This is a genomic window from Streptomyces viridifaciens (assembly GCF_001888885.2).
GTDB classification, from domain to species: Bacteria; Actinomycetota; Actinomycetes; order Streptomycetales; family Streptomycetaceae; genus Kitasatospora; species Kitasatospora aureofaciens.
On record NZ_CP090841.1, the window covers coordinates 7,744,708 to 7,798,652 of the forward strand.

The following is a 53,945-nucleotide window of genomic DNA, read 5'->3' on the forward strand; positions in this document are numbered from 1 at the left end:
GCCCCGGCCGACAACAAACCCGCGGGCACCGTCGTCCGCGCCACCTGCTACACCGCCGACCACACCGGCACCCCCGCCCCCTGCGGCGAGATCGCCGCGCTCGCCCACTTCACCCACGGCGACCACCCCCGCGCCAGCGCCACGACCCGTACCGTCCTCGACCACCTCGCCGCCGCCGGCCGGCTGCTGCGCCGGTAGGCCCCGCCCCAGCCATCGGCCCGGATCGAGGGCACGGCGGGTCCGGGCGCCAGGAGGGCCGTACTCGGCGCAGTGCTCACAATCGCACCTGGTCAGGGAGTTGGCCTGACAGTGGGCGGTCTCCCAGTACGGTGAAGTACAGGGCCCGGGGTCGACGAGGGAGCCGTCCTCGGGCAGGCTGCGCCGGCACCAGTCGCAACGGACGGCGGCCGGCACCCCCGCGCGGCGCAGGACCTGCGCTGCGTGGGAGGCGACCTCGAACGGGACGTCCGACACGAGGGTGGCCGATCCGGTGTCCAACACCCGGCGGCTGTGCCACAGGCTCAGCCCGGTCACCGCGCGGACGGCCTTGAGCGCCGCCGCACCGCGGGGCGAGGCACCGGTCAACTCCACCATGAACTGCGGGTCCTCCACAGCTCCCCCTCAGCCGGTCGTGGCGATCCTGTCGAGCAGGGCGGCGAGCTCGGTGGGGCGCGAGAGGAACGGCGAGTGGCTGCCGGGCAGGTGGTGGACGGTGTCGGTCCGGGCCGCCAGGCGTTCCTGGTGGGCGGGTGCGAGCGCGAGGTCGTCGTCGCACACGATGTAGCTGGACCGGGTCGAGCGCCAACCCGCGGTGGTCACCCGTTCCCGGAAGGACCGCGCGCTCTGTGGCGTCAGCCGCGCCAGGGCCCGCTCGGCGGCCCCCTCCGCGGCGTCGCCGAAGAACAGCTCACGCGCGTCCTCCGGTGGCGGAACGCTGCCCACCGCCTCCCCGGACTCCGGCAGGCCGAGGAGGGAGGCCAGCGATTCGCCCGCTTCGAGCGGGTAGGCCGCCAGGAAGACGGCGTGCACCGCGTTCGGGGCCTCGGCCAGCGCCTCGGTGACGGGCACGCCGCCGTAGGAGTGGGCCACCACGGCGGTCGGCCCGTCGATCCGCCCGAGGGCCTCGCGTACCGCCCGTACGTCGTCGACGAGGCCGGCCGTGGCGGACGAGGCGGTCGGCAGGTCGACCGTGTGCGTCCGCCTGCCGGCGGCGTCGAGCAGGGGCCGGAGGCCGTCGAAGCACCAGGCGCCGTGCCAGGCGCCGTGCACCAGGAGGATCGACGGGCGGTCGGCGGACGTGGACATCAGGATGCCTCCTCGGGGCGGGCCGTCAGCAGCAAGGCGACTCGGAGTCGCGACAGGCTTGATCGTGTCACCGGCTTCGATCCCGTCGCAACGTCAACTGCCGTGGCGTCATGACCGCTTACGGCAGCCGGAGCGGGGGCCGCAGGCGGGCCGAGTGAACGGAACTGGCAAGCTGGGCCGGTCGGGGCGCCGTTCGGGCGCCCCTTGGCAAGGGGGTGCTGTGATGGATGAGGTGCTGGCTCGACGGGTGCCTCCGTTGGATCCGCAGGTGGGCGTCGCGGTGGCGGCCGCCGGTGAGCGGGCGCGGCAGGTGCTCACCCCGGAGGGGCTGGCGGCCTGGCAGGAGCGCGACGCCGCCGCCCGGCCCCGTCCGACTCCCGACCAGCTGCGCGACGGCGGCCGCTTCGAGGTGGGGGAGCTCCGCGTGCCACGGGCCGACGGCGGGGGAGAGGTCACACTCGTCAGCGGGCGGCCCGCCGGAGTCGGCGGGGCACTGCCGGTGCTGTACTACCTGCACGGCGGTGGAATGGTGACGGGCAACGCGTGGTCCGTCCTGCCACGGCTGCTGCGCTCGTGGGCGCTGCCGCTGGGGCTGGCCGTGGTGTCCGTCGAGTACCGGCTCGCGCCGCGCACCCGCTTCCCGGGGGCCGTCGAGGACGGCTACGCCGGGCTCTGCTGGGTAGCCGAACACGCCGCCGCGCTGGGCGTGGACGCGCGGCGCCTGGTGATCGGCGGCAAGAGCGCCGGCGGCGGGCTCGCCGCGGCCCTCGCCCTGCTGGCCCGCGACCGCGGCGGCCCGGCGCCGATCGGTCAACTGCTGCTCAGCCCGATGCTCGACGACCGCGGCGACACCTTCTCCAGCCACCAGATGGCCGGCCACGACACCTGGCACCGTGCCTCCAACGCGACCGCCTGGCAGGCCGTCCTGGGCGAGCGCTACGGCGCCGCCGACCTCTCGCCCTACGCCGCCCCGGCCCGCGCCACCGACCTGTCCCGGCTGCCCGCCGCGTACCTCGAAGTGGGCTCCGCCGAGACCTTCCGCGACGAGACCGTCGCCTACGCGGACGCCATCTGGCGGGCGGGCGGCGACGCCGAACTCCACGTGTGGCCCGGCGCCTGCCACGGCTTCGACACCCTCGCCCCGCACGCAGCCGTCTCCCAGGATGCCCACGCCGCCCGCACCCGCTGGCTGCGCCGCATCCTCCCGCCGGCGTGAGCCTGCGACCGGTCGCTCCCGGTCAGCCGGTTGACCGGGCCCCGGGCGGGGTGCGGCCGAAGCGGGACGCGCTCCCGTCGTCGAGCTGTTCCAGGAAGCCGTTCAAGGTGTCGGCGACCTCGTGGAGGCAGCGGGCGCTGAACAGGACCGGCTGGTAGCCGGAGATGTCGTACGGAGTGGTGAGCATCGCCTCGATGTCCAGGGCGCGTACGTCGGAGAGTCCCAGGCGCCGGATCTCGCCGAAGGAGGACAGCAGGGCCGCGCCGTAGGCCTTCGGCATGCCGTCCTCCTCGAGGACGCCGTACTCCAGGGTGAACCAGTAGACGTCGCTGATCATCTGCAGGACGTCCGCGTCGTCGATGCGCCTGGCGGCACGTCCGATCGAGCGGTAGATGTCGGCGAACGCCGGGCAGGACAGGTGGATCCCGTGGCCGAAGACGTCGTGGACGACATCGGGCTCGGGGGTGAACAGCGGCACGGCGGGGTGCCGGACGAACTGCACGGCGTGGAAGTAGCCGTCCGCCATCGAGCCGAGGAACCGCTTGTTGGCGACGACGCCTCCCGCGAGGGTGAACTGGAAGCCCGTCGAGCGGCGCAGGGCCGGTCCGACCTCGGCGTGCTGCGGGATGCGGTGGGCGGGGATGGGCGCCTGCTCCCTGGCGTCGAGGACGGCGCGGCAGGCGTGCTCCTCCTGGGCCGACCACAGCGCCCGGTGGATGGTCCGCCAGGTCCGATCCTCGCTCGCGCTGTACTCGACCAGCGGCGCGGGATCCCCGACCCGGTGCCCGCGGGCCATGGCGGCCAGGGACCGGCGCCGTCGCAGATAGTGCGGATCGCTGAGCCCGGGGTGCTCGGCGGGCACGCCCAGCCGGCCGTCAGCCGCAACGGGTGTACGCGCCCTCGTTTCGCCCACACACTGCATTTTCCCGGCGGATACGGACTCATGCATCCGCTCCCAGTCGCTACCCGTGCCCGAAGAAGCGCCCGGGCGCGGCACGCCAGGAAGGCGCCGGGGACCCGAGGTGCCGCACCACCGAGGCCAGCAGCGCGGTGCGCCGAGGCTCCGGGGTGCGCTCCAACGGACTGGTCACCCGCTCCGACCCGGCCGACCTTCACCCCCAACGACTCTTCGCGACCCCGGACGAACAGGACCACGCCGTCGCGGCGGTGCTGCGGAGCGGTCAGGCGCCCCACGCCCTGGAAGCGCAGGACGGTACTACGCGAGGCTGTACCGATCCCGCCCCGCCACCGCGTGGGCCGACCGGCCGGCGTGACGTCCGCGCGAGAGGGCCGCTCAACCCCGGCCGGGGCTACGACGGACGCCCGCCGAAGGTCCACCCGTGCACCTCGACGTCGGCGTACCGCTCCACCGTCAGTACGCCACGGGCGGTCTTCAGGTCCGGCGCCCGGAGCAGGACGGCCGTACCCAGCCAGGTGACGCCGTCGTCGGACAGGAGCGGGCCGTAGGCGATCAGTTCGTCCCGGTCGGCGGGTACGGTGAGGTCGGCGGGCTGCCCCGTGCCGAGGCCGAGCACCAGATAGTGGTTGCCGCCGGTCTCGCCGCCGGGGAAGTCCCACATGGTGCGCCCCAGCAGGTTGCGCCAGCGCCGCAGCAGCACGTCGCGGTAGACGCCGGCCCGGTAGACGGGCTCGTCGAAGGCGAACGCGGGAGCGACGGCCGGATCGGGCAGGTCGACGATGTGGACGCTTCCGGTGGGTACGCCGTCGTCGTCGAGGGTCGGGCCCCGGGCGATCAGCTCTTCCGCGAACCGGTCCATGTAGGACCAGTGTTCTTCCAGCAGCTCGCGGCGCAGCGCCAGGGAGTCGGGCCGGTCTCGGTGGTAGCAGAGGAACTCCATGCCCGCAGGCTCTCCTCAAACGGGCGGCGTGGTAGAGCAGTTGGTGGGACCGGTGGAAGTGTCGGGCGAACGTCGGGCCAACGTCGTGGCCGCGGGCGTACCGGGGCCGTGAGGATGGGGCACGTCAGCCGGTCGGCTGACACGGCGAGCGCCACGGGGCACGGGAACCCTCCGTCCGCTCACTCATGCTGCGAGGAGAGTTCATGCGCAAGCAGATCTGCACCGGCCTCGGAATCCTGGCCCTGGTGACGGCCGCCCTCGGCGCGGGCGTCGGGTCGGCGGCGGCCGCGGAGGGTCGCGCGAACGTCGGTACGGTCCGCGCGGCCGCAGGCCTGAACTACGTGGGCCAGTACCGGATTCACAGCAGCTACAACGGCAAGTGCCTGGACGCGGACCTGAACACGATCGGCGCCAACGGCACCAAGGTCCAGCTGTGGGACTGCAACGGCTGGACCAACCAGAACTGGACCCTGTGGACCGACGGCACCGTCGACTACATCCAGAACAACTACAGCGGCCGCTACCTCGACGCGGACCTCAACACGATCGGCGCCAACGGCACCAAGGTCCAGCTCTGGGACTACAACGGCTGGACCAACCAGCGCTGGAACTTCGCCAGCTACGGGGTGGTGAACGGCTACAACGGCCGCGTGCTGGATGCGGACCTGAACACGATCGGCGCCAACGGCACCAAGGTCCAGCTCTGGGACAGCAACGGCTGGACCAACCAGAACTGGACGCTCGAGTCGATCTGATCCTCTCAGGTCCTCCCGGCAGCCTGCCCCACCAGAGCTGCCGGAGGACGGTGGCGCCGGCTCGTCACGAGCCGGCGCCACTCGTCGGCGGAGCCTCGGCCGCGATCCGCGAGCGGGGCCTCGCCCGGAGGGTCAGCAATCCGTGCAACACCCAGCCCCCGACTCTCGCCCGATCGAGCTCCCGGGCGAAGGCGGCGAGGCGCGCCTGGCGCAGCTCACCTGACCATCCGTCGGTCGACGAGACCGGTGGCGCGCAGGGTGAGGTTGAGGCCGGACGTTCGACGCCCCTGCGGGGGTTGCCCTCCTCGGGGAGGGCAACCCCCGCGCCGGATCAGCCGACGTTGACGGCCGTGTCGTCGAGGACGAAGGAGGTCTGCTTGGTGTAGTCCTCCGCGCCGCTGAACTTCAGGGTCACGGTCTGCCCCGCGTAGCCGGACAGGTTGAAGCTGTGCTGCTGGTAGCCGGCGGCCGCGTTCGTGTTGGAGTAGGTCGCCAGGGTGGTGCCGTTCGCGGTCACCGTCAGCTTGTCGTACGCGCTGGTGGTGGGCTCGGCGGTGTCGACGTGCAGCCAGAAGCTGAAGGTGTAGGTGCTGCAGCCGGTCGGCAGGGTCACCGTCTGGGCGAGCGTGTCGGTGTTGGCGCTGCCGTAGCCGTCCAGCCAGACGTCGTACGTGCCGGAGTGCGGCGGCTCGCTGGAGCTGCTGTTGATGGTGCTGCTGCCGCCGGTGTTGGTCTCCGTCCAGCCGGCCGTCGTACCGGCCTCGAAGCCGGGGTTGGTGAGCAGCTGGGCCGGGGTGCAGCCGCCGCCGCTGCCGCCGGACTGGACGGTCCAGGTGAAGGTGACGGAGGAGGACGGGCCGGTGGAGTCGGTCGCGGTGGCCGTCACGGAGTAGGTCCCGGCGGTGGTCGGGGTGCCGCTGATCAGGCCGGTCGTGGCGTTGACGCTCAGGCCGGTGGGCAGCCCGGAGGCGGCGTAGCTCAGGGTTCCGCCGGCCGTGTCGGTGGCGGAGAGCTGGAGGCTGGTGGCGGTGCCGGCGGTGGCGGTGCGGGCGCCCGGGTTGGTGAGGGCGACGCCGCCGGTGGTGCCGCTGCCGCTGCCCGAGGCGAGCCAGGCGGTGGCGTTGAGGCCGAGTGCGGCGTCGGTGCCGGCCGGGTCGTTCCAGCCGTTGTAGAGGGTCTTGCCGGATTCGCCGGTGCCGTCGTCGATGGTCGAGCTGTCGCCCCAGATGGCGACCCGGCCCTTGCCGAAGCTGCTGGTGGCGAAGAAGGCGCCGGTGGTGCCGGAGTAGCCGGTGCGGTAGACGATGCCCTTGACGCTGGGGTTGTCGGCGGGCTTGAGGGTGAAGGTGGTGCCGTTGCGGATGATGCTGCCGGTGACGGTGCCGAACGGGCCGTGCAGGACGGGGTCGTTGGCGTCGTTGACGGCGGTCGGGTTGTCGGTCTGGATGTTGAGGAGGTCGACCGAGAGCCCGAACGGGTCGTTGCTGTTGACCGAGTTGGTGGTCATCAGGTCGTTGATGATGGCGGGGGAGTCCCAGCCGTCGTTGTTGCGGTCGCTCTGGGTGTGGTCCGAGATCAGGAACAGCCCGCCGCCGTTCTGGACGAACTTCATGACGGCGGTCTTCTCGGCGTCGCTGAGCCGGATGTTGGGCTCGGGCAGGACGAACTCGTCGAAGTTGGCGAGGTCCAGCGCTCCGCCGGTGCCGTAGGTGATGGTGGAGCCGCTCGGCAGGGTCTTGAGGCTGTACTGGCCGGTCTTCTGGAGGGCGACGCCCCAGCTGGAGATGGCGCCGGTCCAGTCGGTCTCGGACTGCGGGCTGGCGTTCTGGGCAAGCGGGTCCGGCTGGCTGGTGGAGATGATCCAGTCGGCGTTGCCGGCGGTCTCCGCCTTGGTGTCGTCGAACAGCACCCGGTGCTGGGTGGTCGTGGCGGCGGTGGGGGCCGCGCCCGTCGTGGTCGCGGCCGCGGCCCGGTGGGGGACGGCGCCGGCGGCGGTGAGCACGGCCAGGGCGACGGCGCCCAGGGCGAGCGGACGGGTGGCGGCTATGCGTCTGAGCACTGGTCAGACTCCTTGTGTCGTGGGGGTGCAGGGAAGTACCAGGGGGTGCTACGCGCGTAGGCGCAGTGGCACCGTCCCATGATGGGGTAAGCGGCGCTTGAACGGAACGCGACGAAACGGGTCATCGCCGCGCCACTCACCCTCATCGGGGAAAGCCTGCACAGCTGCCACACCGTCAGCTCACCGGATCTCCTTCCCGTTCACCGTGTGTCCCCCAGGGCAGGACCCGCCTGACAGGCCCTACCCCCGGGCCAGCCGCCCCAGGGCCAGGGCCGCCAGGAGCGCGGCGCCGTCGGCGAGGACGTTGTCCTCGAACTCGGCGTCGGGGGAGTGGTTGTAGGCCGCGGTGAAGGGGTCGCGGCCGTCGGTCGGGGCGGCGCCGAGCATCAGGAACGCCGACGGGACGACGGCGGCCAGCACGCCGAAGTCCTCGGAGCCGGCGATCGGCTGGGCCATCGGGACGTACCGCTCCGGTCCGAACAGCCGGGCCGCCAGGCCGGTCGCGAAGTCCGTCTCCACGGGGTCGTTGACGGTCACCGGGTATCCGGGCTCCACCTCGGCCACCGCCTCCAGCCCGTGGGCCGCCGCGATCCCGTGCACCACGCGCAGTGCCTCGCTGCCCACCAACTCCCGCGAGCGCGGGGAGAAGGAGCGGACGGTCGCCTCGAACCGGGCCTCGTCGGGGATCACATTGGCCGCCGTGCCGGCACTGAGCGTGCCGACGGTGAGGACCACCGGGTCGAAGGCGTCGATCCGCCGGGTCACCATCGACTGGAGGGCCAGTACCGCCTCGCACACGGCCGGCACCGGGTCCAGCGCCGAATGCGGGCTGGACCCGTGCCCGCCGCGCCCGCGCAGGGTGACCCGCAGGGTGTCGGAGGCGGCCAGCATCGGCCCGGGGCGGGCGGTGACCAGCCCGTTGGGCAGCAGGGCGGCCGCCACGTGCAGGGCGTACGCGGCCACCACCCGTTCACCGGCCGCGTCCAGCACGCCCTCGTCCACCATCCGCTGGGCGCCGCCCGCCCCCTCCTCGCCGGGCTGGAACATCAGGACCACGTCGCCCGCCAGCTCCGCGCGCCGCTCGACCAGCAGCCGGGTGGCGCCGACCAGCGCGGCCATGTGCAGGTCGTGCCCGCAGGCGTGCATCGCGCCGGGGATCCTCGAGGCGTACGGCACCTGGACGTGCTCCTGCACCGGCAGGGCGTCCATGTCTGCGCGCAGCAGCACCTTCGGCCCGGGGCGGCCGCCGCGCAGCACCGCCGTGATCGAGCTCAGGCCCTTGCCCAGGGTGAGTTCCAGCGGCAGTCCGTCCAGTGCGGAGAGCAGCCGGGCCTGGGTCCTGGGCAGGTCGAGCCCGATCTCCGGCTCCTGGTGCAACTCACGCCTCAGGGTGGCGAGTCCGGGTTGCAGCAGGGCGGCGGATTGGGTCAGTTCGGGCAGTGCCAGTCGGTCGAACAGGGTGGTGGACGCGGAAGGGTCGGACACGGGGCCTCCAGACGGGGGTCGGGTCGGGCTGGCTCCATGATCTGCGCTCACCCGGCCCGTCCGCCCGGATTCACGGCTGACCGCCTTCGTGGGGTGAGCGAGCGTGTGATGCGAGAACCCACCGTGACGGTCCTGACCGCCCTCGCGGACGCCCCGGCACGGCTGCGCCATCGCCCAGGAGATCAGGGCGCTCACCGACGGCCGGGTCCAGCTGCGCACGGGCGCCCTCCACGGCGCACCCCGCCGTCGCGCCGGACATCCCCGGCGCGACGGCGCGGCGCCATGTGAGCGCGCTCGCGACCTCGGATCAGACCCGCCCGGCGAGCGCGGGGATCAGCCGCACCTCCTCGGGCGCCCTGGCGTTGTGCCGCTCGGTCCAGGTGGTCAGCGCGGTCTGGCAGGCGTGGTCGAGGTGCCGCAGACCACTGAGGTCCAGCTCCACGACCCGGTCGGCCGGCAGCGCCTCCAGGGTGTCCAGGAGCCTGGGCAGCCGCAGGAAGGTGGCGTTGCCCGTCAGCCGGACCCGGACGTGCCCCTCGGGCTGCTCCTCGGTCTCCACGTGCAGCCGGGAGGTCTCCCAGGCCGTCTTGACGACCGAGAGGCCCAGGCCGATCAGCACGCCCTCGAACATGTTGACCGTGACGATGGCCACGGCGGTGGCCAGCAGGACGAGCGCCTCCGGGCGGTGCTCGCGCCACAGCGGGCCGAACTGCTTGAACGGCAGGAGCTTGAACCCGGCGTGCACCAGGACGCCGGCGAGCGCCGCGACGGGGATGACGCCGAGCGCGGCGGGCAACAGTGCGGCGAAGAGCAGCAGCCACACGCCGTGCAGCACGCGGGAGGCCTTGGTCCGGGCGCCGGCCTGGACGTTGGTGGCGCTGCGGACGATGACGGCGGTCATCGGCAGGGCGCCGAGGGCGCCGCAGAGGGCGTTGCCCGCACCCTGGGCCATGAGCTCCTTGTCGTAGTCGGTGCGGGGTCCGTCGTGGAGGCGGTCGACGGCGGCGGCGCTGAACAGGCTCTCGGCGGAGGCGACGAGGGTGAAGGCGACGACGGTGACGATCAGGGCGGGGGTGAACTGCTCGAACGCCCCGGTGCCGGGCGGCTGGACGGCGTCCAGCAGGCCCTTGACCTCGACCTTCTTCATCGGACGGTCCAGCAGCCAGGTCGCGGCCGTGGCGAGCACGACGGCGACCAGCGCGCCCGGGACGACCCGCGCCCTGGCGGGCAGCCGCTGCCACAGCACGATCACGGCTATGGTGCCGGCTCCGATCAGGAAGGTGCCGCCGGCGGCGGGGGAGGAGACGAGCCGGGCGAGGAGGGCGGGCAGGCCGAGGAGTTTGTCGGTCCCGCTCGCGGGCGCCGGCCGGTCGGCCATCGCGTAGAGCTGCCCGGCGATGATGACCAGCCCGATGCCGGCGAGCATGCCCTCGACCACGGCGACGGAGATCGCGCGGAACCAGCGGCCCCAGCGCAGCGCGCCGAGCAGCAGTTGGAGCAGGCCGGCGGCGGCGACCACGAGGCCGAGCGCCGGCAGGCCGAACCGCTGCACGGTCTCGGCGACCAGGACGGTCAACCCGGCCGCAGGGCCGCTGACTTGGAGGCTGCTGCCGGGGAGCAGGCCGGTCACCAGGCCGCCGACGATGCCGGTGATCAGGCCGAGTTCGGCGGGCACGCCCGAGGCGACGGCGACGCCGACGCACAGCGGGAGGGCGACCAGGAAGACGACGAGCGAGGCGGTCAGGTCGTACTTGAGCGTGGGAAACCTGGAGGCGGGAAACCTGGAGGTGAGAAAGCGCATGGGAGCCTTCGTCGGTGGGAGTCCGGAGGTGGTGGTGGGCCGCGGCGTCACAGCGGCAGGAAGGCGCCGGCGCCGGGGCGGTGGGTGAGGACCGCGCCGGTGTGCACCTCGTAGAACCAGCCGTGCAGGCCGAGCAGGCCCTCGGCGGCCCGGCGGGCGACGCTCGGGTGGGTGCGCAGCCTCTCCAGCTGGTCGAGGACGTGGCGTTGTACGGGGGCGGCCAGGTCGTGGCCCGGTTCGCCGCCGGGCGTCAGCGCGGTGCCGTCGGCGAGCCAGTCGCGGACGGCGGGCACGCCGGTGAGGTCGTCGCCCCGGACGACGGCGCCCACGGCGCCGCAGTGGGAGTGGCCGCACACCACGATGTCGGCGACGCCCAGGACCTCGACCGCGTACTCGATGGTCGCGGCCTCGGCCGAGGGAACGGACGGCTGGTACGGCGGGACGATGTTTCCGGCGGTCCGCAGCTCGAAGAGGTCCCCCGGCCGGGCGCCGGTGACGGCGGCGGGGATGATGCGGGAGTCCGAGCAGGTGATGAACAGCGCCTGCGGGCGTTGGCCCTCGGCCAGCCGCCCGAAGGCGTCGGCGTCCTGTGCGGCGCGGCGGCGGAAGGTACGGGCGTGGTCGATGAATCCTTGCATGTCGGTGCCTCTGGCCCTTCGGAAGTCGTGCGGGTACAGGGACTTCGGGACCGTGCCCGCTCGGTACGGAGGCAGCGCGGAGCGCGACGGCGGCGGTCGTGCCGTGGGCCGTCGTGAACTGCCGGTAGGTAGAGCGGTGGGAGACCCTCGTACGGGTCCGCCACGGGTGAGCGTGCGGGCGCGGTCTGCGCCGATCAGCAGCGGAACACCTGGAGGTCCGCGGTTCTGTCCTGTCTGGCCGCCCGGTGGGGCGGTTCGGGGACCGCGTCCTGCGAGGGGTGGTCGGCGGCCGGAGCCTCGTGGTCGAGGGCCGGTCGCAGCTCGGGTCGGTGCTGAGGGGCCCGGACGTTCCGGGGCCGTGTCCAGCCGGGGCCGGGCACGCACTTGGGTGTCACGGCCTCCTCGGCGAGCTTCGTCGCCATGGCCGGCCGTGGGCGGTTGGGCTCCCGGGTGTACGCGGATGCGGACGGGGACAGCAACAGCAGGCCCACCGCTGCCAGGAGGGCCACGGCTACGGCGCGGACCACTCTCCTGGCGATGAACATTGACCTTTCCTTTCCCCGGATTTGGCTCGGCCTTGAACCCTCACGCACTCTGACGACCTGGCGCCGGGGCGAGTTCCGCAGCCCGGTGAACGGTGCGTGAATCAGTTCTGGTGAAAAGTGATGACGTGCTCCCCACAGCTCCGCATGTGGACGGCCGGTGAGTCGTGTCCGGCCGCCGGTCGCCCCGGCCGCCCGCAAGCGGACGGCCCGACCGGCAGCCGGACGGCCCGACCGGCGATCGAGCAGAATGGGCGCTCATGGAGGAGAGGGAGTCGGTCGTGGGCATCGAGAGCCGTCCGGTGACGCTGAGGGTGATCGCCGATCAGCTGGGGCTGGACGTCTCCACCGTGTCCCGGGTCCTGAACGGCCGGGACGGCGAAGGGCGGCGGGCCGCCTCGGGGCCGACCGCCCGTCGGGTCCGCGATCTGGCCGAGGAGCTGGGCTACCGCCGCAACCCGGCGGCCGTCAGTCTGCGCACCCGGCGCAGCAACCTGATCGGGGTGGTGTTCGCGCGGCTGTCCGAGGTCGTCGTGGCGACCATCTACGAGGGCATCGAGGAGGAGGCCGCCCGGCACGGACTCGCCGCCTTCGTGACCAACACCCAGGACGATCCGGCCCGCCAGCGCGAGCGGATCGCGATGGTCCTCGGACGGCGGGTGGACGGCCTGATCATCGGCGACGCCCACCTGGACGGCGCCGCCCTGGCGGACCCGGCCCTGCGGGGGACGCCCCACGTCCTGGTCAACCGCCGTACGGAGGGAGACCTCCCGGCGGTCACCTGCGACGACTACCAGGGCGGCCGCCTGGTCGCCGAGCACTTCCTGAGGCTGGGGCACACCCGGGTCGGCTGCGTCGCGGGCGAGCCCTTCGCCAGCACCGGCACCGACCGCACCGCCGGTTTCGTCGACCGCTACGCCGAGGCGGGCCTGCCGGTGCCGGCCGCACTGGTGCGGCACTGCGCCTTCGACACCACGGGCGGGCGCGCCGCGGCGACCGCCCTGCTCGGCGCCGCCACCGGCCGCCCCACCGCGCTGTTCGCCGTCAACGACCTGGCGGCCATCGGGGTCCTCGGCGCGGCCCGGGACCTCGGCCTGCGCCCGGGGCAGGACCTCGCGCTGGCCGGGTTCAACGACACCCCGGTCGCCGCCGAGCTGCCGGTAGCGCTCACCACGGTGCGGTCACCGATGGCGGAGCAGGGCCGGGCCGCGGTGCGGGAGCTGCTGCGCAGGATGGGCGGCCGGCAGGCCCGGTCCCGGCGCCTCGCGCCCGAGCTGGTGGCGCGGGCCTCCAGCGGGCGACCCGTCGGACCGTCACTTCTCTGATCCCACCCGGCTTCTCTGCCTCTGGCGCCCAGTCCGGTGCGTGCCTATCATCCAAGCCAAACGATTGGGCCAAACGTTTGGGTTGGGGGAGTCCATGGCAGCGGCAGGACCGGGCGGCGGCGGGGTCGTGAGTGTGCACCGCCTCCACCGCTACGTCCCGATGGTGGTCTGGAAGTGGACCGGCTACACCCTGGTGCTGCTCTTCTGGCTGCTGATGTACAACGGCATCTGGTGGCAGGGGCTGGTGGTGGACGCCGTGGTGCTCGGCGGCCTCCTGGTCGCCGGACAGATCCCGCCGGGCCTGGGCCTACGGGCCGTCGAGGTGCGTCCGGAGGGCCTGCGGCTGTGTTCCGCGAACGAAGCGGAGTCGGTGCTGCTCGGCTGGGCCGACATCCTGGACGTCAGCTACGTCCCCGGCCGCGTCGACTCGCACCGCAGCGGCGGCCGGGAACACGTGACGCGTCACCACGCGGCGGTGGCCCTGCTGATCCGCGACCAGCCGGAGCCGCTGCTCCTCGTCCACGTGCGTCGGCCACAGCAGCTGGCGGTGGCGATCGCGACCCACGTCGCCACGGCCCGCGCCAGGGCGGCCGGGCTGGAACGTCGCGATCCTGAGGATGCCTGACCCGCGTGCGGGCGCCGGCTGGAGAACCCGGATCCGAGCGCCACGAACACGGCGGCCGGGCCCCGCAGTGCGGAGCCCGGCCCGTACGAGGTGTTACTGGTCGGAGTAGCTGAGGTCGCCCACCGTCCAACTGCTGACGTCGGAGATGGCGATGCGGTACATGCCCCCGGTGTGGGGCAGACCGAAACTGCCTTGCAGGATGCGGGCGACGTGCAGGTGCAGGTGGGTGGGCCGGGAGGCGGGCGGAGCCGTGTCGGCGGCGGACGTCTCGAAGAGTGTGGCGAAGGGCTTCAAGTGGTCCGAAGCGGCGAGGACTTCGGCCACCCGTTCGTGCCACAGGCGTTCCGGCGCCAAACGGCCGGTGATGACTGCCCCCGGAACCACCACGGTCAGGGGCATCTGGTTGCTGCGCTCGGACTCCACCATTGCGGCGATGTCGACGAGCAGCGCATCAGGGTTCGACATGGACCCGAGAATAGTGCCCCCGAGGGCCGGGCGGACCAGGACCCTGCTGAGACGGCCGTCCTGGCGCTCAAAGTTCGGACAGCCGGGAATTCATTCATTCCGGACGACACGCGCCGGGAGCGCGGGCGCGCGACATTCCGGCGGTTCCCAGCGCGACGGGCGGCGGCCTGCTACAGTCGAGTCAGTTGCAGTAGTGGTTCCCATGAACTTTGTGTGCGCCTGCTGACGTATCGCAGGCGCATTTTTTGTTCCCCGGCTCTTTCCCGGTGGGCACTCCATGCGGTGACTCGAAGCTCGCACGGTGCGTGCTTCGGATGGGCCCTTGAAGGAGATACAAATGGCTAATGGCACTGTGAAGTGGTTCAACTCGGAGAAGGGCTTCGGCTTCATCGAGCAGGAGGGTGGCGGCCCCGACGTCTTCGCCCACTACTCGAACATCAACGCCAACGGCTTCCGTGAGCTGCTCGAGGGCCAGAAGGTCGAGTTCGACGTCACCCAGGGCCAGAAGGGCCCGCAGGCCGAGAACATCCGCCCGCTGTAGTTCTTCTGCCACGGCACTCGCCCAGCAGTGAGGGGCCCGCACCGCGCAAACGCGGTGCGGGCCCTTTCAGCGCTGTGGACCCGGCGGGGGCGGGAGGGTGTCGGCGCCGGGTGCGGGTTCCGGCCAGACCAGCAGCACGGGGCAGGGGGCGTGGTCGACGACGAAGCGGGTGGCGGGGCCGAGGCTGTGCGGCCCGAGCCGGGTGCGGTCGCCGTCGCGGGCCAGGACCAGCAGTTCGGCCCCCTCGGCCACCGCGACGACCTCCCGCTCGGTACGGCCGGTGCGTTCCAGACGGGTGCAGGGCCGCCCGAACCTTTCCACCGCAGCGTCGAGGAGCTGCCGGGCGGAGGCGTCGGCCAGGTGCCCCACCCGGTCACCGGGGTCACGCTCGCGGTGGCCGCGCCCGAGCAGCCCGGCGAAGGCGCCGTGTGCGAGGCCCGGGACGTCCCGGTCGCTCACGTGGAGCAACACGACCTGCGCATCCTGCGGCGCATGGGTGCGGGCGGCATCGACGCAGGCGGGCCAGGTGCCCTCGGTGATCCAGACGACGACCGTCACGGGCCCGTCCTCCTCACGTTCCGACGATCTGCAGGGACCCCCACAGTGCCACCACGGCCAGCGTCAGCGCAGCGGGCACGACCAGCAGCCCGAGCCGAGTGAACTCGCCCAGCCCGACCTCGGCGTCGTGTTCGCGCACGATGCGCCGCCACAGCAGGGTGGCCAGCGACCCGGCGTAGGTCAGGTTGGGGCCGATGTTCACCCCGAGCAGCACCGCCAGGACGGCCCCCGCCCCGGAGGGGACGGCCAGCGGGAGCAGGACGAGAGTGGCCGGCAGGTTGTTGATGACGTTCGCCAGGACGGCGGCCAGCACCGCGACCCCGAGCAGGGCGGGCAGCGAGGTGCCGTGCGGGACGAGGTGCCCGAGCGCGGAGGCCAGCCCGTTGTCGACCACCGCCCGCACCACGACGCCGAGCGCCAGGACGAAGGCCAGGAACGGCACGGCGGCAGAGCGCACGACCGCGGCCGGGGTGGTGCGGCGCCGGGCGAGCGCCCGCACGGCGAGCACCAGGGCGCCCGCCAGCGCCGCCCAGGCCGGATCGATCCCGACCGTCGAGGTCAGCACGAACCCGGCGAGCGTGCCCGCCACCGTGACCAGCGCGAACAGCGGCATCTCCGGCGCCCCCGCCCCGCCCGGGGACGGGGCGCCCGCCTCCAGGTCGGCGGCGAAGAACCGGCGCAGCACCACGTACTCCACGCCGATGGCCACCAGCCACGGCAGCACCATCAGCGCCGCGAACCGGGTGAAGCTCAGCCCGCTGGCGGCGAAGGCCAGCAGGTTCGTCAGGTTGGAGACCGGCAGCAGCAGCGAGGCGGTGTTCGACAGATGCGTGCAGGCGTACAGGTGCGGCTTCGGGCGGGCCCCCAGCCGGGCCGCCGTCGCGAACACCACCGGCGTCAGCAGCACCACCGTGGCGTCCAGACTCAGCACGGCCGTGATCACCGACGCCGCCGCGAACACCTGAACCAGCAGCCGCCGCGGACTCCCGGCCGACGTCCGGGCCATCCACGCCCCGCAGGCCTGGAACAGCCCCTCGTCGTCGCACAGCTGCGCCAGCACCAGCACCGCCGCCAGGAACCCGATCACCGGCCCCAGCCGCTGCGCCTCGGCCAGTGCGTGCGCCGGAGAGATAGCGCCGGTGGCCACCACCAGCCCCGCAGCCGGTACGGCGACCACCGCCTCCGGCCACCCCCACGGCCGCACCACCGCACCCACCAGTACCAGCACCAGCAACCCGACGGACAGCGCCTCGGCGATCGACGTACTCAGGGCCTTGCTCCTCGCGGCTGGGGGTGACGGTAGCCCCTATCGAACCAGATCCGAACCGAACCGGAGAGCCACGGCGGGCGCCCGGCCGCATCCCCGGGCTCACGCGTGCGTTCGTACGGCTTCCCGGGTGGCGCCCCAGGAGGCGAGCAGGCGCAGGCCTCCCCCGACCGTACGGCGTTCCGGGCCCGGAAGGGATGTACTGCCGGTACACCCCTCGCTGGTGACTCGCTGCGCGCCCCGGGAGCGGGTTCCCTGGAAGGCAGAGGGCGAGCAGTGCGCCGCCCGGCCCCGTGATGCGAAGGAATCCCCACTCATGCGCGGAACAGTGATCCACGGCCCCGGCGACATCCGCCTGGAGACCCTGGACGACCCGAAGATCCTCCACCCCACCGACGCGGTCATCCGCACCGCCCTGACCTGCGTGTGCGGCTCCGACCTGTGGCCGTACCGCGGCGTGGACACCGTCGCCGGACCGAGTCCGATGGGGCACGAGTACGTCGGCTTCGTCGAGGAGGTCGGCAGCGAGGTCACCGGGCTGCGGCCCGGCCAGTTCGTCGTCGGCTCCTTCGCCACCTCGGACAACACCTGCCCGAACTGCCGCAACGGCTTCACGTCGAACTGCCTGCACCGCGAGTTCATGAGCACCTGCCAGGCCGACTACGTGCGCATCCCCAACGCCCAGGGCACCCTGGTCGCCACCGAAGAGGTGCCCGGCGAGGAGTACTGGCCGGGTCTGCTGGCCGTCTCCGACGTGATGGGTACCGGCTGGTGGGCCGCCGACGCCGCCGAGGTCAAGCCCGGCTCGACCGCCGTGGTGGTCGGCGACGGCGCGGTGGGCCTGTGCGGGGTGATCGCCGCCAAGGCGATGGGCGCGGAGCGGATCATCGCGATGAGCCGCCACGAATCCCGGCAGCGGCTGGCCCGGGAGTTCGGCGCCACCGACCTCGTCACCGAGCGCGGCGAGGAGGGAGTGGCCCGGATCAGGCAGCTGACCGACGGCATCGGCGCCGACAGCGTGCTGGAGTGCGTGGGCACCGCCGAAGCCATGCAGCAGGCCCTGCGCTCCGCCCGGCCCGGCGGCAACGTCGGCTTCGTCGGCGTGCCGCACGGCGTCGCCGTCGACGGGCAGGAGCTGTTCTTCTCCCACGTCGGCCTGCGCGGCGGCCCGGCGCCCGTCCGCCGCTACCTGCCCGACCTGATCGACCACGTCCTCACCCGCCGGATCGACCCGGGCAAGGTCTTCGACCTCACCCTGCCCCTGGAGCAGGTCGCCGAGGGGTACCGGGCGATGGACGAGCGCCGCGCCGTCAAGGCCCTCCTCAAGCCCTGAACCCGGTCACCCGGAAAGGCAGCCCCATGGAACTCATCGAACCCCAGCCCACCAGCAAGGCCCCCGCCGACTGGTTCACCGGCGACGGCCATGCCACGGCGTAGGGACCGACAACATCCCTGCCGGCCTCTTCTGACCTTCGCCACCCCGGGTTCTTGACCTTCGCCACCCCTGACCCGTACAGAACTGTGTCGTACCCGCAGCAGATGTGAGGTCACACCAGGCGCATCGTCGTACCTATTCACCGGTGGTCGGGTGCCTATTACAGTGACCTGGCGTGCAAGCCCGGACGCCCTGTGGACGTCCGGGCTGCTGCGCGCCCTGGCCTGTGGGAGAGGAGGTGACCACGATGCAGATCACCAAGACCGTGATGAGCAGCGGGACTTCGAACTCGGCTCCGCGGATCGACGCCCCGCCGGCGTACCGGATCGACGCGCCACCGGCGTACCGGATCGACGCTCCGCCGTCCCGGGTTGACTCGTCCGCCGAACGGGACAGCTGAGCCCACGCCGAGACAGACCTATCGACGGTCGGGGCCCCACCACACCAGGGCCCCGGCCCGACGCGGGGGAGCGGAACTTGAGGCTGAGCCTGGTGTCGATGCCCTGGCAACTGCTGGAGCTGCCCTCGCTGGCGATCGGCATCCTGCGCCGCTGCGTGGCACGGACCCGGCCGGAAGCCGAGGTCACCGAGGTGCACGCGGCGATGGACTGGGCCGCGTTCCTGCTCGCCGAGAGCGGTGGGGCCCGGTGCTGGCGGGATTGCGGGAGCGCGGGCTCGTTTACTGCGACGGGGAGCAGGTCGTGGCACTGGCGGTGCGCGACCTCCCGGTCACGTCCTGGGCGGGAGCCGAGTGAACGCGGTGGTCGGCGATCGGGCGGCAGACCTGTTCCGCAGGCACGATCCGGGGTACGGCGCCACGGTGGAGGGCGGCTTCATCGTCGTGCACGAGGAGGTCGAGTGGGGCGGGGACGACCCGCTGGCCACGTTGTCGTTCTTGAGGTTCCTGCAGGTTGCGCTGGAGGAAGGCGTGGCGGTCCGTTGGGCGGCGTCGGGGGGTGGTGAACTCGACACCGCACCGCTGCACCACCTCTGGCCGCCGAGCAGGATCGCCGGGCTTCCGGCCGAGCCGTGGGAGGAGGCGTTCCGGTACGGGCTGTGCTACTTCAGGCGGGGTCCGGGCTTCATCACGATCAAGGACGCCAGGGCGGAGAACGACATCCACCTGACGCTCGACCACCCCGACCTGATCGCGACCTTCATGGCCGGACGCACTCCACTACCGGCAGAACAACTCACCGCGACGCAGCGCGAGGCGGTCCGCCTGCTCATCGCGGAGAACCTGATGTACCGCGTTGGCGATTTGCTACTGACCCTGCCCACCCACATGCGCCGCTGGCCCGTACCGTTCAGCGCGGTGTAGGCCTCTACGCCAACGGCCCACCATCAGGAAGGTGGTGGGCCGTTGGGGGAGTTCGGATCAGACCTCGGTGGTGGCGGCGAACGTTACTCAGGGGCGACAAGCTCCCCGTCCTCCCCACCAAGCTAGGACCTCAAGTGTGGTTGAGGTCAAGGTCCCGACGCTGCCGCCACGAGATGACAGGAGGGCCCGGCCGACGCGATCCGCTGACTCGACTACCGCGCGTCGGGTTCGAGTACGAAGACCGGGATCTCGCGGTGGGCCTTCTCCTGGTACTCGGCGTACGGCGGGTACGCGGCGACCGCGCGCTGCCACCACTGGTCCTTCTCCTCGCCGGTGAGCTCACGGGCCGTCATGGCTCGGCGCTCGGCGCCGTCCTGGAGATCCACGTGCGGGTCGGCCTTGAGGTTGAAGTACCAGACGGGGTGGTGCGGGAAGCCGCCCTTCGAGGCCACCGCCGCGTACCGCCCCTCGTGCTCCACGCGCATCAGGGGAACCTTGCGGATCTTGCCGCTCTTCGCGCCGCGCATCGTGACGATGACGACCGGCAGGCCCGTGTCCCGGAGCGTGGCGCCCTGGGTGCCACCCGAACTCTCGTACAGCTCGACCTGTTCGCGGACCCACTGCGCCGGACTCGGCTCGTACTCGCCCTCAAGCGGCACCGCATTCACCCCATCGCTCGTGTACCGAATGCCTGGAGACGGGTCGACAGTACCCGGGCGCCCCCGGCAGACGCCTCAGGTCGTGGCCTCGGTGCCGGTGAGCGCGTCGCCCATGCGCTCGTCGTAGCCGGTGGCGGGGTCGACGACGCGGCCGGCGGCCCACCAGTTCTCCCGGGCCGTTTCGTTGATCGTCATCAGGATGTCCTCCTCCGGGACGTCCGCGAACAACCGCAGGCTGTCGACGATCGCCCGGAAGAGTTCGGCCTTCTGTTCGGCGGTGCGGTGGTTGATGGAGATCTGGACGAACATGGCGCGCTCGCTGCGGCGCAGGCCGAACACGACCGGCTGCATCTGAAAGTTCTCGGGCTGGACCTCGTGGATGACGTGGAACTGGTCGTCCTGGGGAACCTTCAGCACGTCGACCATGGCCTTGTGGATGCCCAGGGAAACGTTCCGGCGGTGCTCGGCGGTGGTGCCCTGGCGCAGGTAGATGTTGATCAGAGGCATGTTCTGTTGCCTTCCTTCCGTTTTCCTGCCCTCACGCTAGGAAGGCGACGGGCCATTCCGCCAACGAATGTCCGGCATGGTGGATATGCTGTCTGGTCATGGAGATGACGCTGGTCGGGCTGCGGGTACTGCGCGAGGTGGCGGAGCGGGGCACCTTCACCGCCGCGGCGGAAGCGCTCGGGTACACCCAGTCGGCGGTCTCCCGGCAGGTGGCCGCGCTGGAGCAGGCGACCGGTGCCCGGCTCTTCGACCGCTACCCGGGCGGTGTCCGGCTGACCGGCGCAGGCCGCGCCCTGCTGCGCAACGCCGTCGTCGCCCTGGACGCGCTCGAGGCCGCCGAACGGGAGCTGCGCGGAGCGGAGGAGACCGAGCGGGGCAGCGTCCGGCTCGGCTTCTTCCCCGCGGCCGGAGCGGTGATCGTGCCCCGTGCCCTGGCGATGCTGCGCCAGGAGCACCCGCACATCCAGGTGACGACGCGTGAGGGGACCACTCCCTCCCTCGTGCGCGCGCTGCGGGCCGGCACCCTGGATCTCGCCGTGCTCTCCTCACGGCCACCGCACCGCTCGCCCGACACGGACGATCCGCCCCTGAGCGTCGAGCCCCTGCTGGAAGTGCACCTGGCCGTGGCGGTGCCTGCGGACGGGCGGTTCGCCGAACGGGGCAGCGTCAGTGTCGAGGAGATCGCGGGCGCCCCGTGGATCGCCAGTCCCGGCACGGCGGACGAGCCACTGCTCGGCGTCTGGCCCGGCCTGCCCGGGCGGCCGAAGGTCCGCCACACCGCCCGGGACTGGCTGACCAAGCTCCACCTGGTCGCGGGCGGCGCCGGAATCACCACCGCCACGCCGTCGCTGCTGCCCGTCGTCCCGCCCGGTGTCCGCTTCGTGCCCGTCGAAGGCGTCGCGGAGGAGGTACGACACCTGAACCTGGTGCGCCTGCCGGGTCCTCCCACGGCACCCACGCAGGCACTGGCCCGCGCCCTGCGCCGACAGGCCGCCGACCTCGCGGACCTCCCGGACATCGCGGACCACGCCGACTGACCGCCCAGAGGCTCGGGCGCCCGCCCGGTCGCCCCCCGCCCGACCGACGACGACCTCCCCGACCACGACCGGGCGACGACGAGCCGGCTGTTCGCCCGTGCGATGCCCGATTTCCGGGCCACGAAGCCGGATGATGTGGCCACGGCGTACCGGCCGGTAATCCGCCCGCCCCACCCGGGCCCCACCGAGCCGCCGGTACGCCGTTCATGTGCGCCGTTCACGGGCCCGCCACCCGGCGGAGCGGTCGCGACCGGGGCGCCGCGCTGCAGTCCGGCTACGGGATGACGGGACGACGGGACGCACAGGGCCCGTCCGGGCGAGTATGGAGGGAGGCTCCAGCTGTGCCTGTCCGCCCGAACGAGGTTCCGTGATGACCATGCCGTGGAAGCCGCCGTCGAGGCCCGGCCGAGAGGCGGCCGGGGCGATGGCCGGGCACGGCATCGAGCCGCTGGCACGGATCATGCGGTCGGTGCCGGACCGGCTCGACGCGCACATGGGCGGCCTCTACCTCCTGTCGGAGGACGGCCAGGTGCTCGAACTGGCCGTGACGCTGGGGGCCGCCCGGCAGTTCACCAGGCCCTGGCGGCACATCGGACTGGCCGCGCCGATCCCGGTGGCCGAAGCCGCGCGCACCGGTCAGATCGTGTGGGTGGGCAGCGGCGACGACATGGCGCGCCGGTACCCGAGGGTCGCGGTCTCCATGCCGTACGCGTTCTGCCTCGGGGCCGTTCCGCTGGTCGCGCGCGGGGTGACGTACGGCGTGCTCTTCATCCTCTGGCCCGCCTCGCATTCCCCCGAGCTGTCGGGCCCCGAACGTGACGGGCTCGGTGCGCTGGCGGCCCGCCTGGCCGAGGTGGCGGCGGAGGCCGCCGCCGCGGGCCGTCCGATCCGGGCCGGCCCACGGTCCGCGCTCGCGGAGGCACGGGTCGTCGATCCCCTCGCGTCGGCGATAGCGCGGCTGCCGGAGGGCCTCTGCGACATCGATCTGGACGGCCGGCTGGCCGCCGTCACACCCGCCGCCGCGGCACTGCTCGGCGAGCCGGCGGAGCGGCTGATCGGCGCGCGCCCGTGGACGGTGCTGCCGTGGCTGCGGGACCCGGTGTACGAGTACCACTACCGGGGTGCGGTGATCAGCGGGCAGTCCACCTCCTTCGTCGCGCTGCGGCCGCCGAACCGGTGGCTGCTCTTCCAGCTCTTCCCCGACGCCTCCGGACTCACCGCGCGGGTCTCCGTCGCCGACCCCGGCACCGTCGTCGAAGGCGCCGCGGACCCCACCCGGCGCTCGCATTCCGGGTTCTCCACCGAGCGGGCCGTGCACACCACGCCCGGAGCGCTCTACCACATCCTCCACCTGGCGAGCGCGCTGACCGAGGCCATCGGCGTGCAGGACGTGGTGCGCATGGTGTCCGAGCAGATCGTGCCGGCCTTCGGCGGCCAGGCCTTCGCGGTCCTGATGGCCGAGGGGGGCCGACTGCGCATCGTCGGGCACCGCGGCTACCCGCCCGGCCAGATCGACCAGTTCGACGGCACCCCGCTGACGGAGTCGACACCCGGCGTCCAGGCGTCGACCAACGCCGTGCCGGCGTTCTTCGAGAACCGGGCGGAGCTGGAACTGCTCTACCCGAACCGCCCCGAGACCCAGGACGGCATGGCCGCCTGGGCCTACCTGCCGCTGGTGACCTCGCGGAGGCTGATCGGCACCTGCGTGCTGGCCTTCGCCGAACCGCACCACTTCGACCTGGAGGAGCGTGCCGTCCTCACCTCGCTGGGCGGGCTGATCGCCCAGGCCCTGGACCGTGCCCGGCTGTACGACACCAAACTCGGCCTCGCCCAGGGCCTTCAGGAGAACCTGCTGCCCCACGTGCTGCCCGTCGTCCCCGGCCTGGAGGTCAGCGCCCGCTACCTGCCGTGCACCGAGGGCATGGACGTCGGAGGCGACTTCTACGACGTCATGCGGGTGGGGCCCGACAGCGTGGCCGTCGTCATCGGCGACGTCCAGGGCCACAACGTCAACGCCGCCGCGCTGATGGGCCAGGTGCGCACCGCCGTCCGCGCCTTCGCCGCCGCCGACGCCGACCCGAGCACCGTGCTGGCCCGCACCAACCGCCTGCTGACCGACCTGGACACCACGCTCCTGGCCAGCTGCACCTACCTCCGCGTCGACCTCGCCGCCCGCGAGGCCAGCCTGGCCACCGCGGGCCACCCCGTACCCCTGCTCTACCGCCCGGACGGCCGGGCGGAGGTCGTGGAGCCGCCCATCGGGCTGGTCCTGAACGTCGACCCCGCCGCAGAGTACCCGCAACTGCGCCTCGCCCTGCCGGTCGGCACCACCCTGGTCCTGTACACCGACGGCCTCATCGAGACGCCCGGCGCCGACCTCGACCGGGCACTGTCCGACCTCATCGCCACCCTCGGCCGCCACGGCGCCCAGCCCCTCGCCCGCCTGGCCGACGCCCTCATCGGCCAGGCCGGCCACACGGATCACCGCACGGACGACATCGCGCTCCTGCTGATCCGCTCCGTCGCGCGCTGAACCGCGACGGCGGGGAACCGTTCCGGGTGACGTGCTCCCGCCGCGTCGCCCGAGCACTCCGGGCACGGCCGCCACCACTGCCCGGGTGTCCACCTGGTGAGCTGAGCCGCTCCGATCCGGGGGCCCTTGCCGCCGGTGACGCCCTGACGGCGGTTCGTTGTCAGGGCGTCACCGGCGGCTTCAGCGCCGCGAAGCCCGTACAGAGCAGGCGGACGCTGCGCGTGAACTTCTCGTCCTGGCCGATGCGGGGGATCAACTCGCCCATGACCAGCGGGAAGCGCTCGCGCAGGTCGGCGTAGAGCTCGGCGGTGACGGCGGGTGGGGAGGACGGCTGGTTCTGCTCCTGGAGGACGAAGCCGGTGACGTGGCTGAGCAGGGTGTCGGCGGCGATGCCGCAGTGCTCGGCGGGCAGGCCGCCGTCGAGGAGGGCGCCCAGCAGGCGTTCCATCAGGGAGAGCGCGCCGGTGCTGAGCTTGCCGGGGCTCTCGGCGAGGAGTTGGGCGCCGCCGGGGTGCTCCTTGATGCTCAGCCGGAGGGCGGTGGCCTGGGCCTCGACGCGGTCCGGCCAGGCCGCGCTGGACGGTAGGGCGGCCAGGGCCGCGGTGCCCGCGTCGTAGGCCCGGCGGCAGACCCGGTCGGCCATCAGAGCGAGCAGCTCCTCCTTGCCGCGCACGTGGTAGTAGAGGCTGCCGGCATGGGCGTCGAGCCGGTCGGCAACCTGGCGCATGGACAGGTTCTGGTAGCCGACCTCGGCGAAGACGGCCATGCCCGCGTCGACGATGCGCTCCTTGGTGAGCTTCATGCGAGCCACCGTAACAGCGCTTTCCAACACCGTTCGAAAAACGTGCTAGTTTTGCACCGTCAGGTTTTCGAACGGCGTTGGAAAGCGCCGCAACCCGGGGGGAGGGGCCAGGCAGATGGGGGCGATCGTCTTCAACGTGACCACGGCCGCGCTGATGGTCATGATGGTCAACTGCGGGCTCGGCGTGGTCGGCCGCGACACCCTGCGCGGGCGGCCCCTCCCATGGGCGGCGATCGCCCTGACCGTGGTCGCAGTCGGGGGAGTGGTGCTCCAGCTGGTGTGGTCCGGCGCCATGGACGCGCTGGACGGGGACCCGGCCAAGTCCGGCTGGTGGCGCGAGTTCACCTCGGTGTTCATGCAGAACGGTGGCCTCTTCGGCGACCTGTGGAACCTGGTCACCCTCGCCGCCGTCGCCGCGCTCGCCCAGTGGTACTGGGGCGGTGCGCTCACCCTGGTCCTCTTCCTGCTCGGCATCGTGCTGCCCGGACGGATCGACGGCCTGCTCGGCCTCGGCGACGGCCCGAGCACCGACCCGCGCAACTTCGCCGGCAGCTCCGGCGCCACCTACTTCCTCGGCGCGACCCTCGCCCTCGCCCTCCTCACCCGCACCCGTGTGCCCAAGGAGATCGCCCTGGCGGCCGGGGTCCCGGTGCTCGGCCTCGCGATGTGGCTAGCCCAGGACAACGGCCACGGACTGGTGTCCGTCTACGGTTTCGCCCTCGCGGCGGCGGTCCGGGTGGTCCGCAGCCGACTGGTCCGCTCCACCGGTCAGACGGCCTGACCGCTGATCCGGGCGCGGCAGCGCCGAGTGGCCGGGATGGCCGATGATCCAGCCGGTGGCCTCGCGGGGTGAGGGCGGGTTCATGGTTCCCGGAGGCGCGGCGTCAGCCGAGCAGGGCGCCGCCCAGGAGGAGGGCGACGACGAGGGCGGCCAGCAGGGCGTGGCGCCGGTCGCCGGTGCGGAGCCAGCGGGCGACGGTGACCAGGATGCCGAGGGCCGGGGCGGCGGAGAGGGCGAGGAGGCCGAGGCCGAGCAACAGGGGCCCGGTGCCGTGCTGGGAGGTGAGGTCGGCGAGGGCGAGCGGGCGGGCGGTGCGTTCTCCGGCGGCCAGTGCGGTGATGAGGCCGGCCAGGATGAGCAGCAGCGCGAGGGCGCTGGTGGCGAGCAGCGCGGTGGCGGTGAGCCGGTTGGTGCGGGCCTCCTCGGCGAGGGCGTCCGGGGTCGGCCCGGTCGCGGCCTCGGGCTCCGGGGTGGTGGCGAGGACGGTTTCCTCGGCGGGCGGTTCGGCCGGAAGTTCGGTGGGCGGTTCGGTGGGCAGGTCAGACATTGATCACTCCGAGGGCGCCGAGCAGGAAGGAGAGGCCGGAGGCGAGCACCACGGTGGTGTAGACGGCTTCGATGGTGCCCACCGAGAGCCGGCCGGAGAGCCGGGAGCCGAGCAGTGAGCCGGTGGTGATGCCGAGCACGATCGGAGCGTCCGTCGCTTCGCCCGGGAACGCGTCGCCCCGCTGGCCGGACTGATCGACCGCAGTGACGAGATCGGCACCGAACTGTTCGCCGAGATCGCCCGGCAGGGCCTGTTCGCCAACTCCCTCGGCTACCGGGCCGACCAGCCGCACGGCGGCCCCGAGCGGGTGCGCTTCCTCCTCGCGGTGCTGGAGGAGCTGGCCCGGGTCTCGCCGTCCGTCGCCAAGGCGGTGATGGACCAGAACCTGGGCCAGATCGGGATGTTGCGCGAGTACGCGGGCTCCGACCTGCGCGAGCACTACCTCGGTGCGATCCGCACCGGCGAGAAGCAGGCCGCCTTCGCGATGAGCGAGCCGCAGACCGGGTCGAACGTCGCCCGGTTCACCACGGTGGCGACCCCGGTCGAGGGCGGCTACCGGATCAGCGGCGAGAAGGACTGGATCACCGGCGCGGCCCGCCGGACGGTGCACTTCGTGGTCGCCAAGCCGGCCCCCGGATCGCGCGAGGTCGGCCTCTTCCTGGTCGACCGGAGCAGGCTCGGCGCCGGGGACGGAACGGTCGAGATCGACGACCGGAAGGAGAAGCTGGGCCTGCGCGGGCTGGGCGAATTCCACGTCCGCTACCACGATGTGTTCGTACCCGTCGAGCAGGTGGTGATCGGTTTCGACCGGACTTCGCTGCGCAGAATCATGCGCCACTACAACGGAAAGCGCCTGGGTCAGTCGGCGATTTGCCTGGGGCTTTCGAAGAGCGCGTTGCGCACGGCCTTCGACTACGCCAGCGCCCGCCTTCCGGCCGGTTCGCCGGGCCACCTCGCGATGCAGTCCACGCTGGCCCCGCTGGTCGGTGAGCTGCGGGCGGCGCAGTCGCTCGTCGACTGGGCTGCAGGCGAGTGGGCCGGCGGGGACGAGACCGGAGCGCCCAGCGCGATGGCCAAGTACGTGACGGGCGAGCTGGCGCAGCGGGTCACCAACGCCGCCGCCCAGGTGTGCGGCGCCAACGGGCTGTCGGACAAGATGCCGCTGGTCCGGCTGATGCGGGACGCCCGGATGCTCACCATGGCCGGCGGTGCCTCGGAGGTGCTGCGCGGCACGGTCGCCCAGCACCTGGACCGGCTGCTCGACTGAGCCGGAGCGTACGGACCCCACGGTCGCACCACCGCCGGGCCGTACGCCGGCCGGCGGGGGTGCGACCGGCCCCGCCCAGTTCGAGTGAGGAGTGAACGATGCGCGTTGCGACCGTCCGGACCGGTGGAGCGGAGAGACTCGCGCTGGTCGACCCGGAGGGCGGTGCCCTGGCACTGCCCGCGGCCGACCGGCGCAGACCGGTCGGCCTGGCCGAGCTGCTCCCGGCCGGTCCCGAGGCCTGGGCGGAGTTCGCCGAGCGGGCCCGCTCGGGACCGCGGCTGCCGTTCGACGAGGCCGACCTGCTGGCGCCGCTGCCGCGTCCGGCGAACAACCTGTTCGCCCTGGGCCTGAACTACACCGATCACGGGGAGGAGGCCTACCGCGCGGCCGGCCGGGAGTACCGCAGACCCCGGCACCCGGTGGTGTTCACCAAGGACCGGGGCTGCGTGGCCGCGCCCGTCGGACCGGTGGGCATCGACTTCTCGCTCTCCCGGGAGATCGACTGGGAGGTCGAACTCGCCGTGGTGATCGGCCGCCGGGCGTGGCGGGTCGACGAGGCCGGCGCACTGGACCACGTCTTCGGCTACTGCGTGGCCAACGACATCACCGCGCGCGACCTCCAGACCCGGCACAAGCAGTACTACCTGTCGAAGAGCCTGCCCGGCAGCTGCCCCCTCGGCCCCTGGATCACCACGGCCGACGAGGTCCCGGACCCGCACGACCTGGCGATCACGCTCAGCGTCAACGGCGTGCCCCGCCAGGTCTCCAGGACCGACCAGATGGTGTTCTCGATCCCGGAGACCATCGCCGCGATCTCCCGGATCGTCCCGTTGGAGCCCGGCGACCTCATCCTCACCGGCACCCCGGCCGGTACGGGTTTCGCCGCCGACCCGCCGAGCTACCTGGCGCCGGGCGACGTCGTGGAGTGCTCGGTCGAGGGGCTCGGAACGCTCAGCAACCGGATCACCGCCCTGGACTGAGGCCGGTCCGCGGCCGCGCGGATCACGCCGCCGCGACGAGTTGTTCCGGGCCGCCGACCGCGCCGCTGACCCCTTCGACGGCCGGACCGGCGGGCGACCCGGCGGTGGAGCGGCGGCTCACCAGAGAGCCCCCGCCCACCGCGCCGCTGACCAGCAGCCCCCCGGCCAGCAGGGCGCCCCGCGCACCGAGCAGCTGGATCGAGGCGCCCAGTAGCGGCGGGCCGGCCAGGCCCCAGAGCGTGCTCACGCTGCGCCAGGCCCCCAGGACCCGTCCGCGCAGGTGGGCGGGCGGGTCGGTCTGGAGGATCGTGGTCACGGCCGTGTCGCTGAGCGACTCGAGGACGGCCATGGGCACGACCAGCAGGGCGAGGATGAGAAGGGTGGGCGAGAGCGCCGCGAGGCACTGGAGGAGCCCGCCGGCCGCCGTCAGCACCGCCACCAGCCGCACCGAGGGGTTGCGCAGCCGGCCCGCGATCACCGCGCCGACCGTTCCGCCGACGGCCAGCACTGTGGCGATCAGCCCGTACTCCCGCGCCCCGCCGTGCAGTGCCCCGCTGACCAGGGCGGCGAGGGTGAGGCCGTAGTTGCGGCCGAGCACCGAGCCGAGGCCGGTGAGGCAGGCCACCGCGACCAGGCGGCGCCGGCCGCAGAAGAACGTGACGCCGGCCCGGACGCCCTGGCGGTCGGCTTCCGGCTCGGGTCCGGCGGCCGGTGCCGCGCCCGCCGCCGGCCGCAGGAACGGAATGACCAGCGCCACCAGGACGAAGGACAGGCCGTTGGCCAGGTAGGCGCTCGCCATCCCGAACAGGCCGACCGCGACCCCGGCCAGGGCGGTGCCCGCCAGCCGTCCGACGCTGTGCACCACCGAGCCCACCGCGATCGCCGAGGGCACGTCCTCACGGGGGACGAGGTCGTTGCCGAGCAGTGCGCAGGCCGGGGACTCGATGGTGGCGATCAGCCCGGTGAGCACCGCCAGCACCATGAGGACGGGAACGCTGAGCGCGCCCAGCGCCACCAGCGCCGCCGTGCCGAGCGCGATCACCGCCAGTGCCGCCTGGCTGACGGCGGCGGTGGTCTTGCGGGGCCACCGGTCGACCGCCGCTCCGCCCGCCAGTCCCAGCAGCAGACCGGGTGCGACCTGGAGCGCGAGCGACAGTCCGGTGATCGCGGCCGATCCGGTCAACTGGAGGACCAGGAGGTTCTGGACGGTCAGCTGCATCCAGGCGCCGGCGTTGGAGACGAGGTTGGCCAGCGACCACCAGCGCATGCTCCGGTGGCGCAGCGAACGCCAGGGCGCACGGGAGCCTTCCGGTGCGGTCTCCGCCGAACGCGCCGCAGGCAGGACGGAGCCCTTGCGTGGCGAGGGGACGAGGACGCGCCGGGCGCGCGAGGGTGCGGTGATTCTGGGCAGCACTTTCACAACCGGATCGGGTGGGACGCGGGAAGGGCCGGGCTCGATCCGGGGCAGGCGTCGCCCGTACGTGAGCCGGTGCCGCCGGAGCGACCGTGCGCCGGGCGGTAGGTCCATGCTCGACGGGCGGAGCGCGATCGCAAACGTCGGCTGGCTCACATCGCCCGCCACGGCCCGGGCGTAAGCACGCTGACCTGCGGTTTCCTCGCGGCGGTGGGGTTGCTCACACCGACTCGGCGGTTCGTGGCCGGGGCGGAACCGTGCGGATGGCCCTCGAACGGCCGATGGCCTTCGAACGGGTGAACCGGTCCGTTCGGGTTAACCGACCGCGCCGGGCCCCGTCGCACCAGTGGAATCGACGGCCCCGCCCGCGCGGCAGCGGCCCTCCGGGGGGCGGCCCATCTGTCGCGGGGCCCACCGGCGGCGGTGAGGCTGGGCGGAGCGCCGCCGCACCGGCCGAGCACCGAGGAGGATCGGATGACTTCCCGTCCTGGAGAACGCCTTCACGCCGTGGTCACCGGCGGGGCAGGTTTCGTCGGCTCCCACCTGTGCACCGCCCTGGTCGCGCACGGGTACCGGGTCACCTGCATCGACGACTTCTGCACCGGGTCCTCGGCCAACGTGGCCCACCTGGCGGGCAGGCCCGGCTTCGAGCTGCGGGAGGCCGACGTCGGAGAGGGACTGGACGTCGAAGGGCACGTCGACTACGTGTTCCACCTGGCTTCGCCCGCCTCACCCGCCGACTACCTGCGCCTGCCGCTGCACACGCTGGACGCGGGCAGCCTGGGCACCCGCAACGCCCTGGAGCTCGCCCGCCGGGACGGTGCCAGGTTCCTGCTCACCTCCACCTCGGAGGTGTACGGCGATCCCCTCCAGCACCCCCAGCCGGAGAGCTACTGGGGCAACGTCAACCCGGTCGGCCCGCGCAGCGTGTACGACGAGGCGAAACGGTTCGCCGAGGCGCTCACCACCGCCGAGGCCGGCGCCATCGGCGTGGACACCGCGATCGTCCGGCTGTTCAACACCTACGGACCGCGGATGCGCTCCCACGACGGACGGGCGGTGCCCACCTTCATCCGCCAGGCGCTGGCGGGGGAGCCGCTGACCGTCACCGGCGACGGCACCCAGACCAGATCGCTCACCTACGTCACCGACACCGTCAACGGCATCCTGGCGATGGCCCGTTCCGACCTGGCCGGTCCGGTGAACATCGGCAACGACGTCGAGTTCACCATGCTGAAACTCGCGCACCTGATCATCGAGCTCACGGACTCGCCCTCCACCGTGCAGTTCGTGGCCCGGCCGACCGACGACCCCGCGGTACGGCGCCCCGACATCGCGATGGCCCGCGACAAGCTCCGCTGGGAGCCGACGACACAGGCCCACGAGGGACTGGCGGCCACCATCGAGTGGTTCCGCGCCCACCCCGAGGCCTGACACCGACGCTCCCGGTGAACGGTGTCCCGTCACCGGCCGAAACGAGGAGGTCACGCGCCATGCGCGTGCTCGGAATCAACGCCCTGTTCCACGACCCGGCAGCCGCTCTGGTCATCGACGGCCGGACGGTGGCCGCCGCCGAGGAGGAACGGTTCAGCCGCCGCAAGCACGGCAAGCGCCCGCTGCCCTTCTCGGCCTGGGAACTGCCGGTCCAGGCCGCCCGCTGGTGCGTGGCGCACGCCGGGCTGACGCCCGCCGACCTCGACCTCGTCGGCTACTCCTTCGACCCCGCGCTGGCCCGCCCGGCCGACGCCATGGGCCTGGACGACCCCTGGGACCACCTGCGGCTGCGGTACGCGCAGGAGGCGCCCGGCTTCCTCGCCGAGACGCTGCCGGGCCTGGACCCGGCCAAGGTCCGCTTCGTCCCGCACCACGTCGCCCACGCCGCCTCCGCCGCCTACGCCGCCGACGGCGCCACCGACCCCTGTTCCGTCCTGGTCCTGGACGGCCGGGGAGAGGCCACCTCCCACCTCGCGGCCCGGCGGGTCGGCACCCGCCTGGAACCGCTGGCCGGACAGCAGCTGCCCCACTCGATGGGGCTGGTGTACGAGGAACTCACCCAGCACCTGGGCTTCCTGCGCTCCTCGGACGAGTACAAGGTCATGGCGATGGCCTCGTACGGGACCCCGAGGATGGCCGACGTGCTGCGCCGCCACGTGTACCCGACGGGTGACGGCGGCTTCCACGCGACCGCCGTGCCGTGGACGGAACTCGCCCCCGCGCTCGCCCCGGGCCAGGAGTGGACCCAGACGCACGCCGACCTCGCCGCCTCCACGCAGCACGTGCTGGAGGAGGTCATGCTCGACCTCGCCCGCTGGCTGCACGGCCGCACCGGGGACCGCCTGCTGACGCTGGCCGGCGGCGTGGCGCTGAACTGCGTGGCCAACTCCAGGATCGCGGCCGAGGGCCCCTTCGACCGGGTCTGGGTGCAGCCCGCCGCCGGGGACGCGGGCACCGCCCTGGGCGCGGCCCTCCACCTGGCCGCCGCGGGCGGTGACCAGCCGCTCCCGATGCCCGGCGTCGACCTCGGCCGGGGCTGGTCGGACGCGGAGGTCGAGGCGTGGCTGCGCCGCGCCCGCGTCCCGTACGAGCGGCCGGCCGACGTGGCGGCCGAGGTGGCCGCGGCGCTGGCCGACGACGGGATCGTGGCGTGGTTCCAGGGCCGCTCCGAGTTCGGCCCCCGCGCACTGGGCCACCGGTCGCTGCTCGCCCACCCGGGACGGTCGGCCAACCTGGAGCGGCTCAACGACGTGAAGGGGCGCGAGCAGTTCCGGCCCGTCGCCCCGATGGTGCTCGCCGACCGGGCCGCCAAGATCTTCGAGGGGCCGCTGCCCAGCCCGTACATGCTGTTCGTGCACCGGGTCACCGCCGAATGGCGCGAGAAGATCCCCGCGGTCGTCCACGTGGACGGCACCGCGCGGATCCAGACCGTCGACCGGGCCGCCGACCCGCTCACGGCCCGGATGCTGGAGGAGTTCGAACTGCTCACCGGACTGCCGGTGGTGGTGAACACCAGCCTCAACACGGCCGGCCGGCCGATGGTCGACGACGTGCGCGACGCCCTGGAGTGCTTCGGCTCCTCCCCGGTCGACCTGCTGGCCCTGGGCCCGTTCGTGGTCCGGCGCGGCCGGATGTTCGCCGACCCCGCCCGGCCCGGGGAGGGATCGCGGTGAGCGGCGGCCCGACCGCCTACGCGGTGGTCGTCCCGACGCTCGGCCGGCCCAGCCTGACCACCTGCCTGCGGGCACTCGCGGACGGCCAGGGGCCGCCGCCGGAACAGGTCGTGCTGGTCGACGACCGCCCGCTGACCGACTGCGAGCCGCTGGCCGTCGAGGTGCCGCCGGCGCTGCGGGACCGGCTGACGGTCCTGCCCGGCGGCGGCAACGGCCCGGCGGCGGCCCGCAACACCGGGTGGCGCAGCGTCTCCCAGCCCTGGGTCGCCTTCCTGGACGACGACACCGTGCCGGGCCCGACCTGGCCGCGGGACCTCGCGGCCGACCTCGCCGCCGCCCACCCCACGACCGGCGGCGTCCAGGGGCGCATCGAGGTGCCCCTGCCCGTCGGGCGACGGCCCACCGACTGGGAGCGCGGCACGGCCGGTCTGGCCCGCTCCCGGTGGATCACCGCCGACATGGCCTACCGGAGGGCGGCACTGGAAGAGGTCGGCGGTTTCGACGAACGCTTCCGTCGGGCCTTCCGGGAGGACGCCGACCTGGCCCTTCGGGTGCTGGACGCCGGCTGGCGGCTGGAGCCGGGCAACCGCCGCACCACCCACCCGGTGCGACCGGCGGACCGCTGGGTCTCGCTGCGCCAGCAGGCCGGCAACGCCGACGACGTCCTGATGAACCGGCTGCACGGACCGCGCTGGTGGGAGCGGGCCCAGGCGCCCCGGGGACGCTTCCCCGCCCACGTGGCGGTGACCGCCGCGGCGGTCACCGCACTCGCGGCAGCCGCCGCCGGCCGACCGCGCGCCGCCGCGGCCCTCGCCGCGGTGTGGCTGGCCGGCACGGCGCGGTTCGCCGCCGCCCGCGTCCTGCCCGGCCCGCGCACCAGGGAGGAGGTCGTCACGATGCTGCTGACCAGCGTGCTCATCCCGCCGGCCGCCTGCCGGCACCGCCTCCGGGGCCTGCTGCTCCACCGCGCGGCGCCGCCCTGGTACGCGCCGGACTTCGTCGTGACCCCCGTCGAACCGCCGGTGGCGCGGTACGTCCGGCCGGTGGAACGGGAGGAGTCCTCATGACCTCCGCCACCGGACGGGCCCCGTCGGGCGTGCGTCCGCCGCACGGCCGGACACGGCCAGCCGGGCCCTGGATCTTTCCCGGGTGCCCCCGACCGGGCCGGGCGGCGGGTGCCGTGCTCTTCGACCGGGACGGGACGCTGGTGGAGGACGTGCCCTACAACGGGGACCCGGCCCTGGTGCGGCCGGTGCCCGGCGCCGTACGGGCGGTGGCCGAGCTGCGGGCCGCGGGCCTGGTGCTGGGCGTCGTCAGCAACCAGTCGGGCGTGGCCCGCGGTCTGCTGACCCGGCGGCAGGTGGAGGCCGTGCAGTGCCGGATCGACGACCTGATCGGCCCGTTCGGGATCTGGGCGGTCTGCCCGCACGGACCGTCCGAGGGCTGCCGGTGCCGCAAGCCCGCGCCCGGCCTCGTCCTGGCCGCCTGCCGCGGCCTGGGCGTGCCGCCGGCCCGGACGGTCGTCATCGGGGACATCGGCGCGGACGTCGGAGCGGCCCGCGCGGCGGGCGCGCGGGCGATCCTCGTACCGACCCCCGCCACCCGGCCGGAGGAGATCACGGACGCCGACACCGTCGCGGCCGACCTCACCGCCGCCGTCCGGCTGGTCCTGGGCGCCCGGCCCGGTACCGACCGGGAGGGCGCATGACGACGCTCGTGGTCAGGCTCGACAGCGCCGGCGACGTCCTGCTCGCCGGCCCGGCCGTCCGGGCCGCCGCCCACCACTCCCGGCGGGTGGTGATGCTCTGCGGACCGCAGGGCGCCCCCGCCGCCCGGCTCCTGCCCGGAGTGGACGAGGTCGTGGTCTGGGACTCGCCCTGGACGGGGTTCGACCCGCCCCCCGCGACGGCCCGGGGCGTCATGGACCTGGTGTCCTCGCTCGCCTCCAGGACGATCGAACGGGCGCTCGTCCTGACGTCCTTCCACCAGAGCGCCCTGCCGACCGCGCTCCTGCTGCGGATGGCGGGCGTGGCCCACATCGCCGCGGACAGCGTGGACTACCCGGGCTCGCTCCTGGACCTGCGCCACCAGCGCGGCGAGGGGCGCCACGAAGCGGAGGCGGCCCTCGACCTGGCCGCGGCCGCGGGCTTCCCCCTGCCGCCCGGCGACGACGGCCGGCTGGCCGTCCTGCCGCCGCCCGGCCAACAGCACCTCACCGGCCCCGGCCGCTACGTCGTGCTGCACCCGGGAGCCGCCGTGCCCGCCCGGGCGCCCGGTGCGCGCCTGGCCGCGGCCGCGGTACGGGCACTGGCCGCCGCGGGCCACCGGGTGGTGGTGACCGGCGGACGGGCCGAGAAGGAGCTGACGGCCGAAGTGGCCGGCGCCGACGCCCTCGACCTCGGCGGGCGCACCGGCCTCGCCGAACTGTCGGGCGTCCTCGCGGGCGCCGACGTCGTCGTCGCCGGGAACACCGGCCCGGCCCACCTGGCCGCCGCCGTCGGCACCCCCGTGGCCTGTCTGTTCGCGCCCGTCGTGCCGGCCCACCGCTGGCGGCCGTACGGCGTGCCGCACGTGCTGCTGGGACGCCAGGACGCCCCGTGCGCGGGGACCAGGGCCCGGACCTGCCCGGTCCCGGGCCACCCGTGCCTGGACTCGCTCACCGCGGAGGAGATCGTCACGGCGGTCGACCTCCTGCGGAATCCGCCGACCACAACCGAGCGGCCGCCCCGGAGGTGACCCGATGAACATCCTGCTGTGGCACGTGCACGGCTCCTGGACGACCGCGTTCGTCCAGGGACCGCACACCTACCTCCTGCCGGTCACGGAGGACCGCGGACCGGACGGCCTCGGACGTGCCCGGACCTTCGACTGGCCGCACACCGTGGTGGAACTGCCGCCGGAACGCCTGCGCGGGACCGACATCGACCTGGTGGTGCTCCAACGGCCCCACGAAGCCGCGCTCGCCGAACGGTGGCTCGGCCGGCGGCCCGGCGTCGACCTGCCGGCCGTCTACCTGGAGCACAACAGCCCGCACGGCGACATCCCGGACACCCGCCACCCGATGGCCGACCGGGACGACCTGACCGTCGTCCACGTCACCGACTTCAACGACCTGTTCTGGGACTGCGGCAGCACCCGGACCACCGTCATCGAGCACGGCGTGGTCGACCCCGGGTACCGCTACACGGGAGAGCTGGCCGCCTCGGCCGTCGTGGTCAACGAGCCGGTCCGCCGCGGCCGCACGACCGGGACCGACCTGCTGCCGCTGTTCGCGCGGCAGGGCCCGCTCCACGTCTTCGGCATGGCGACGGGCGGGCTCGCCGCCCACCTCGGCCTCCCACCGGACCGCTGCCGGACGGCCGAACTGCCCCAGGCGGCCCTGCACACCGAACTGCCCCGGCGCCGGCTCTACCTGCACCCCGTTCGGTGGACCTCCCTCGGCCTGTCGCTGCTGGAGGCGATGCACCTCGGCATGCCCGTGGTGGCCCTGGCCACCACCGAGGCCGTCCGCGCCGTGCCCCCCGGAACGGGCGTGCTCTCCACCGACGTCCGGGAACTCGCGGACGCGGTGCGCCACTACCTGGCCGACCCGGCGGCGGCCACCCAGGACGGGCTGCGCGCCCGCCAGGCCGCCCTGGAGCGGTACGGCCTGAAGAGGTTCCTCGCCGACTGGGACCGCCTGATGGAAGAGGTGACCCGTTGAACGCGCCCCTGAGCATCGACCTGGTCTCCGAACACGCCAGCCCCCTCGCCGTCCTCGGCGGGGTCGACGCCGGCGGGCAGAACGTCCACGTCGCGGCACTCGCCGGCGCCCTCGCCGACCTCGGCCACCGCGTCGTCGTCCACACCCGGCGGGACCGGGCCGACCTCGCCGAGCACGTGCCGCTGCGCCCGGGCGTCCTGGTCCACCACGTACCGGCCGGCCCGGCGCGCCAGCTCCTCAAGGACCAGCTGCTGCCGTACATGCCGGCCTTCGGGGACGAGCTGGCACGGTACTGGCGGACCCGTCCGCCCGACATCGTGCACGCCCACTTCTGGATGTCCGGACTGGCCGCACTGCGCGGCGCCCGGCACCTGGCCATCCCGGTCGTGCACACCTACCACGCACTGGGCGTGGTCAAGCGCCGCCACCAGGGGGCGGCCGACACCAGCCCGCCCGGCCGACTGGGCATCGAGACCGCCATCGCCCGCTCGGCCCACCGCGTGGTGGCCACCTGCAGCGACGAGGTCGCCGAACTCCTGGCGATCGGGGCTCCCGCCGACCGGATCAGGGTCGTGCCCTGCGGCGTCGACCCGGTCCGCTTCACCCCGGCCGGACCGAGCGTGCCGCGCGGCGGGCGCCGACGACTGCTCACGGTGGGCCGGATGGTCCCCCGCAAGGGCGCGGAGACCGCCGTCGAGGCGCTGGTCCGGCTGCCCGGGACCGAACTCCTGGTGGCCGGCGGACCGCCCGCCGACCAGCTGGACGACGACCCGTACGCGCGGCGCCTGCGCGCGCTCGCGGCCCGGCTCGGCGTGGCCGACCGGCTCGTCCTGCTGGGCGCGGTGGCCGCCGACGCCATGCCCGCCCTGATGCGCAGCAGCGACCTGGTGATCTGCCCCGCCCACTACGAGCCCTTCGGCATCGTCCCGCTGGAGGCGATGGCCTGCGGCGTGCCGGTCGTCGCCACGGCCGTCGGCGGCCACCTCGACACCATCGCGGACGGGCGGACGGGCACCCTCGTGCCGCCCGCCTCCGCGGAGGCCCTGGCAACCGCCGCGCACGCCCTGCTGGCCGACCCGAAGACCCGTCAGGCCTACGGGGAGGCCGGGCGCCGCCGCGTCCTCTCCTTCTACACCTGGCAGACCGTCGCCACCTGCACGGCGAAGGTGTACGACGAAGTGCTGGACCGCACCGACCCGCCGGCCCGGACGGCCGACGCCCCCCGGGTTCCGCGGGTCACGACAGGAGGCCCCCGATGACCGCCGGCTTCTTCGACGCCGCCGACGACCTGGAGCAGGCCGCGCGGCACTGCCGGGCCCTGGAGACCGCCATCGGCGCTCTCCGCGCCCACCACCTGCCCCTGCTCACCGGATGGGGCGAGGCACTGGCCGGCCTGCTGCCCGCGGGCTGCCGCCTGCTCGCCGCCGGCAACGGCGGCAGCGCCGCCCAGGCCCAGCACCTGACGGCGGAACTGGTGGGCCGCTACCGGGGCGAGCGCGCCGCGTACTCGGCGATCTCCCTGCACGCCGAGACCTCCAGCCTCACCGCCATCGGCAACGACTACGGCTTCGAGGAGGTCTTCGCCCGCCAGGTCGAGGCCCACGGCAGCGCCGGTGACGTCCTGGTCCTGCTGTCCACCTCCGGCCGCAGCCCCAACCTGCTGGCGGCCGCCGACACCGCCCGCTCCCTGGGCCTGGGCGTGTGGGCGATGACGGGCCCCGCCCCCAACCCGCTGGCGGAGCGCGCGGACGAGGCACTGGCGGTGGAGGCACCGGAGAGCGCCACCGTGCAGGAGGTCCACCTCGCTGCCCTGCACATGGTCTGCGAGGCCTTCGACGCCGCGCTCGACCGCCGCCAGGACGCTGACGACCCGGTCGCCGCGCCCGACCACGACCTACCCCGCCTGCCCGGGGGGACCCGGTGAACGGCCCGCTGGTCGTGGTCGGCGACAGCCTGCTCGACATCGACGTCGACGGCCGCGCCGACCGCCTGGCCCCGGACGCCCCGGTGCCCGTGGTCGACGTGTCGGCCGAGCGCAGCCGCCCCGGCGGCGCCGCCCTCGCCGCGTGCCTGACGGCGCGGACCGACCGCGAGGTCGTCCTGGTCACGGCCCTGGGCGACGGACCGGCGGCCCGCACCCTGCGCCGCCACCTCACCGGGCGCGTGCGACTCGTGGAGCTGCCGCTGGTCGGTGACCTCCCAGTCAAGACCCGGGTACGGGTCGACGGCCGCGCCCTGCTGCGCATCGACCGCGGCGGCGGAACCGTCGGGCCCCCCGACCGCCGGGCCGCGCAGGTGCTGGCCCGCGCCTCGGCCGTCCTGGTGGCCGACTACGGCCGGGGGCTCGCCGACCGGCTGCGCCCCCCGCTGACGGCCTGCGCCGCGCACGTCCCGCTCGTCTGGGACCCGCACCCGCGCGGCGGGCCGCCGGTCCCCGGTGCGCGGCTGGTCACCCCCAACGCCGCCGAGGCCAAGGCCTGTGCCGCCGCCCTCGACCCGGACGCCCCGACCGGCGACGGGCTCCCCGACCACACCGCCCGGGGAGCGCTGCTGGCCGGGCGGTGGCGCGCCGCCTCGGTGGCCGTCACCCTCGGGCGACGGGGCGCGCTCCTCAGCCGGGGCACCGAGAGCCCCATCCTGCTCCCCGCCCCCTACGAGGCCACCGGCGACCCGTGCGGAGCCGGGGACTGCTTCGCGGCGGCCGTCACCGCGGCCCTGGCGGCCGGCGCCATCCCCGAGGAGGCGGTCCACACCGGGGTCACCGCGGCGGCGGACTTCGTGGCCCGCGGCGGCGCCGGGAACCCGGACCTGTGGGACCGGGCCTCCGGCCCGGCCACCGCGCCGCCGGACGCCCTGCGCATCGCCGAGGCCACCCGGGCCCGTGGCGGCACGGTCGTGGCGGCCGGCGGCTGCTTCGACCTGCTGCACGCCGGCCACGTCTCCCTCCTGGAGTCCGCCGCCCGGCTGGGCGACTGCCTGATCGTCTGCCTGAACTCCGACGACTCGGTGCGCCGGCTCAAGGGCCCGGGCCGCCCGCTCAACCCGGTCGGCGACCGCGCCCGGATCCTCACCGGCCTCGGCTGCGTGGACGCCATCCAGGTGTTCGAGGAGGACACCCCCGAACGGGTCCTGCGCACCCTGCGCCCCGACGTCTGGGTCAAGGGCGGCGACTACCGGTTTGAATCCCTCCCCGAGGCGTCGGTGCTGGCCGAATGGGGCGGCCAGGTGCTCGTCCTGCCCTACCTGGACGGTCGTTCCACCACGGCGCTCGCCGAGCGGGCCGCCGTCCGGGCCCGCCCGTGACCGAGCGGCCCACCCTCCTGGTCCTGCGCGCGCTCGGCCTCGGCGACCTGCTCACCGGCGTACCCGCCCTGCGCGCCCTGCGGCGCCACCACCCCGGCCACGAACTGGTCCTGGCCGCCCCGGCCCGGCTGGCACCCGCCCTCGCCGCCACCGGCACGGCGGACCGGCTGCTGGCCACCGACGCCCCCGGACGCGAGGTGCCCCACCGCCTGCCCTGGGACGGCCCGCCGCCCGACCTCGCGGTGGACCTGCACGGCAACGGCCCGGCCAGCCGCGACGCCCTGGCGCGACTGCGGCCCGCCCGCCTGATCGCCTACGCGGACGCCGGCGCCCCGCGCTGGCGGGACGACGAGCACGAACGCGAACGGTGGTGCCGCCTGCTGCGCCACCACGGCATCGGAGCGGACGCCGGTGACCTGCTCATCGCCCGGCCCGCCGTCCCGTCGCCCGCACCCGGGGCCGTGCTCATCCACCCCGGAGCCGACGCGGCCGCCCGCCAGTGGCCGCCCGACCGGTTCGCCGCGGTGGCCCGGGCGCTGCGCGGGCACGGCCACCGGGTGGTGGTCACCGCCGGCCGGGGCGAGCGCGCCCTCGCCGAAGGCGTCGCGTGCGAGGCCGGACTGCCGTCGGGGGACGTCCTCGGCGGCGCTACGGACCTGCCCTTCCCCCTGCTGGCGGCACTGGTGGCCGAGGCCCGGGCCGTGGTCTGCGGGGACACCGGCATCGCCCACCTGGCGACCGCGCTCGGCACGCCCTCGGTGACCCTGTTCGGCCCGGTCTCGCCGGTGCTGTGGGGACCGCCGGCCGTGCCCCGCCACCTCGCCCTGTGGCGGCACCACGGCGCGGAGACCCGGCCCGGCGACGCCCACGGCCCCCGGCCCGATCCCCGGCTGCTGCGCATCCGCCCGGCCGACGTGCTGGCCGCCCTCGCGGAGCTGTCGCTCCCGCCACCGGTACCACTGCCGGGGTGCGGGGTACCGGTTCGGCCGACGTAACGGCGGGCCCGGGAGGCCCGCTGAGCCCCGTCCAGGCTCCGCAGCACCCGTTCGACCCGGGACGGCACGCTGCGCCGGTCACGCACCACCCACGGCAGCCCCGCCGCCGCCTCGGCGAAGGCCCGGAGGGACACCGCGTCCCGCGGCACGGTGCGGGCCAGGAAGGCGGTGCGGCGCACCGCGGGCCACAGCGGCCGGCGCAGCCAGGTGAACCAGAGGGTGTTGCGGATCCCGTGCCGCCGCCGCAGCGTCGCGTCGCGGGCCGGGGACGGCCGGTGGTGGACCGTCAGGTCCTCGGCGTACACCAGCCAGTGGCCGGCGGCCGCGAGGTCGGCGGCCAGCAACTCCTCCTCGCCGCCCAGCCAGAGCCGCGGTGAGAAGCCGCCGACGGCCCGGAACAGGTCGGTGCGCAGCACCGTCGCCCCGGCGAGGAAGGAGCCGAGAGCCGGCCCGGGCAGCCAACCGGGCGCGGGGACCGGTGAGTTGCGAAGCTCCTCGACAATCGGGTCCTCGCGCGGCGGCTCCTGCGGGTGGTCGGGGTCGTGGACCAGGATCCGCGCGGTGACCGCCGCCACCGGCGGGTGCGCGATCAGGACCACGCCCAGGCCGGCAGGACGCATCGTGGGCCCCCAGGGAATCCGGTCGGTGGCGGGGAGCGCGGCGAACGGCGAGGGCCCGCGGGGCTGCTGCCCCGCTGCCTCCGTCGCCCCTCCAGTGTGGCCCGCGGCCGTCCGGGTGGCGTGGCGGGCGCCGGGCCCGCCCCCGGAGCTGCGCCGTGCCGGGCCGCCCTGCGTCGTGCCGGGCCCGCCCTCAGAGCTGCGCCGTGAGGGCGGCCAGCATCGCTGCCAGCCCCACGGTCAGCCAGGCGATGTAGTCCCCGAGCAGTCCGGAGTGCAGTCGGCGCAGCGGCAGGACGGTGACCCGGAACAGCCCGCTGGTGTCCCGCCCGGGGGCGCGGCGGACGGCGGCGGTGGCGAGGCCGACGGCCAGCAGCGTGGAGAGCAGGCCGAGCAGCACGCCGGGCACCGTCCACCAGGCCTCGGGCGCGGCGCCCGCGGGGGCCGGGGCGCCACCGAGGGTCTGGGCGAGGTACCCGTCGCGGTCGGTGAAGGCGGCCGCTCCCGCCGCGAGCGCGCGCCCCACGCCCGGCAGCACGCCGACGGCCAGACAGCCGGCCAGCAGTAGGGCCGGGACGAGGAGCATCGGCACCGGCGGCCGGCGGCCCGGCTCGCGGATCTCGGGCTCCTCGCCCTCGCCGGTGGTCGCCGCGGCCTCCGGGTCCTCGGCCGGCCGCGCGCCCAGCCCGCCGAAGACCCGCAGCCCGGCGCGCAGCACCGCGCCGCCGGTGAGCGCGGAGACCAGCACGAACACCGCGGGCAGCCAGCCGCCCCAGTGCCCGGCGGCCTCCTCGGCGACGGCCTTGCCGAGCCCGGTGCCGAACGGCGGCAGCCCGGCCAGGGCGAGCGCGCCGATGACGAACAGCAACCCGGTGAGGCGCAGTTCGCGGGCCCGGCCGTGCAGTCCGTGCTCGTCCACCGAGCCGTACCGGTCCAGCAGCACGCCGGTGAGGCCGAACAGCGCCGCCTTGGCGCCCGCGTGGCCGGCCACGTACACGGCCGAGCCGGCCAGTCCGGCCGGGTCGAGCAGCGCCGCGCCGATCAGGAACAGCCCGATGTGTCCGACGGTGGAGAAGGCGAGCATCCGCTTGAGGTGCCGCTGCGGCCAGCACATCACGGCGCCGACCAGCGCCGTCAGCACGCCCGCGGCGAGCAGGGTGTCGCGGACCGCGTCGTCCGGCAGGCCGCCCGCCCCGGCGAAGACCACCCGGTGGATGCGCGCCACCCCGTAGACGCCGAGTTCGACCATCACCCCGGAGAGCAGCATGCACACCGGGCTCGGTGCCACCGCGTGGGCGTCCGGCAGCCAGAAGTGGAAGGGCGCGGTCGCGGCCTTGACCAGCGGGCCGGCCAGCACCAGCACGAAGGCGACGACCACCAGGGCGTCCCGGCCGTGCCCGGCGGCGGCGTGCTGGTCCAGTGCGGCGCCGATCTGGGCGAGGCCGAGTTCGCCGGTGCGGGCGTAGAGCAGGCCGATGCCGAGCAGGGAGAGGTACGCGGCGGCCGAGTTGACCAGTCCGAAGGCGAGGGCGCCCTGCAGCGGGCGTTCGTCCTCGATCCGGTAGCCGGTCAGCGCGTAGGCGACGGCGCCCATCAGCTCGAAGAACACGAAGGCGTCGAAGAGGTCCCCGGTGAGCGCGAAGCCGACCATCCCGGCCTCGAAGAGCAGCAGCAGGGCGGGGAACACCCCGCCGTGCTCGCCGGAGGGCTCGTCGAAGTACCGCCAGGCGTAGCAGACCACCGCGAGGACGAGGACGGCCGCGAGCAGGGCGAGGCCGGCACCGAGGCGGTCGGCGACCAGCACGACGCCGACGCTGTGGCCGCCGCGCGGGCTCCAGCCGCCGAGCCAGGAGACCGCCCGGCCGTCCGGCGCGGTCCGGGCCCACAGCAGGGTCAGGCAGGCCACGTCGGCGGCGGCCCAGGCGGTGGCCAGCGCGTCGCGCCCCGGGCGGGGCAGCCGGCGTCCGGTCACGGCCAGGACGGCGGCGCCGAGCAGCGGGACGGCGACGGCCAGCGGCAGCAGGTCAGCAGTGTTCACCGGCCGCTCACCCGCGCAGCCCGGTGAGTTCCTCGGGGTCCACCGTGCCGTGCCGCTTGCGTAGTTGGATCACCAGGGAAAGGAGCAGGGCGGTGACGGTCGCCCCGACCACGATGTCGGTCAGGACGAGTGCCTGGACCACCGGGTCGACCACCGGGGCGTCGGTCGGCAGGTCGGAGAAGACCGGCGCGGTGGCGCCGCTGCGGTAGCCGACCGCGAGCAGCAGCACGTAGGTGGAGGACTGCGCGACGGCCAGGCAGCCGACCGCCTGCACCAGGTTGCGGCTGGTCACCAGGCCGTACAGCCCGGCGAGCAGGATCCACCCGGCCACGAGGTAGGGGAAAACGCTCATTCGTCCACCTCGCTTCGCTCGGCGGTCGCTCCGCGAAACCCGCACCTCTGGATGACTCGCTCGCTCCGCTCGTTCACCGGTTCTCCCCGTTGTGGACGATCTCGACCGCCTGGTCCAGGAAGTGCGCCAGCAGGACCACCACGCCGGAGGCGACCTCGACACCGACGGCGGCGTTGATCACCGCCACCAGCCCGCTGGAGGACATCTGGTTGAAGGTGCCGAGCGGCAGGGTGTTGGCGAGGTAGCCGGCGCCCTGGGCGAGGCCGATCAGGCCGAGCGCGGCGTAGGTGCCGGCCGCGAGCGCGTCCGCCACGTCCAGGGCGGCCAGCGGGCGGATCCGCTTGAGCACCCGGTAGTCGGCGGCGACGTAGGCCAGGTGCAGGGCGGTGGCCAGCGCGACGCCGCCCTGGAAGCCGCCGCCGGGGCTCAACTGGCCGTGGGCGACGAGGTATCCGCCGACCAGCAGGGTGACCGGCAGCAGCGTCGCGCCGAACAGCCGGGTGGTGGGCAGCACGGGTTCGGCGGCGGCGCGGCGCTTGCCCTCGTCCCGGGCGAGCCGCAGCAGTATGGCGGCGCCGAGCACCGAGCCGAACAGGATGGAATCCTCGCCGAGGGTGTCGAAGGCCCGCTGGTCGAAGTTGACGGAGGAGATGATGTTGGCCGTCTGCCGGGCCAGCCCGGCCGCCACCGCCCGTTCGCCGTACGGGTGGTGGTGGCCGCCGAAGCCCGGCAGCTCGGTGGCGGCGGTGATCAGGGCGGCGGCGAGGACGGCTGCGGCGGCGAGGAACAGCCGCAGCCGGGCGGTGCGGCTCACTCGGTGCGGTCCGGGTGTTCGTCCGCCTGCTCCTGGCGGCGCACCCGGCGGACGGTCAGCAGGATCAGCAGCGGGGTGATCGCGCTGCCGACGCCCAGTTGGGAGAGCGCGACGTCGGGCGCCTGGAGCACGGTGAACAGCAGCGCGAGGCAGAGCCCGAGGAACGCGAGGACGACGGCCTGCCGGACCGGCTCGCGGGTGAGCGCGGCGGTGGTCGCGGTGACGGCGGTGAGCAGCAGGGCGATCACGGTCAACGCATTGGTCACTGCTGAGCCTTCCGTTCGGCGCGCACGGTGGTGCGCGCGACGGCCATGGTGGTGACGGTGCCGCCGATGGCCAGCAGCAGGCCGATCACCAGCAGCTTGACGGCGGCCCGCCCCGGCCCGGTGTCCACGGCGAGGGCGAGCGCGACCAGCGGCGCACCGAGGGCGGCGGCGGGGGAGAGGGCGTGCAGCCGCAGGTACGGCCCGGGCAGCACCGCGAGGGCGAGGGCGGCGAGCAGCAGCGCGGCGGCGCCGGCCACCAGCAGCACCAGTGCCAGGGTGTGTCGGGGCGTCACTGCTGCCTCCCGGCCAGGAAGCGGGTGAACACCAGCGTCCCGGCGGGCGCCAGCACCGCGAGGTCCAGTGCCAGGTCGGTGTACGAGGTGCGGCTGAACCCCTGGGCGAGCAGCAGCAGGACGACGGAGGTGATCGTCGCGGCGAGGTTGAGCCCGGCCAGGCGCTGCTCGGGCGAGCCGCGCAGGCCGAGCAGCAGGCACGGGCCCACGCCGCAGGCGGCCAGCACGGCCGCCGCGATCAGCCAGGCGTTCACTCCCCGGCCCCCGTCAAGGCCCGCTCCAGAGAGGACAGTTGGTCTTCCATCGCGTGGACGGTCAGTTCGCCGCCGTCCCGGCTCTCCACCGCGTACGCGCCGGGCGTCGAGGACAGCAGCGCCGCGCCCCAGGCCGCCCCGGTGCCGGGGGCGAGCCGTACGGTGCGGAACCCGCCGCGCCGGTGGGCGGGGGAGGCGACGGCGAGCGCGAGCCGGCCGGTGTCGGCCAGCAGGGTCCACGGGAATGCCCAGAGCGCCCGGGCCAGCCGGGCCGGTCCGCCGGGAGTCGCCCCGGACGCGCGCCGCACGGCCACCGCGCCCAGGGCCCCGAGGAGCGCCACGCCGCCGCCCACCGCCATCTCCAGCGGGGACACCGAGCTGATGAACACGGTGTTGAGCAACAGCAAAACCCCCCACCAGAGCAGGAGTTCGAGCATCGTTCGCATTTCCACCCCCATGTCGGACCTCCGGCCGCCCGCCACCGCGGCGGGCGGCCCCCAGGTGTACCGTCCGGTCGGCGCACGCGTCCCGCGCGCAACGCCGCGGCGCGCGTGATCACCGCACCGGACCACCCGTTCGCCGGACGACGGGCCGGAAAGCTCCGATGATCGGCCCGGCCCGTGCGGTCGTACCGCTTCGACGTGCGGCTACTGCTTCCGGTCCTCGCCGCCCGGGTCCGTCACCTCGAACTCCGGGCCGTCCTGCGGTCCCTTCTCCTCCTCGTGCTCCGGCGGTGGGCTGCCCTCGCCGGTCATCCGGGACTCCGGGGTCTCGACCTGCTCCGGCGGGTCCTTGGGTACCGGGTTCCTCATGGTGCTCATCGCGTTCGCCTCCTCTGAGTGGGAGCGGGCGGGCCGGTCAGGGCTGGAACAGCACCTTGACGGCGCCGTCCTGCTTGCGTTGGAACATGTCGTACGCGTCCGGGGCCTCGGCCAGCGGCACGTGGTGGGTGGCGAAGCCCTCCACCCCCAGCGGGTCGTCGTCGCCGAGCAGCGGCAGCAGGTCGTCCATCCAGCGCAGGACGTTGGCCTGCCCCATCCGCAGCTGCAGTTGCTTGTCGAACATGGTCAGCATCGGCAGCGGGTCGGTCATCCCGCCGTACACGCCGGACAGCGATATCGTGCCGCCGCGCCGGACCAGGTCCACCGCCAGGTGCAGGGCGTGCAGCCGGTCGAGGCCGACCCGGGTCATCAGCCTGGCGGCCAGCGCGTCCGGCAGCAGCGAGGTCATCCGCTGGGCGGCGGTCGCGGCGGGGGAGCCGTGCGCCTCCATCCCGACGGCGTCGATCACGGCGTGCGGGCCGCGGCCCTCGGTGAGGTCCCGGACGGTGTCGACGATCCGGGAGCCGAGCCGGGCCAGGTCCAGCGCCTCGACGCCGTTCTCCGCGGCGCGTTCCAGCCGCTCGGGCACCAGGTCGACGCCGATCACGGTGCCGGCCCCGCGGTGGCGGGCGATCCGGGTGCACATGTCCCCGATCGGGCCCAGCCCGAGCACCGCGACGCTGCCGCCCGGTGGGATGTTCGCGTAGTCGACGGCCTGCCAGGCGGTGGGCAGCACGTCGGACAGCAGCACGTAGCGGTCGTCCGGCGGCCCGTGCGGTACGGGCACCGGCAGCGTGTTGCCGAACGGGACCCTCAGCAACTCCGCCTGTCCGCCCGGTACCTGACCGTAGAGCTTGGTGTAGCCGAACAGCGCGGCGCCCATGCCGTAGGCGTGCACCTGGGTGGTCTCGCACTGGGACTGCAGGCCCTGCACACAGGTGGGGCAGGTGCCGCAGGAAACGTTGAACGGGACGACCACGCGGTCGCCCGGATCGACGGCGTGCACCGCGGGGCCCGTCTCGCGGACCACGCCCATCGCCTCGTGGCCCAGGATGTCGCCCTCGTCCAGGAAGGCGCCCAGGACCTCGTACAGGTGCAGGTCGGATCCGCACAGCCCGGTGGTGGTCACCTCCACCAGGACGTCGGTGGGCTCCCGGATCACCGGGTCGGGGACGGAGTCGACGCGGACGTCGCGGCGCCCGTGCCAGGTGACGGCCTTCATGGTGGCTCTCTCCCTCCGGACGGGCCGGCGGCCGCGCGGGGGCGGCCGCCGGCGTCGGGGTCAGTCCTTCCCGACGTCCTTGACCTTCTCGCCGGCCTGCTTGAGGTCGCTCTTCATCTGCTTGCCCTTGCCCTCGGCCTCGACGACCGGGTCGCCCATGACCTTTCCGGCGGCCTCCTTGACCTTGCCGTGGGCCTTCTCCGCGACGTTGCGCGCTTTGTCCTCGGTACCCATGGGGAGTGCTCCTCTCGTGGTTCCGACGGCTCGTTCCGACCGCTGCTTCCGACGGCGGGGCGGGTCGTGGCCCCTCGGGCCGCGTGTGCCCGCGCAGCGCACTTCCACACCCCCCGATCCGCCTCAGGACGCGGTGGGCTCGTTGTGGGCCCGCCCCGCCCGCCGGCCGAGGGTGGTCAGCCGGTGGACCGGGCCACCCGGCCGGTGCCGGGAGGCGGCCCGCACGCCCGGTACGCCGTGCTCCGGTGCGGCGCCGGCCGACGGCAGCAGCCGCGCGGTCAGGGCGAGCAGCCGGTTCGTGGTGGCGGGAGCGACGCCGTGGGCGAGCATGGCGGCCTTGGCGAGCGGTGTCAGCACCAGCTCGCGCCGCCCGCCCTCGACGGCCCGGACGATCCGCCGGGCCGCCCGCCGGGCGTCCATCGACACCAGCGGCATGGAGGCGGCGGTCGCGAACCAGGCGTACTCGCTGCCCGCCTGCCCGGCGAACTCGGCGGCCGTGTGCGAGCCGGTGCGCATCAGCCCCGGCAGCACGGTGGTCACCCGGATGCCGTACGCCGCCAGCTCCGCCGCCAGCCCCTCCGAGAGGCCCGTGAGCGCGAACTTGGCGGCGACGTACGGCAGCAGGTGCGGCGCCGGGATCCGGCCGCCGATCGAGCTGATCATCACGATCGAGCCCGAGCCGCGGGCCCGCATCTGCGGCAGCACGGCCTGGACCAGTCGCAGCGGTGCCATCGTCATCAACTCGTGCGCCCGCCGGAAGTCCTGCTCCTGCACGGCGGAGAACGGGCCGACCTGGATCAGACCGGCGTTGTTGACCAGCAGGTCCACGTCGGCCCCGAAGCGCTCCCGCACGGCCGCGAGCAACTGCTCCGGCGCCTGCGGGTCCATCAGGTCACAGGCCGTGGCGGCCACCTCGCCCGGCAGGCCGCCCAACTGCCGCAGCGCCCGCTCCAGGCCCAGCTCGTCCCGGCCGCAGAGCATCACCCTGCAGCCCCGCTGCGCCAGCTCACCCGCGATCAGCAGCCCCAGCCCGCGGGAGGAGCCGGTCACCAGCGCCGTCCGTCCGGCCAGCACACCCATCGCCCGCACCCTTCCTCGCTCCGGTAGGTCCGACTCCTCGTTCGGGAAGCCCGACTCCCCGCTCCGGGTAGTCCGACGCCGGCGCGTATGTCCGACCACCCCGCCCGCAAACCCCGGGGTGTGGACGGGCCAGCCCGGGCACCCGCCGTAGCGTGACGAGCCCCACCGGACGGACCGGCCTGACCCAGTAGCGACCCGCACGGCCCTGGCCGGCGGCGGGTGCGGGGCGGCGCGTCCGGGTGACCCGCGGCGTCGAGTCGTCCGACGTGGCGGGGTGATCAGCCGGCGGCCGGGTTCGCCCAGGCGAGCAGCCGCTCGCGCGGCCAGGTGGTGACCAGCCGTTCGGCGCCGAGGCCGAAGCGGGCCGCCCGGGCGTAGCCGGAGGTGAGCCAGTGGAGCTGCTCCGGGGCGTGGGCGTCGGTGTCGACGGCGAAGAGGCAGCCCGCGTCCACGGCCAGTCGGAGCAGATCGTCGGGTGGATCGCGGCGCTCGGGGCGGCAGTTGATCTCCACGGCCGTCCCGGCCGCGGCGCAGGCGGCGAAGACGGCCTCGGCGTCGAACCGGGAGGGCGGTCGGCCCCGGCCGGTGACGATCCGGCCGGTGCAGTGGCCGAGCACGTTGGTGCGCGGGTTGCTGACCGCGGTGAGCATCCTGGCCGTCATGGGCTCCGGGTCCGAGCGCAGTTTGGAGTGCACGGAGGCCACCACCACGTCGAGCCGGCCGAGCAGTTCGGGCTCCTGGTCGAGCGAGCCGTCCTCCAGGATGTCGCACTCGATGCCGGTGAGCAGCCTGAACGAACCGTCCTCGGCGTTGAGGGCCGCGACCGCGTCGAGTTGGCGCCGCAGCCGTTCCGGGCTGAGGCCGTGGGCGATGGTGAGCCGGGGCGAGTGGTCGGTGAGGACGGCCCAGCGGTGGCCGAGCGCGCGGGCGGCCTCGGCCATCTCCTCGATCGGGTGGCCGCCGTCGGACCAGTCGGAGTGCAGGTGGCAGTCGCCCCCAGCGGCCGAGGCCAGCTCCCACCCGGCCCGGGCGGCCGGTCCGGCGGCGCTCTCCAGCCGGGTGAGGTAGGTCGGGGTGACGCCGGCGGCGGCCTGGGCGATCACCTCGGCGGTGACCGGCCCGACGCCCGGCAGCCGGCGGGCCCGGGCGGCGTCCACCGGCCCGGGCGGCAGCGCCCGGACCGCGTCGGCCGCGGTGTGGAAGGCCCGTACCCGGTAGGGCGAGGCGTCGTTCCACTCCAGCAGGAAGGCGATCCGCCGCAGTGCCGTCGCCGGGTCCATGGCGGCCGGTCGGCGCACCGCCGCCGGTCACCGCTTCCGCGCGAGTGCGCGGACGGCGGCGCCGACCAGGACCGCGCCGCCGGTGGCGAGCAGGCCGTGGTGCTGGGAGGCCCAGAGCTGGGCGCTGCGTTCGTGGGACTCCTCGTCGAAGCGGCCGTGCGCGCCGTGGTCGTGGGAGGCGTCGCCCGGGGCCCAGAGGTTGGCGTGGTCCTCCGGATTCCGCCGACCCTGGTCCTGCTGGGCGTCGATGCCGGTGCGGGCCAGGTAGCGGTCGAGCAGGCCGGGGGCGACGGCGTTGGCGATCAGGGTGGCCGCGGTGCTGCCGCCCACCCAGTACTCGCGGCGCCGGGGGTGGTCGGCGGCGTAGCGGACGGCGCGGGCGGCCACCTCGGGCTGGGCCACGGGCGCGACGGGCCTGGTTTGGCCGCGCAGCCGGTTGAGCACCCAGTCGAACTGCGGGGTGTTGACCGCCGGCAGCTGGACCATGGTCACCCGCACGCCCGTCCTGCTGGCCAGCAGTTCGCAGCGCAGTGCCTCGTGCCAGCCCTGGATGGCGTGCTTGGCGCCGCTGTAGGCGGTCTGGAGCGGGATGCCGCGGTAGGCGATCGCGGAGCCGACCTGCACGATCGTGCCGTGGTCGCGCGGCAGCATCCGCTTCAGCGCGGCCCGGGTGGCGTTGACGTAGCCGAGGTAGGTGACCTCGGTGACCCGGCGGTACTCCTCGGGACTGATCTCCGTGAACGGAGCGAACACCGAGACGAAGGCGTCGTTCACCCAGACGTCGATCGGCCCGAACTCCGCTTCGGCGCGGGCGGCTGCGGCCTCGCAGGCCTCGGGGTCGGAGACGTCCGCCAGGATGGTGCGCACCGGTGATCCGGCGACCTGGGCCTCGGCGGAAGCCGCGCGCAGCCCGGCGACGCCACGGGCGACCAGCACCAGCCGGTTGCCGTCGGTGGCGAACGCCCGGACGCAGGCCCGGCCGACTCCGGCGGTGGCGCCGGTGATGACAACGGTTCGGGGCTCGGAATGCGTACGGGTCCTCATGGCGGGCGTCTTGCCAGGCCTCCGGCACCGAAACGTCGGGGCGGGTGGCCGTGTCACGGGTGGTCGCGTCACGGGTGGGAATGGTCGTCGCAGTCCGGATCGTCCGGATCGTCCGGGGCCCGGGGGCTGCGGCCGTCGTGCCAGTAGAGGTGCCAGACGGGCAGCACCAGCCAGCAGGACGCGAACCACAGCATGACGCCCGCGGTGATCCAGGCGGAGACCGACGAGTTGGTCGCCACCCGCAGCAGGAGCAGCAGGGCCGAGCTGATGGTCAGGGCCAGCAGCACCAGGCCGACGGCGACCAACCTGGCGACGGCGTCGACCAGTTGGGGTTTCAGGCGACGCCCGGCGAAGATCCGGTGGTAGGCGACGGGGGAGGTCAGCGAGCCGGTGGCGAGCGCCCCCAGGACGACCGTGGCCACGTACAGGCCCCGGTCGAAACCGCCGAGTTGGGAGAAGCGCGGCATGAAGACGACACTCAGCAGGAAGCCGAAGAGGATCTGCGAGCCGGTCTGGGCGACCCTGACCTCCTGGAGCAGGTCTGTCCAGCGCCGGTCGGCCCGCTCCTCGGGCGACTCGTGGCGGCCGACGCGGGGCCGGGGACCGTGGCCGTCGGGGCCGGTGTTCGTCGCCGCCATGGTGATCGCCTCCACCTCCTCCCGTCGGCGCGTGTAGCCGCGACCGGGCGGGGCAAACGCTGCGCATGGACGAGGAGCGGGTGGCCTGCCCGGCCGCACCCGGCACGGCCCCGGAGTACTCGACCGCCCGCCGCGCGCGGCACGGTGGTCGGGGCGGCTCGCCGCCGTCCCGACCGGCGCGCCGGGCCGACGGTCCGGCCGGAGCCGCGGGGTGGCCCGCAGCCGGGGGCCTTTGGGGCGCGGTTGACCGCGACGGGCCGGTGCGGATCGTCCACGTCGCGGGGGAACTGGACCACGACTCGGCGGACGGGCTGTGCGGTGCGCTGGTCCGTCCGGTCGAGGACGGCATCGAGCGGATCGTGCTCGATCTGGGGGAGTTGGGGTTCTGCGACTCGACCGGGCTCAACATCCTGCTGCACGCCCGCCTCGACGCTGAGGCCGTCGGGCTGCGCCTGGAACTCGCGGGCCTGCGCCCGGCCGTGGCGCGGCTGTTCGCGGTCACCGGGGCCGACACCGTGCTACGCATCCATCCCGATCTCGGGGCGGCGCTGGCCGCGCCCGGTCGCGTGCCGGCGGCGGCGTCCGATGCGCCGTCGGCGTCCGAACCGCAGTCGGAACCCGAGCAGTGGCCCGAGCCCGAACAGCCGTCGGGGGAAGTGTCGTCGGCGCGACCGGGCGCTCCGCCGGGCCCGGTCTAGGAGGCCCGGCATGGATCCCACCGGGCGAGGGCGGGCGGCGGCCGCCGGGGAGACCAGGCGGCTCGCCTTCGAGGGCAGCGCGGGCGCGGTGCAGCGCAGCCGTGAGTTCAGCCGGGCGGCGCTGCGGTCCTGGCACTGGCTGCCCGCCGACGACGAGGAGCAGCGGGCCAGGGCGGAGGACGTCCTGCTGATGGTCTCGGAGCTGGTCACCAACGCCTGTCTGCACGCCCCCGGCGGCCCGCGCGAGCTGCGCCTGGACTGGGACGGCGTGCGCCTGCGGGTGGAGGTCGTGGACGCCAGCCCCGTGCTGCCGCGGCTGGCCGGGGCCGCTGATCCGAGTCGCCCGGGCGGGCACGGCCTGCGGGTGGTCGACCGGCTGGCCCGCGCCTGGGGCGCGGCGCCCGACGACGGGGGCAAGCTGGTCTGGCTGGAGGTCGGGTCGCCGCTGGACCGGCACGTACGGCTCGACGGCTTCAACCGGGGGGGTTGAAGCCGTCGAGCGGGATGGAGCCGCGGGCGGAAGACGCTACCGCTGACCGGGGTGCGGTAGCGGCGGCGGTGCCGGGTCGGGGTCCGGGTAGGGGGACGGGTCCGGGAACGGCGGGATGGGCGGAGGCACCGGGTCGGGGCCCTCGCCCGGCCGGGGCGCCGGGTTGGGGTGGGGGATCGGCTGGGTGTCCGGATCAGGGGGCGTGGGAACGGTCATTTCGCACCTCAGCGGCCGAGCGCGTGGGCCAGTTCGCCCTTGTTCATCTTCGAACGGCCCTTGATGTTGCGGTGCTTGGCCTCGTTGTAGAGCTGGTCGTAGGTCGGACCGCCGGCGCCCTTGTGGGAGCGCAGGCCGCCGCGCCGCCCGGACGACATGTCGTGGGTCGAGGTGCGGCTCGCCGTCTTGGACTCGCCGTGCCGGGCGCGTTCCTTGTTGACCGTCCGGGCGGCGATCTCCTCGGCCCGCTTCTCGCTCTCGCCCCGGTCGAGCGCACTGTCCTTGATGTGCTCGTACTGGCGTTCCCGCTTGGGGCTGGATCCTCGGGGCATGGCCGCCCCTCCTCTCCGTGGTCGGGTCGTTGCCTGAGCTCGTTACCCGGATGAATCGGAAGAAACCTTCCTAAAACGCGAATTCCATGTCGTATGTCGGGTAGAACAACCGTGCGGCGGTTCGCCGGACGAACGCCGCCCGGCACCCGGACCGGGTGCCATCGGGACCTCGCCCCTCGAAACCGGGCCCGGGTCCTGGGAAAGAGCCCCCCGACGTACGGGCGAGAGCCCGTGGGCGTCGTCGGGCGTTCGTCCCGAGGTCGAGGAGGACACGTGTCCACCCCTCTGGAAACAGCTCCGCACGGCGGGCAGGAAACCGTCCTGTCCTCGGGCACCCCGCCCGACCTGCCGCCGAGACCCACCA

Annotated in this window: 59 protein-coding genes and 2 pseudogenes (2 of these 61 only partly in view); 28 read left to right on the plus strand and 33 right to left on the minus strand. The window is 74.2% G+C overall.

Features of this window, described 5'->3' with window-relative positions; translation table 11 throughout:
• Window positions 1–198 carry the 3' portion of an NUDIX hydrolase gene (locus BOQ63_RS41815; RefSeq protein WP_072656074.1) on the plus strand. It extends 201 nt beyond the left edge of the window, so the window shows 198 of its 399 coding nt (coding positions 202–399); the start codon falls outside the window, past its left edge; the stop codon is at window positions 196–198.
• Window positions 199–621: 423 nt separating this feature from the next.
• Here BOQ63_RS41815 and BOQ63_RS41820 read toward each other — a convergent pair whose 3' ends face one another.
• Window positions 622–1,305, minus strand: coding sequence for an alpha/beta fold hydrolase (locus BOQ63_RS41820; protein ID WP_072656075.1), 684 nt, complete (start codon window positions 1,303–1,305; stop codon window positions 622–624).
• A 223-nt stretch (window positions 1,306–1,528) separates the two neighbouring features.
• On the opposite strand from BOQ63_RS41820, the gene BOQ63_RS41825 reads away from it, so the two are divergent.
• Window positions 1,529–2,521, plus strand: coding sequence for an alpha/beta hydrolase (locus BOQ63_RS41825; RefSeq protein WP_037828337.1), 993 nt, complete (start codon window positions 1,529–1,531; stop codon window positions 2,519–2,521).
• Between the two features lie 22 nt (window positions 2,522–2,543).
• Here BOQ63_RS41825 and BOQ63_RS41830 read toward each other — a convergent pair whose 3' ends face one another.
• Together BOQ63_RS41830 and BOQ63_RS41835 are read right to left on the minus strand one after the other, a co-directional pair.
• On the minus strand, window positions 2,544–3,434 hold the full coding sequence (locus BOQ63_RS41830) for a phenylalanine 4-monooxygenase (protein WP_232790654.1): 891 nt from the start codon (window positions 3,432–3,434) through the stop codon (window positions 2,544–2,546).
• Between the two features lie 397 nt (window positions 3,435–3,831).
• Window positions 3,832–4,380 carry a YciI family protein gene (locus BOQ63_RS41835; RefSeq protein ID WP_072656076.1) on the minus strand — a complete coding sequence of 183 codons (549 nt, stop codon included), beginning with the start codon at window positions 4,378–4,380 and terminating at the stop codon, window positions 3,832–3,834.
• Between the two features lie 203 nt (window positions 4,381–4,583).
• On the opposite strand from BOQ63_RS41835, the gene BOQ63_RS41840 reads away from it, so the two are divergent.
• Entirely contained in the window at window positions 4,584–5,135 is a 552-nt protein-coding gene (locus BOQ63_RS41840) for an RICIN domain-containing protein (RefSeq protein ID WP_454131966.1), read from the plus strand.
• Between the two features lie 331 nt (window positions 5,136–5,466).
• Here the strand turns inward: BOQ63_RS41840 and BOQ63_RS41845 are convergent, their stop codons facing one another.
• The 5 genes from BOQ63_RS41845 to BOQ63_RS41865 form a co-directional block, all read right to left on the minus strand.
• Entirely contained in the window at window positions 5,467–7,194 is a 1,728-nt protein-coding gene (locus BOQ63_RS41845) for a putative Ig domain-containing protein (protein WP_107488611.1), read from the minus strand.
• A gap of 240 nt (window positions 7,195–7,434) precedes the next feature.
• Entirely contained in the window at window positions 7,435–8,634 is a 1,200-nt protein-coding gene (locus BOQ63_RS41850; RefSeq protein ID WP_435820420.1) for a M20 metallopeptidase family protein, read from the minus strand.
• A 352-nt stretch (window positions 8,635–8,986) separates the two neighbouring features.
• Window positions 8,987–10,480, minus strand: coding sequence for a SulP family inorganic anion transporter (locus tag BOQ63_RS41855; protein WP_079183992.1), 1,494 nt, complete (start codon window positions 10,478–10,480; stop codon window positions 8,987–8,989).
• A 47-nt stretch (window positions 10,481–10,527) separates the two neighbouring features.
• Window positions 10,528–11,118: a carbonic anhydrase gene (locus BOQ63_RS41860; RefSeq protein ID WP_030279685.1), complete on the minus strand. Its 591-nt coding sequence runs from the start codon at window positions 11,116–11,118 to the stop codon at window positions 10,528–10,530.
• A gap of 194 nt (window positions 11,119–11,312) precedes the next feature.
• On the minus strand, window positions 11,313–11,663 hold the full coding sequence (locus BOQ63_RS41865; RefSeq protein WP_030279687.1) for a hypothetical protein: 351 nt from the start codon (window positions 11,661–11,663) through the stop codon (window positions 11,313–11,315).
• A gap of 257 nt (window positions 11,664–11,920) precedes the next feature.
• On the opposite strand from BOQ63_RS41865, the gene BOQ63_RS41870 reads away from it, so the two are divergent.
• Together BOQ63_RS41870 and BOQ63_RS41875 are read left to right on the plus strand one after the other, a co-directional pair.
• The gene (locus BOQ63_RS41870; protein ID WP_072656078.1) at window positions 11,921–12,985 is read left to right on the plus strand and encodes a LacI family DNA-binding transcriptional regulator; all 1,065 of its coding nucleotides are present in this window, start codon (window positions 11,921–11,923) and stop codon (window positions 12,983–12,985) included.
• A 94-nt stretch (window positions 12,986–13,079) separates the two neighbouring features.
• Window positions 13,080–13,610, plus strand: a complete 531-nt coding sequence (locus BOQ63_RS41875; RefSeq protein WP_143174875.1) for a hypothetical protein — start codon at window positions 13,080–13,082, stop codon at window positions 13,608–13,610.
• 93 nt (window positions 13,611–13,703) lie between these two features.
• Here BOQ63_RS41875 and BOQ63_RS41880 read toward each other — a convergent pair whose 3' ends face one another.
• Window positions 13,704–14,075, minus strand: a complete 372-nt coding sequence (locus BOQ63_RS41880) for a GvpU-like protein (protein WP_030279693.1) — start codon at window positions 14,073–14,075, stop codon at window positions 13,704–13,706.
• Window positions 14,076–14,412: 337 nt separating this feature from the next.
• Between BOQ63_RS41880 and BOQ63_RS41885 the strand changes: the two genes are divergently transcribed.
• Window positions 14,413–14,616, plus strand: coding sequence for a cold-shock protein (locus BOQ63_RS41885; protein WP_045694210.1), 204 nt, complete (start codon window positions 14,413–14,415; stop codon window positions 14,614–14,616).
• A 66-nt stretch (window positions 14,617–14,682) separates the two neighbouring features.
• Here BOQ63_RS41885 and BOQ63_RS41890 read toward each other — a convergent pair whose 3' ends face one another.
• Together BOQ63_RS41890 and BOQ63_RS41895 are read right to left on the minus strand one after the other, a co-directional pair.
• Window positions 14,683–15,174, minus strand: a complete 492-nt coding sequence (locus BOQ63_RS41890; protein WP_033355719.1) for a universal stress protein — start codon at window positions 15,172–15,174, stop codon at window positions 14,683–14,685.
• 13 nt (window positions 15,175–15,187) lie between these two features.
• A complete protein-coding gene (locus BOQ63_RS41895; RefSeq protein ID WP_072656079.1) occupies window positions 15,188–16,444 on the minus strand; it encodes an arsenic transporter in 1,257 nt (418 codons plus the stop codon).
• Between the two features lie 313 nt (window positions 16,445–16,757).
• Between BOQ63_RS41895 and BOQ63_RS41900 the strand changes: the two genes are divergently transcribed.
• From BOQ63_RS41900 to BOQ63_RS41910, 3 genes are all read left to right on the plus strand, one after another.
• A complete protein-coding gene (locus tag BOQ63_RS41900; protein WP_030289873.1) occupies window positions 16,758–17,774 on the plus strand; it encodes a zinc-dependent alcohol dehydrogenase family protein in 1,017 nt (338 codons plus the stop codon).
• Window positions 17,775–18,114: 340 nt separating this feature from the next.
• Window positions 18,115–18,276, plus strand: a complete 162-nt coding sequence (locus BOQ63_RS41905) for a hypothetical protein (RefSeq protein ID WP_157881760.1) — start codon at window positions 18,115–18,117, stop codon at window positions 18,274–18,276.
• 351 nt (window positions 18,277–18,627) lie between these two features.
• Window positions 18,628–19,197 (plus strand): DUF5825 family protein, encoded by a 570-nt coding sequence (locus BOQ63_RS41910; RefSeq protein WP_051747258.1) that lies wholly within the window; start codon window positions 18,628–18,630, stop codon window positions 19,195–19,197.
• Between the two features lie 212 nt (window positions 19,198–19,409).
• Here BOQ63_RS41910 and BOQ63_RS41915 read toward each other — a convergent pair whose 3' ends face one another.
• Together BOQ63_RS41915 and BOQ63_RS41920 are read right to left on the minus strand one after the other, a co-directional pair.
• Window positions 19,410–19,856 carry a nitroreductase family deazaflavin-dependent oxidoreductase gene (locus tag BOQ63_RS41915; protein ID WP_030289871.1) on the minus strand — a complete coding sequence of 149 codons (447 nt, stop codon included), beginning with the start codon at window positions 19,854–19,856 and terminating at the stop codon, window positions 19,410–19,412.
• A gap of 75 nt (window positions 19,857–19,931) precedes the next feature.
• Entirely contained in the window at window positions 19,932–20,363 is a 432-nt protein-coding gene (locus BOQ63_RS41920; RefSeq protein ID WP_030289870.1) for a tautomerase family protein, read from the minus strand.
• 98 nt (window positions 20,364–20,461) lie between these two features.
• On the opposite strand from BOQ63_RS41920, the gene BOQ63_RS41925 reads away from it, so the two are divergent.
• Window positions 20,462–21,400 carry a LysR family transcriptional regulator gene (locus tag BOQ63_RS41925; RefSeq protein ID WP_072656080.1) on the plus strand — a complete coding sequence of 313 codons (939 nt, stop codon included), beginning with the start codon at window positions 20,462–20,464 and terminating at the stop codon, window positions 21,398–21,400.
• A 370-nt stretch (window positions 21,401–21,770) separates the two neighbouring features.
• The gene (locus tag BOQ63_RS41930; protein ID WP_454131960.1) at window positions 21,771–23,933 is read left to right on the plus strand and encodes a SpoIIE family protein phosphatase; all 2,163 of its coding nucleotides are present in this window, start codon (window positions 21,771–21,773) and stop codon (window positions 23,931–23,933) included.
• Window positions 23,934–24,093: 160 nt separating this feature from the next.
• Here BOQ63_RS41930 and BOQ63_RS41935 read toward each other — a convergent pair whose 3' ends face one another.
• A complete protein-coding gene (locus BOQ63_RS41935; RefSeq protein ID WP_072656081.1) occupies window positions 24,094–24,735 on the minus strand; it encodes a TetR/AcrR family transcriptional regulator in 642 nt (213 codons plus the stop codon).
• 115 nt (window positions 24,736–24,850) lie between these two features.
• Between BOQ63_RS41935 and BOQ63_RS41940 the strand changes: the two genes are divergently transcribed.
• On the plus strand, window positions 24,851–25,516 hold the full coding sequence (locus tag BOQ63_RS41940) for a hypothetical protein (protein ID WP_050367082.1): 666 nt from the start codon (window positions 24,851–24,853) through the stop codon (window positions 25,514–25,516).
• 103 nt (window positions 25,517–25,619) lie between these two features.
• Here the strand turns inward: BOQ63_RS41940 and BOQ63_RS41945 are convergent, their stop codons facing one another.
• Window positions 25,620–26,063 (minus strand): DUF1634 domain-containing protein, encoded by a 444-nt coding sequence (locus BOQ63_RS41945; RefSeq protein ID WP_072656082.1) that lies wholly within the window; start codon window positions 26,061–26,063, stop codon window positions 25,620–25,622.
• Complete coding sequence (locus BOQ63_RS41950; RefSeq protein ID WP_157881758.1) at window positions 26,056–26,202, minus strand: hypothetical protein; 147 nt, start codon at window positions 26,200–26,202, stop codon at window positions 26,056–26,058. Before BOQ63_RS41950 ends, BOQ63_RS41945 begins: the two co-directional genes overlap by 8 nt.
• Before the next feature lie 15 nt (window positions 26,203–26,217).
• Here BOQ63_RS41950 and BOQ63_RS41955 point away from each other — a divergent pair.
• From BOQ63_RS41955 to BOQ63_RS41965, 3 genes and pseudogenes are all read left to right on the plus strand, one after another.
• A pseudogene (locus tag BOQ63_RS41955) lies at window positions 26,218–26,517 on the plus strand (acyl-CoA dehydrogenase family protein); the annotation flags it as partial.
• Between the two features lie 30 nt (window positions 26,518–26,547).
• Window positions 26,548–27,330 carry an acyl-CoA dehydrogenase family protein gene (locus BOQ63_RS41960; protein ID WP_360331151.1) on the plus strand — a complete coding sequence of 261 codons (783 nt, stop codon included), beginning with the start codon at window positions 26,548–26,550 and terminating at the stop codon, window positions 27,328–27,330.
• Window positions 27,331–27,428: 98 nt separating this feature from the next.
• The gene (locus BOQ63_RS41965; RefSeq protein WP_072656084.1) at window positions 27,429–28,310 is read left to right on the plus strand and encodes a fumarylacetoacetate hydrolase family protein; all 882 of its coding nucleotides are present in this window, start codon (window positions 27,429–27,431) and stop codon (window positions 28,308–28,310) included.
• A 22-nt stretch (window positions 28,311–28,332) separates the two neighbouring features.
• Here the strand turns inward: BOQ63_RS41965 and BOQ63_RS41970 are convergent, their stop codons facing one another.
• Window positions 28,333–29,724: an MFS transporter gene (locus BOQ63_RS41970; RefSeq protein WP_370863339.1), complete on the minus strand. Its 1,392-nt coding sequence runs from the start codon at window positions 29,722–29,724 to the stop codon at window positions 28,333–28,335.
• Window positions 29,725–30,198: 474 nt separating this feature from the next.
• Between BOQ63_RS41970 and BOQ63_RS41975 the strand changes: the two genes are divergently transcribed.
• The 10 genes from BOQ63_RS41975 (at window position 30,199) to BOQ63_RS42020 (ending at window position 40,892) form a co-directional block, all read left to right on the plus strand.
• Entirely contained in the window at window positions 30,199–31,158 is a 960-nt protein-coding gene (locus BOQ63_RS41975; RefSeq protein ID WP_454131956.1) for an NAD-dependent epimerase/dehydratase family protein, read from the plus strand.
• A 59-nt stretch (window positions 31,159–31,217) separates the two neighbouring features.
• Window positions 31,218–32,891: a carbamoyltransferase family protein gene (locus BOQ63_RS41980; protein ID WP_454131954.1), complete on the plus strand. Its 1,674-nt coding sequence runs from the start codon at window positions 31,218–31,220 to the stop codon at window positions 32,889–32,891.
• Complete coding sequence (locus BOQ63_RS41985) at window positions 32,888–33,958, plus strand: glycosyltransferase family 2 protein (RefSeq protein WP_454131952.1); 1,071 nt, start codon at window positions 32,888–32,890, stop codon at window positions 33,956–33,958. The genes BOQ63_RS41980 and BOQ63_RS41985 overlap by 4 nt, the downstream gene beginning before the upstream one ends.
• Before the next feature lie 113 nt (window positions 33,959–34,071).
• Window positions 34,072–34,599 (plus strand): D-glycero-alpha-D-manno-heptose-1,7-bisphosphate 7-phosphatase, encoded by a 528-nt coding sequence (locus BOQ63_RS41990; RefSeq protein ID WP_037831230.1) that lies wholly within the window; start codon window positions 34,072–34,074, stop codon window positions 34,597–34,599.
• Entirely contained in the window at window positions 34,596–35,627 is a 1,032-nt protein-coding gene (locus BOQ63_RS41995; protein WP_046385482.1) for a glycosyltransferase family 9 protein, read from the plus strand. The genes BOQ63_RS41990 and BOQ63_RS41995 overlap by 4 nt, the downstream gene beginning before the upstream one ends.
• A gap of 4 nt (window positions 35,628–35,631) precedes the next feature.
• Window positions 35,632–36,594 carry a glycosyltransferase gene (locus tag BOQ63_RS42000; RefSeq protein WP_030289852.1) on the plus strand — a complete coding sequence of 321 codons (963 nt, stop codon included), beginning with the start codon at window positions 35,632–35,634 and terminating at the stop codon, window positions 36,592–36,594.
• On the plus strand, window positions 36,591–37,853 hold the full coding sequence (locus BOQ63_RS42005; protein WP_051747256.1) for a glycosyltransferase: 1,263 nt from the start codon (window positions 36,591–36,593) through the stop codon (window positions 37,851–37,853). Before BOQ63_RS42000 ends, BOQ63_RS42005 begins: the two co-directional genes overlap by 4 nt.
• On the plus strand, window positions 37,850–38,518 hold the full coding sequence (locus BOQ63_RS42010) for a D-sedoheptulose-7-phosphate isomerase (protein ID WP_078867659.1): 669 nt from the start codon (window positions 37,850–37,852) through the stop codon (window positions 38,516–38,518). The genes BOQ63_RS42005 and BOQ63_RS42010 overlap by 4 nt, the downstream gene beginning before the upstream one ends.
• Window positions 38,515–39,897 (plus strand): D-glycero-beta-D-manno-heptose 1-phosphate adenylyltransferase, encoded by a 1,383-nt coding sequence (rfaE2, locus tag BOQ63_RS42015; RefSeq protein WP_030289849.1) that lies wholly within the window; start codon window positions 38,515–38,517, stop codon window positions 39,895–39,897. Before BOQ63_RS42010 ends, rfaE2 begins: the two co-directional genes overlap by 4 nt.
• Window positions 39,894–40,892, plus strand: a complete 999-nt coding sequence (locus BOQ63_RS42020) for a glycosyltransferase family 9 protein (RefSeq protein WP_030289848.1) — start codon at window positions 39,894–39,896, stop codon at window positions 40,890–40,892. Before rfaE2 ends, BOQ63_RS42020 begins: the two co-directional genes overlap by 4 nt.
• Here the strand turns inward: BOQ63_RS42020 and BOQ63_RS42025 are convergent.
• The 15 genes and pseudogenes from BOQ63_RS42025 to BOQ63_RS42095 all read right to left on the minus strand — a co-directional run.
• A pseudogene (locus BOQ63_RS42025) lies at window positions 40,883–41,470 on the minus strand (glycosyltransferase family 2 protein); the annotation flags it as partial. The gene BOQ63_RS42020 and the pseudogene BOQ63_RS42025 sit on opposite strands and share 10 nt — an antisense overlap.
• A 232-nt stretch (window positions 41,471–41,702) precedes the next feature.
• On the minus strand, window positions 41,703–43,547 hold the full coding sequence (locus BOQ63_RS42030; RefSeq protein WP_030553773.1) for a complex I subunit 5 family protein: 1,845 nt from the start codon (window positions 43,545–43,547) through the stop codon (window positions 41,703–41,705).
• A gap of 7 nt (window positions 43,548–43,554) precedes the next feature.
• Window positions 43,555–43,899: a sodium:proton antiporter gene (locus BOQ63_RS42035; protein ID WP_030289846.1), complete on the minus strand. Its 345-nt coding sequence runs from the start codon at window positions 43,897–43,899 to the stop codon at window positions 43,555–43,557.
• A 73-nt stretch (window positions 43,900–43,972) separates the two neighbouring features.
• Window positions 43,973–44,713 carry an MnhB domain-containing protein gene (locus tag BOQ63_RS42040; protein WP_072656088.1) on the minus strand — a complete coding sequence of 247 codons (741 nt, stop codon included), beginning with the start codon at window positions 44,711–44,713 and terminating at the stop codon, window positions 43,973–43,975.
• The gene (locus BOQ63_RS42045; protein ID WP_030289844.1) at window positions 44,710–44,979 is read right to left on the minus strand and encodes a Na(+)/H(+) antiporter subunit B; all 270 of its coding nucleotides are present in this window, start codon (window positions 44,977–44,979) and stop codon (window positions 44,710–44,712) included. Before BOQ63_RS42045 ends, BOQ63_RS42040 begins: the two co-directional genes overlap by 4 nt.
• Window positions 44,976–45,272, minus strand: a complete 297-nt coding sequence (locus BOQ63_RS42050) for a cation:proton antiporter (RefSeq protein WP_030289843.1) — start codon at window positions 45,270–45,272, stop codon at window positions 44,976–44,978. The genes BOQ63_RS42045 and BOQ63_RS42050 overlap by 4 nt, the downstream gene beginning before the upstream one ends.
• Window positions 45,269–45,526 carry a monovalent cation/H+ antiporter complex subunit F gene (locus tag BOQ63_RS42055; RefSeq protein ID WP_030289842.1) on the minus strand — a complete coding sequence of 86 codons (258 nt, stop codon included), beginning with the start codon at window positions 45,524–45,526 and terminating at the stop codon, window positions 45,269–45,271. The genes BOQ63_RS42050 and BOQ63_RS42055 overlap by 4 nt, the downstream gene beginning before the upstream one ends.
• Window positions 45,523–45,972, minus strand: coding sequence for a Na+/H+ antiporter subunit E (locus BOQ63_RS42060; RefSeq protein WP_157881795.1), 450 nt, complete (start codon window positions 45,970–45,972; stop codon window positions 45,523–45,525). Before BOQ63_RS42060 ends, BOQ63_RS42055 begins: the two co-directional genes overlap by 4 nt.
• Before the next feature lie 201 nt (window positions 45,973–46,173).
• Window positions 46,174–46,347, minus strand: coding sequence for a hypothetical protein (locus BOQ63_RS42065; protein WP_157881794.1), 174 nt, complete (start codon window positions 46,345–46,347; stop codon window positions 46,174–46,176).
• Between the two features lie 37 nt (window positions 46,348–46,384).
• Window positions 46,385–47,569, minus strand: coding sequence for an alcohol dehydrogenase catalytic domain-containing protein (locus BOQ63_RS42070; protein WP_072656090.1), 1,185 nt, complete (start codon window positions 47,567–47,569; stop codon window positions 46,385–46,387).
• A 60-nt stretch (window positions 47,570–47,629) separates the two neighbouring features.
• Window positions 47,630–47,803: a CsbD family protein gene (locus BOQ63_RS42075; RefSeq protein ID WP_072656091.1), complete on the minus strand. Its 174-nt coding sequence runs from the start codon at window positions 47,801–47,803 to the stop codon at window positions 47,630–47,632.
• Window positions 47,804–47,926: 123 nt separating this feature from the next.
• Window positions 47,927–48,883, minus strand: a complete 957-nt coding sequence (locus tag BOQ63_RS42080; RefSeq protein WP_072656092.1) for an SDR family NAD(P)-dependent oxidoreductase — start codon at window positions 48,881–48,883, stop codon at window positions 47,927–47,929.
• Between the two features lie 278 nt (window positions 48,884–49,161).
• A complete protein-coding gene (locus tag BOQ63_RS42085) occupies window positions 49,162–50,163 on the minus strand; it encodes a PHP domain-containing protein (protein WP_454132043.1) in 1,002 nt (333 codons plus the stop codon).
• Window positions 50,164–50,190: 27 nt separating this feature from the next.
• Window positions 50,191–51,207, minus strand: a complete 1,017-nt coding sequence (locus tag BOQ63_RS42090; RefSeq protein WP_454131944.1) for an SDR family oxidoreductase — start codon at window positions 51,205–51,207, stop codon at window positions 50,191–50,193.
• 68 nt (window positions 51,208–51,275) lie between these two features.
• Window positions 51,276–51,845, minus strand: coding sequence for a DUF6328 family protein (locus BOQ63_RS42095; protein ID WP_072656486.1), 570 nt, complete (start codon window positions 51,843–51,845; stop codon window positions 51,276–51,278).
• A 65-nt stretch (window positions 51,846–51,910) separates the two neighbouring features.
• Between BOQ63_RS42095 and BOQ63_RS42100 the strand changes: the two genes are divergently transcribed.
• Both BOQ63_RS42100 and BOQ63_RS42105 read left to right on the plus strand, forming a co-directional pair.
• Window positions 51,911–52,543 (plus strand): STAS domain-containing protein, encoded by a 633-nt coding sequence (locus tag BOQ63_RS42100; protein WP_454131942.1) that lies wholly within the window; start codon window positions 51,911–51,913, stop codon window positions 52,541–52,543.
• A 10-nt stretch (window positions 52,544–52,553) separates the two neighbouring features.
• The gene (locus BOQ63_RS42105) at window positions 52,554–53,033 is read left to right on the plus strand and encodes an ATP-binding protein (protein ID WP_051747255.1); all 480 of its coding nucleotides are present in this window, start codon (window positions 52,554–52,556) and stop codon (window positions 53,031–53,033) included.
• Between the two features lie 224 nt (window positions 53,034–53,257).
• Here BOQ63_RS42105 and BOQ63_RS42110 read toward each other — a convergent pair whose 3' ends face one another.
• Entirely contained in the window at window positions 53,258–53,581 is a 324-nt protein-coding gene (locus BOQ63_RS42110) for a hypothetical protein (protein ID WP_030289826.1), read from the minus strand.
• 273 nt (window positions 53,582–53,854) lie between these two features.
• On the opposite strand from BOQ63_RS42110, the gene BOQ63_RS42115 reads away from it, so the two are divergent.
• Window positions 53,855–53,945, plus strand: the 5' portion of a protein-coding gene (locus tag BOQ63_RS42115; RefSeq protein WP_232790747.1) for a SigB/SigF/SigG family RNA polymerase sigma factor. The gene runs 827 nt beyond the window's last position; the window shows 91 of its 918 coding nt (coding positions 1–91); its start codon is at window positions 53,855–53,857; its stop codon lies off the right edge, out of view.

Excerpts from the sequence above, each read along its gene's own strand:
- BOQ63_RS41920 (WP_030289870.1), bottom strand. The coding sequence starts at position 20,363 with ATGCCTCTGATCAACATCTACCTGCGCCAGGGCACCACCGCCGAGCAC.
- BOQ63_RS41960 (WP_360331151.1), top strand. The coding sequence starts at position 26,548 with ATGAGCGAGCCGCAGACCGGGTCGAACGTCGCCCGGTTCACCACGGTG.
- BOQ63_RS41995 (WP_046385482.1), top strand. The coding sequence starts at position 34,596 with ATGACGACGCTCGTGGTCAGGCTCGACAGCGCCGGCGACGTCCTGCTC.
- BOQ63_RS42080 (WP_072656092.1), bottom strand. The coding sequence starts at position 48,883 with ATGGGTGTGCTGGCCGGACGGACGGCGCTGGTGACCGGCTCCTCCCGC.
- BOQ63_RS41875 (WP_143174875.1), top strand. The coding sequence starts at position 13,080 with ATGGCAGCGGCAGGACCGGGCGGCGGCGGGGTCGTGAGTGTGCACCGC.
- BOQ63_RS42095 (WP_072656486.1), bottom strand. The coding sequence starts at position 51,845 with ATGGCGGCGACGAACACCGGCCCCGACGGCCACGGTCCCCGGCCCCGC.
- BOQ63_RS42060 (WP_157881795.1), bottom strand. The coding sequence starts at position 45,972 with ATGCGAACGATGCTCGAACTCCTGCTCTGGTGGGGGGTTTTGCTGTTG.
- BOQ63_RS42065 (WP_157881794.1), bottom strand. The coding sequence starts at position 46,347 with ATGAGCACCATGAGGAACCCGGTACCCAAGGACCCGCCGGAGCAGGTC.
- BOQ63_RS41865 (WP_030279687.1), bottom strand. The coding sequence starts at position 11,663 with ATGTTCATCGCCAGGAGAGTGGTCCGCGCCGTAGCCGTGGCCCTCCTG.
- BOQ63_RS41935 (WP_072656081.1), bottom strand. The coding sequence starts at position 24,735 with ATGAAGCTCACCAAGGAGCGCATCGTCGACGCGGGCATGGCCGTCTTC.
- BOQ63_RS41965 (WP_072656084.1), top strand. The coding sequence starts at position 27,429 with ATGCGCGTTGCGACCGTCCGGACCGGTGGAGCGGAGAGACTCGCGCTG.
- BOQ63_RS42085 (WP_454132043.1), bottom strand. The coding sequence starts at position 50,163 with ATGGACCCGGCGACGGCACTGCGGCGGATCGCCTTCCTGCTGGAGTGG.
- BOQ63_RS42105 (WP_051747255.1), top strand. The coding sequence starts at position 52,554 with ATGGATCCCACCGGGCGAGGGCGGGCGGCGGCCGCCGGGGAGACCAGG.
- BOQ63_RS41835 (WP_072656076.1), bottom strand. The coding sequence starts at position 4,380 with ATGGAGTTCCTCTGCTACCACCGAGACCGGCCCGACTCCCTGGCGCTG.
- BOQ63_RS41945 (WP_072656082.1), bottom strand. The coding sequence starts at position 26,063 with ATGTCTGACCTGCCCACCGAACCGCCCACCGAACTTCCGGCCGAACCG.
- BOQ63_RS42070 (WP_072656090.1), bottom strand. The coding sequence starts at position 47,569 with ATGAAGGCCGTCACCTGGCACGGGCGCCGCGACGTCCGCGTCGACTCC.
- BOQ63_RS42075 (WP_072656091.1), bottom strand. The coding sequence starts at position 47,803 with ATGGGTACCGAGGACAAAGCGCGCAACGTCGCGGAGAAGGCCCACGGC.
- BOQ63_RS41840 (WP_454131966.1), top strand. The coding sequence starts at position 4,584 with ATGCGCAAGCAGATCTGCACCGGCCTCGGAATCCTGGCCCTGGTGACG.
- BOQ63_RS41925 (WP_072656080.1), top strand. The coding sequence starts at position 20,462 with ATGGAGATGACGCTGGTCGGGCTGCGGGTACTGCGCGAGGTGGCGGAG.
- BOQ63_RS41975 (WP_454131956.1), top strand. The coding sequence starts at position 30,199 with ATGACTTCCCGTCCTGGAGAACGCCTTCACGCCGTGGTCACCGGCGGG.
- BOQ63_RS42110 (WP_030289826.1), bottom strand. The coding sequence starts at position 53,581 with ATGCCCCGAGGATCCAGCCCCAAGCGGGAACGCCAGTACGAGCACATC.
- BOQ63_RS41825 (WP_037828337.1), top strand. The coding sequence starts at position 1,529 with ATGGATGAGGTGCTGGCTCGACGGGTGCCTCCGTTGGATCCGCAGGTG.
- BOQ63_RS41880 (WP_030279693.1), bottom strand. The coding sequence starts at position 14,075 with ATGTCGAACCCTGATGCGCTGCTCGTCGACATCGCCGCAATGGTGGAG.
- BOQ63_RS41930 (WP_454131960.1), top strand. The coding sequence starts at position 21,771 with ATGACCATGCCGTGGAAGCCGCCGTCGAGGCCCGGCCGAGAGGCGGCC.
- BOQ63_RS42000 (WP_030289852.1), top strand. The coding sequence starts at position 35,632 with ATGAACATCCTGCTGTGGCACGTGCACGGCTCCTGGACGACCGCGTTC.
- BOQ63_RS41940 (WP_050367082.1), top strand. The coding sequence starts at position 24,851 with ATGGGGGCGATCGTCTTCAACGTGACCACGGCCGCGCTGATGGTCATG.
- BOQ63_RS41855 (WP_079183992.1), bottom strand. The coding sequence starts at position 10,480 with ATGCGCTTTCTCACCTCCAGGTTTCCCGCCTCCAGGTTTCCCACGCTC.
- BOQ63_RS41885 (WP_045694210.1), top strand. The coding sequence starts at position 14,413 with ATGGCTAATGGCACTGTGAAGTGGTTCAACTCGGAGAAGGGCTTCGGC.
- BOQ63_RS41860 (WP_030279685.1), bottom strand. The coding sequence starts at position 11,118 with ATGCAAGGATTCATCGACCACGCCCGTACCTTCCGCCGCCGCGCCGCA.
- BOQ63_RS42010 (WP_078867659.1), top strand. The coding sequence starts at position 37,850 with ATGACCGCCGGCTTCTTCGACGCCGCCGACGACCTGGAGCAGGCCGCG.
- BOQ63_RS41900 (WP_030289873.1), top strand. The coding sequence starts at position 16,758 with ATGCGCGGAACAGTGATCCACGGCCCCGGCGACATCCGCCTGGAGACC.
- BOQ63_RS41870 (WP_072656078.1), top strand. The coding sequence starts at position 11,921 with ATGGAGGAGAGGGAGTCGGTCGTGGGCATCGAGAGCCGTCCGGTGACG.
- BOQ63_RS41820 (WP_072656075.1), bottom strand. The coding sequence starts at position 1,305 with ATGTCCACGTCCGCCGACCGCCCGTCGATCCTCCTGGTGCACGGCGCC.
- BOQ63_RS42090 (WP_454131944.1), bottom strand. The coding sequence starts at position 51,207 with ATGAGGACCCGTACGCATTCCGAGCCCCGAACCGTTGTCATCACCGGC.
- BOQ63_RS42035 (WP_030289846.1), bottom strand. The coding sequence starts at position 43,899 with ATGAGCGTTTTCCCCTACCTCGTGGCCGGGTGGATCCTGCTCGCCGGG.
- BOQ63_RS42100 (WP_454131942.1), top strand. The coding sequence starts at position 51,911 with ATGGACGAGGAGCGGGTGGCCTGCCCGGCCGCACCCGGCACGGCCCCG.
- BOQ63_RS41980 (WP_454131954.1), top strand. The coding sequence starts at position 31,218 with ATGCGCGTGCTCGGAATCAACGCCCTGTTCCACGACCCGGCAGCCGCT.